Origin of the sequence: Neobacillus sp. NPDC058068 (assembly GCF_042885335.1) — a bacterium.
Lineage (GTDB): Bacteria > Bacillota > Bacilli > Bacillales > Cytobacillaceae > Neobacillus.
Window position 1 is genome coordinate 1 of the sequence record NZ_JBHVSI010000025.1, and the last position, 57,671, is coordinate 57,671.

Consider the following 57,671-nt stretch of genomic DNA (forward strand, 5'->3'; position numbering starts at 1 on the left):
ACGACTAAACGGCCTTAGCCCTATGGAATATAGAGCTAAAGCCGCTTAGATCATTTTTATTATTTCCACTGTCTACTTGACGGGGTGCAGTTCAAACCCGCTAGTTGTGCTTTTTCACACGCAAAATTTCCGATTGTCCGCTATAAGAACCTTCCCCCTATTTTTTGTGTGGAATTTTATAAACTTTCGTTCAAATAAGATATTTATCCGCTTATATGCCAGTGTTAGAATAGTTTGTAAACCCTGTGAATATTTGGTTCATTTTCTATTGCGTTATTGGAAAGTGGAAAACAGGGGAAGGGTTTTTAGGAGGTGATGCTATACATGAGGAGAGAACCAGTTCGTACTGTTGAAGGAATAACTCAAATTATACAATGGGAAAGGAATATTGAATAATGAAATCTAATAGCAATTCTAATAGCAATTCTAGAAGATGAAAGTCATTAAAACCTATGTCTATTAAACTTGACACTTTAATGCCCTATAAGGGGGGCGATCCAAAAAAATATTGAATGCTTTCTGGCTGGTTGAATTAGATTGTCATATTTAAAAATTAATGATGGCATAACGTTTTTGGGGTATAAATTTATAAGTTTAACCGGAAATATGGAAAGTAGTTGGATTGATCTGCAAAACGTAATTGAAAAATTTGTAAACGGGAGGATTTATGATGAAAATGTTCGCAAAAAAGCTGATGTCATTGACGCTCGCGTTGCTGTTGGTGTTCGAGGCGCTTCCCTTGGGGTTTAACGAATTGTCTTCGTCAGCTTTAGCTGCAGCAGCGGATGGTATCTCTAATACTAGCCTCTCTGCAAAAATCGGAGATTTAGGGCAGATTGAGGGATTGTATATCAATAATAACCCTCTAAACAGAAATAATAACCCTATCAATTTTGTTTTACCGAACAATACATCCCCACAAAACAACGTCCAGCATCAATGGATGGGCGAAATGATTTTTTCTTACCGTACTGGTGACAGCGCAGAATTCCCTGACGACAGAGTTGGCTTTGTAGAAGTCGATACAAACAAAACGCTGGCAGCTGGTGGATCAACAACCTATTCCAACATCAATCCTGCTAACCCTAATATTGAGAAAACGGCTTCAGTAGACGGTAAGAAAGTGGAAGTCAACTTTATCGGACAGAATTTGGACTCCACAGCCCAGCGAGTGATGAAAGGTTTTGACGTAAAATCGGTATTTAATATGGATACTGATGACGGTTCAATGCTATGGGAAATTACGATGAAAAACAAAAGCGGCAAGTATATGGAGTTCGGGGATATCGGCTTGCCGATGCCTTGGAATAACAAATACTTAAATGTATCAGATACGTATGATAACCGTGTTACTGTACATAACTTTGCCGGTGCCGACAGCGGGTATTCTTATGCGATCCGCACGAGCGGTGAAGGAAACTTTATGATGTTTACCCCAGTTCCGGAAAGTGGCGCGCGTATTGAGTATGTTGATTATTGGTTGGGAGATACGGGTGAACTTCGTAATGGAAGTTTGTACTCTAACTGGGTCGGTGATAGCGGCGGCTGGTTTCCAGGGCTGAATGTTCTATATATTCATTCCAAAGATATACAGAAAACGGGTCGCGGATATTTCAGTGATGCCTCCAGCCTAGTTTTAGCTCCGGATGAGGAAAAAACATATCAATTTAAATTTTCAGCTGTACGCGCTGGCGACAATACACCTCAAGAAAATGCACAAAGTCCAAATAACGCTTCAACTTCTATGGAAGACCGTGAGGCAAATCTTCGCTCCACCCTATATAAATCAGGGATGATTGATGCGGTAGCATTGCCTGGCTTCCAGACTGCGATCAATATGCCTGTTTTATTGGATCTACACTATGACGATAGCCTCATCGATTTGCAGTCAATAGAAATTCAATCTGTTCACGAGAATGACCCGTTTGACGAAGTGCATATCCCGGTTATTAGGCCAGGACAGACCAGAGCTAATATGGTCAACAATTCTCGTGCTGGCCGCGGACTTCCTGACGGGAACCCGGGATATACTGAATCTGTAGAGTTCGTAGAGACGAAAATCATAGATGGTGAACAGCATCATATTTACTCACTTCAATTTAACAATATCGGTAATAACAGCGTTCGAGTAAATTATAATCTGGTTGGTAATGAATCGGTGGATAAATTTACACAACTTGAATTCAATGTTCTGGCTGAGCTTGACGAAACAGTGCAAGCCCACTCTGAATTTATGGTTGAGAAAACGCAAGATAACAACCCGAATAGCCCTACCTTCGGCATCTACCGTGACTGGTATCTTACTACTGGGATGGATACGAACGATAACCATTGGGGAGATGACTGGAGCCACGATAATATCAATTTCATGACAATGAAAAACTATCTTGATCCAAATGCTGATGAAATTCGGTCAATTGAAAACTATTTGATCGACTTTATGTGGGAAACTTATATGAAAAATACGCAGAGTACTTTTACGGTTGCTAACTATCTTAGAGATTCGGGCGTATTTAAAGATGGAGACAAACCCTATACACGAACGTTTTCTGAAATAATGGAGGCTACTGGATTTTTCAATATGTATCGCATCCAAAAAGCATATCCTAATCTGATAGAGTACCGCGAATCACCAAAGTACTATTTGGAAAAAGCTTATGGCATATACTATAACCGTATTTCTAGCGGAACAACTGGATTCTATGGTGAACAGCAGATTCCGGATATGATTGAGGCGTTAAAAGAAGAAGGAATGCTGGATGAATACGAAAAACTGAAAGTAAAGTTTGCTAAAACGAAAGGAACGAACGTGACAAATGCTAAATACCCTTACGGGTCAGAATTTGAATATGATAATACAGGAGAGGAAGGTGCTTATTCTGCAGCTAAGGCATTGCGCACATACTACCCTGAAGACTCAAGGGCAGCCGCAGCCAAGAATAGTATGGGCATGGCTGACTTGAAGACTCGTGCCATGCGCGGCATCCAGCCTACTTGGTACTTTTATTCCGTGCCAGTATTCCGCGCTGGGGAAGGCTGGTGGAATTTCCAATATACTGCGTCTTTAGCAGGATATATTATGGATGACTGGCTCCGCTATCAAGATGACGGAAGATCTGCAGAACAGACAGCTATTGCACAGCAGCGTAACTTTGCTGCGAAGATTTCGAACTTCAATGCTATTAATATGGGGCAAATTTCAGCACAGTCTATAGGAGGAATCTCTTGGAGATATAACGCCCAGAAGGGTGGAACGGGGACTAAAAACGTTAATGATGGTGGTACCCGGGTGATGAACAACGGCTGGCAAGATTTCTCTGGTGAGTCGGAAGAAGGACTTTACGGCTCGCTACTTAGTATTAGTTCCGACATTATTACCGATCCAGTGTTTGGGCTTTTCGGATATGGAGCTTTGGTTACTGACAAAGGTGACAGCTACAATATTACGCCGAAGGACGGATTTGGTAAGCGGATTAACCTAATCGATGAAAAAATTAACTTGGTCTTGGAAAGCGATAAAGTTGAAAGTGCTCAGATTCAAAAAGATGGTAAGTTATTTAAATTAAAGATTTCTAATCCTGCTAAAAAAGAACATGCATCAAGGATTACTGTTGACGGAGCGGGAATAGAAAATGGCTATTATACAATCAAGCTAAATGATGAAGATACTGGTCAGTTCTACGTTCAGAACAATAAAGGTGTTGCTATGTTCCATATGAGTAGCGACCCAACGGCTGAATTGATCATTGAAAAATCAGATACTGGTGTAAATCAAGCTCCGCTAGTTATCGCAGAGATGGCGACACAAAATCCGCAAGCGCTAATTTCATTTATGTTAAATGGGATTGTGACTGATGACGGTGCACCGAATGGTAAGTTGACGTACCAATGGGAGGTTGTCAATACTCCAGAGGGCGGCAATCTTAGCTTTACTAATCCTAATTCAAGCATTACTAAAGCTCTCGCTTCAAAAGGAGGATCCTATACGGTTAGGCTCACTGCCAATGACGGGGAATTAAGTGGTACTTACGAACTGACGTTCGACTTAGCGGCCGGGCCAGAAAAACAATCTCCAACATTCGGCGAAGTAACTGCGATCCAGAATAATACAAATAACAGTATTATTGAATTAACGGGTGAGGCGATCCCAGATCCGCTGTACAGCGCAATATTTGAGCCCGAATTGTCGTATACATGGGCTGTCAAACAAAAGCCAGATGGTGAAGGGGATATTACTATTATCGATGGCGATAAAGCAACTGCATTTGCGAAAGTTAGCAAGGCAGGTACCTATGTGTTTACCTTTACAGCGGACGATGAAGGCAAGGTGGCAAGCAAAGATGTAACGCTTGTGATTGGGGAAGATACTGATGATACCTACCGAGCAATCAGTGTCGTGACACAGATGAAAACAGCTCCAGTACTTCCTGCACAAATGGATATTTTGTTTAAAGGGCAAAGTGTGATCGAATGGGATGAGATAAACCCAGACAGCTATGCAAACTCAGGTAGTTTCGAAGTTAAAGGTAAAGTTGTAGACAGCGATTTGAAAGTAAAAATTACTGTATATGTTGTGAAAGCACAACCTCAAAACAACGCGCTGATTGCAAGACCTTCTGCGAGTTACTCTGGTGGTGACGGATATCCCGAGGCGATGAATAACGGTGTCGATCCAAGAAGTTCATCGGATTTCTCCCCAACTAGAGGTGCTGCTAACAGTGCATGGCATAACTGGGGACGAGAAGGAGAACCAGCATGGGTCATGTACCAATGGGATGAGCCATTCCTTGCCTCTTCGATGGATGTATATGTTTTCCGGGACGGTGGAGGGAATTTCCAACCGAAGGATATGACGCTTTCGCTTCGTGATGAGAATGGAAAATGGTACACACCAAGAGAAGTAACAGGACTCGGAAATGCATTGAATAGATACAACACGACCACCTTTGAGCCTGCATATATTACAGGTGCTCGCATTGATATGAAACCTACTACTCTTGGCTCTGGTATTTTGGAATGGAAAGTATATGGATATACAGGGGCGGTAGACAAGTCGAAGTTGGCAGAGGTTATTAATTTTGCCAATTCATTAAAAGCTTCGAACTTCGTCGATCAAGGTCTTGCGCCGATTGAAGCTGCGAAGGCGAATGCTTCTGCTGTGATGAAAAATACGGCAGCTACAGAAGAGGAAGTTGCTCAGGCAATTGAAAAGCTGCTGGCAGATTTGCGGTTGCTGAGTCCGCGCGATAATAATATGGCGTTTGCAGCTAGTCTTTCAGCGAGCTACACTTCGTCTTGGGAAAGCCTTCCTGCAGTTAATGACGGGTTAAAAACGGCTACCAACAACCCACATTGGGGTTCGTGGGGCAATACAAGCTCTGAGGAATGGGTACAATATGATTGGCCGCAGGGTGCAACAATTGAAAGCTCCAATCTAATGCTGTGGACGGATAATGGCGGCATAGAAGCGCCTACGAAGTACACGTATTCATACATTCCGATGAATAGCGATACGAATGAATGGGTAACGGCAGGGACGATCACATCAGGCATCATAGCTCTTACTACTCCTATTGGTTCCTCAAATGTATATGAATTTGACTCGGCTCTGGAAGTTAAATCACTGCGTGTGACGATGACAAAGAAAGCCCGGAATGGTAATGGCGTTGGCTTATGGGAATGGGAAGTTTTCCAACCGAAGCCTAAACTGGATCAAGCGGCGCCAGATCCTAGCGAATGGACAATTACGAACGCTAATTCGAATACTAATGGAAAAGGGAAGATAGAAGGCGTAAACGATACGATGGAATATCGGAAGCTGGGTGATGAGAATTATACGCCTGTAATCGGCACAAGCATTGATAATCTTGAGCCTGGCAGCTATCAAATTCGGTACGTAGCGACAGATAAGTTAAATGCAAGCGAGCCGGTAACTGTGGAGATTGAGTTAATAAGTGTAGTGCATCCTTTATCACTCGTATTGGATAAGACGGAGCTATGGCCTGCCAATAATCAAATGGTTCCAATTCACGCAACGTTGAATTATGGTGGAAATCCGAATGATATTAGTGAAATATCGTTGACTTCGATTACAAGTAATGAACCGGCAGCTGATGATATTAGCGTTGTCGAGTTTGGCAAGGATGTGTATGATTTCAATCTGCGTGCCTCAAGATTAGGGAATGGAACCGGAAGAATATATACAATAGTATATACAGTTACATTTACTTCTGGTGAAGTTGCAACAGTAGAAGGAACTGTGACCGTTCCGCATAATCGGGGCAATAAACAAGTAATAAAGAATAAGGTGAACCAACTAATAAAGTAAACCAACTAGCAAAGAGCACAATCTCCTCCGTTTTAGCCGAGGTGGATTGTGCTCTTTTATTAACACTTCTGTTGCTTTATGTAAAGAGAAAAGGAACTATTTAATTTTATTCAGCGGAATTTATCATCTACTTCTGTAAATGGGGGATAAGTTGAATTTTAGGGCCTGCCCCATAACGTACTAATGTTTCACTGTACGGGGGGACAGGCCCTATGATGTTTGGTCATATTAAATTTAATTTGTGTGGAATTTTACAAATTTTCGTTCAAATTTGATATTTATGTGCTTTCATTATGATGCTAGAATAATCTTATAGTTACTGTAATTTCTGGTTGACTATAGATTTAATGGAAGAGGCAGGAAGTTATAAGAAATAGTTTGAGAAATTGAAGCCACTTCAGGAAAGACCAAGCTGATGGTGGGATATAGAAAAGGTTAAACTTTTATAACTTTTATTCAAAATAAACATCAAATGTTTAGAAAGGAGCAATACCTATGAAGCCTGAGATCGGCAAACCAACAAAAGGTATATATTATTCTACAAATTTATTTACCAAAGCAAAAAATGTGCTGAATTCCCAAAATGTCGTACCTTATATTTTCGTTCTTCCTTTTCTATTATCATTTGTATTTATCTACCTTTACCCCTTGATTAAGGGATTTATTATGTCCTTCCAAAGTATTTTACCGGGAGAGGTGGAATTTATAGGATTAAATAATTATAAGAAGATATTTAATGGCGATTTTTATAAGGCATTAACTAATTCTACCATTTATACAATTTTAACCGTATTGATTTTAGTAGTGTTGCCGATAATAATGGCCATTTTCTTAAACTCTTCACTAGTTAAATTTAAGACCTTTTTCCGTGCTGCGTTATTTGTACCTGCACTTACTTCTACAATTGTTGCTGGCGTTATTTTCCGACTTATGTTTGGGGAAACAGATACAGCAGTTGCAAACCAAATCCTTAACTGGATAGGTTTAGAATCAGTAGATTGGAAATTTAATGCATGGTCTGGTATGGCCTTAATGGTATTGCTCTGTTCGTGGCGTTGGATGGGTGTAAATACTATGTATTTTCTGGCGGGATTACAGAATATACCCAAGGAATTGTATGAAGCAGTGGAAATGGACGGAGCGAATTCATTTCAAAAACTATGGTATATCACGTTACCCTCCTTGAAACCGATATCAATATTTGTTATCACAATATCCATCATTAGTGGCTTTAGGATGTTTGAGGAAAGCTTCGTTTTCTGGGAGTCGGGATCCCCTGGAAACATTGGTCTGACAATAGTCGGTTACATTTACCAGGAGGGAATTAGACAAAATGATTTGGGCTTTGGTTCAGCAATAGGTATCGTTCTGCTGCTTATTATATTTTTAGTAAGCGTTTTCCAATTAGTAGTAACTGGTGCATTTAAAAAGGAGGGTGAATAGGGATGAATAGGAAAGTTATTTTCTTGATTACTAATATAGCATTTTTTATTGTCTCTTTAGTGGCGCTTTTTCCAATTATCATTCTGCTGATTTCATCCTTTAGACCTTCATCGGATTTAATGCGCAATGGTATTAGTTTAACTTTCGATTTGGACTTACTAACCGCGGCAAACTATACCTACATTTTTACCCAAGCACAGAATTATTGGGTATGGTATGGTAACAGTTTAATTATCACCCTGGTAACAATTGTTCTATCATTGATTTTTTCGTCAATGGTGGGGTATTCATTAGCGCTATATGATTTTAAGGGTAAAAACTTTTTTTTCATCTTAGTATTACTAATTTTAATGATTCCTTTTGAAATCTTAATGTTACCTCTTTATGACTTAATGATTACAACAAAATTGATAAATACATATACATCTATCGTTCTGCCTATGTTAGTTGCCGCGCCAGCTGTGTTTTTCTTTAGGCAATATGCTTTGGGGCTTCCGAAAGAGCTAATGGATGCAGCTAGAATTGATGGGTCAAGTGAATATGGAATTTTCTTTAAAATCATGTTGCCTTTAATGACACCCTCGTTAGCGGCGATGGCAATCCTGCAGGGGTTGAGCAGTTGGAATAACTTTTTGTGGCCATTGGTTACATTAAGAACCAGTGATATGTTTACACTACCGGTTGGTATTGCTACTTTACTCACACCTTATGGTAATAACTATGACATATTAATAGCAGGTTCCATGATGACAATTGTACCGGTTGTAACCCTTTTCATTATTTTTCAACGTTATTTTATTGAAGGTTTAACGGTTGGAGGAGTTAAAGGGTAATAGGCTTCTAGGAGTGAAATTTGTGTGGACGGTAAGCAGATAATTAGCATAATAGATTATTTATTTCAATGGATAACACGTTTTGCTGTTCTTAATGGGTTATGGGTTCTATTTTCCTTGATAGGCTTTCTTGTAGGTGGGATTTTTCCATCTACAGTTGCAACCCTTAGTGTCGCACGTAAATGGATTATGAATGATACTGATTTTAAGGTTTGGGATTTTTTTAAAGAATCCTACAAGAAAGAATTTGTTACTTCGAATATATTGGGTTGGATACTACTAGCTATTGGTCTTATTTTTTATATTAATTACCAGGCAATCTTAGGGTTGACACTTACCAGCAACACCCTATACCAAATAATGTTAATAACATTTTTACTTCTATTATTCTTTTATGTGATTGTTATAATTTGGGCATTTCCGCTGATTGCCCATTACGATACAAGCGTTATCAATATCATCAAAAGTGCATTAATAATTGGACTTTCAAAGATTCACTTTACAGTAGCTATTGGTTTGTACCTATTTACAGTTATGTACCTATCGTTCGCTTTTCCCGGAGCTATACTTTTTTTCACCTTTAGCGCAGCATCATATGGGTGTATGTGGTTATCCCTAAGGGTATTTTCAAAAGTAAAAAATATTCAACATTCTTAAGTAGGAAATTGGTAGTTTATAAAGGTAATAAGTATGTTATCCCATAATATCCAACAAGCAATTATTGGAGGTGATGCAAAAAAGGAACTAAAAAAATAGCCAAAATAGTAATTGGGGGTATATGGGCAGTGAAAACACATAGCTGGCACAACCAAGGAAATTGAACCTATGTGTTTCAAATTACTACATGTACAGTAGAGAAAAAATCAGTAAGGGATGGATTTAAAGCTGTTTTACACTCCTTTAAATCAATATGTAATTGCCTCAAGAAGTAAGCGCTCTATAAAAGATTGACATTTTAATTAGTTAAATTTAAAAAATAGGGAGTTGATTTTTGATGAAAAAAGTTTTTCTGCCATTTTTCTCAATAGTAACATTAATATTTCTTTTAGTTGCCTGTAATGGCGGGGAACCCACTACAGGAAAGTCAAGTAGTGATAAGGGAGCGGATAAAGGCAAGTCAACAGAAATCTCCTTTTGGACATTTGTTGAAGCCCATAAGAAATTTTATGACGACGCTTTAGAAAGATGGAATAAGGAGAATCCTGATCGTCAAATCACTTTAAAATCTGAGGTTTACCCTTATGACCAAATGCATAATAATTTGCTAATGGCACTTCAATCAGGTTCAGGTGCCCCAGACATGGTTGATATTGAGGTCAGTCGTTTTCCTAACTATCTAAAAGGTAAACCACAATTGGAACCAATGAATGAATATGTTGATCCAGTAATAGATAAGTTTGTTAAATCAAGATTTGAGATTTATTCAAAAGATGGTAAGTATTACGGAATGCCTACTCATGTCGGTGCCGTAGTCATGTATTATAACACTGAAATCATGAAGCAAGCGGGCGTAGATATTGATTCTATTAAAACTTGGGATGATTATATCGAGGCGGGTAAAAAAGTTGTAGAGAATACAGATGCTGTAATGACTACAGTTGATACGGGTCATGATATGCAATTCTGGTCCTTAACATCCCAACAGGGTGGAGATTTCATTAATGATGATGGCGAAGTTGTTATCGGAAATGAAGAATCAGTTAAAGCATTGACTCTATTAAGTGATATGGTACACAAGCACAAAATTGCTGTATTAACTCCTGGAGGTGCTCCAGACGCTTCTGAAGAATATTTTGGGTTCATGAATAATGGCGGGGCGGCATCACTTGTAATGCCAATGTGGTATATGAACAGATTCACAGACAACATGCCAGATTTAAAAGGCAAGATTGCTATCCGCCCACTACCAGCTTGGAAAGATGGTGGAGACCGTTCGGCAAATATGGGAGGAACAGGTACTGTTATAACAAATCAAGCTAAAGATAAGGAGCTTGCTAAAGAATTCTTAGCTTTTGCCAAACTTTCGAAAGAAGGAAATATCCAATTGTGGAAACAACTTGGTTTTGATCCCCCAAGATGGGATGTCTGGGATAGTGAAGAAATTAAAGAAGATAATGTGTACTATCAATATTTTGGAACTGACATCTTTGACAACTTGTTAGAAATTAAGGACGAGATTAATCCGGTTCATATAACTGAAACAAGTCCAAAAATTAATATTGAAATTACAACAAATACACTAAATAATGTCCTGCGCCAGCAGTCAAAAACTCCAAAAGAGGGATTAGAGGATGTAAAAAAAGCTGTAACTAGATAGTTAGATTTGGTTATGTAATGGGCGCAAGGATCCCTGAGGGTTCAGAAAGTGCAAAATGGTTCTGATACGCTATTAGGGGTCCTTCTTTTATACTCTTTTACCAAAAAGTACATACGCTATCTGGTTGTTTATATCGAAAATAATAATAGAGGGGTTGGCAAAGGTGGCAAAAAAAGTGGAACAGGCACAAATGGTAATCGACAAAAGTTATGTTATTTCAGAAATAGACCCTAGAATCTATGGCTCATTTATTGAGCATTTGGGCAGAGCTGTTTATGGTGGAATATATGAAGTGAATCATCCAACAGCAAATGAAAATGGTTTCCGTCAAGATGTTCTAGATTTAGTAAAAGAATTAAATGTACCAATCATTCGCTACCCTGGCGGAAATATGGTTTCCGCCTATAATTGGGAGGATGGGGTTGGTCCTAAGGAAGAGCGCCCTCGTAGATTAGAACTGGCTTGGCGTGTAACTGAAACAAACGAGTTAGGTACAAATGAATTTGTCGAATGGGCAAAAGCCGCGAATGCTGATGTTATGATGGCTGTCAATTTAGGAACTAGAGGGATTGATGCAGCACGAAATCTTGTGGAATATTGCAATCACCCAAGCGGTACATATTGGAGCGACTTGCGTCGTAAGCATGGTTATAAAGACCCCCATAAAATAAAAACATGGTGCTTGGGAAATGAAATGGATGGGCCTTGGCAAATTGGACAAAAAACAGCAAATGAATATGGTAGACTAGCAGCCGAAGCTGGAAAAGCAATGAAACTAGTGGATCCTGAAATTGAGTTAGTAAGCTGTGGAAGTTCTTATTCCGCTATGCCTACATTCCCCGAGTGGGAAGCAACAACAATTGACCACACATATGATGTAGCTGATTATATTTCACTTCACCAGTACTATGGTAACCATGAGAATGATACGGCTAATTATTTGGCTAAAACACTAGATATGGAAAAGTTTATTAAAACGGTTATTGCAACAGTTGATTATGTTAAAGCTAAAAGGCGTAGTAAGAAAACAATGTACTTGAGCTTTGACGAGTGGAACGTTTGGTTCCATTCCAATGAACAGGATAAAGCAATCCAGCCCTGGTCAATTTCACCAAATCTGTTAGAGGACATTTATACATTTGAAGATGCCCTTCTAGTGGGAAGCATGCTAAACACCCTTCTTAAACACTCTGATCGTGTTAAAATTGCTTGTATGGCACAACTTGTTAATGTTATTGCGCCAATTATGACAGAAACAGGCGGCGGTATTTGGAAACAAACAATCTTCTATCCATTCTACTATACATCTCGTTTCGGCAGAGGGTTAGCATTACACTCTATTGTACAATCGGAAAAATATGATAGTAAGGAGTTTACAGATGTGCCATATTTAGACAGCTCCGTTATTTATAATGAGGAAAGAGATGAGCTTGTTATATTCGCTGTCAATAGACATTTAGAGAATGGTATGGAGATTAAATCTGATATTCGTTCCTTTGAGGAATTCGAAGTTGTAGAGCATGTTGTTCTAGAACATGATGATCCGAAGGCCAGAAATTCAATATCAAGTGAACAGGTTAAACCCCATTCTAACGGTCTTTCTTCAGTTGATAATGGCTATCTAACGAGTACACTTCCAAAATTATCATGGAATATGATTCGTTTAGCGAAGATATCAAATAATTAATTTTTAAACCCCTCCGTTTTAGGGAGGGGGTTGATTTTATGGCTGAATGTTACCGTTTTTCCTGTATTGCTTTCGATAATTGGCCGGAGAAACGCCATATTTAGATTTAAAGCATTGCGAAAAATAACTTAGGCCAGAGAAGCCTATTTCTTCAGAAATTTGGTGTAGAGGCCAGTCGGTTTTCAGTATTAGGAGCCTACCTTGTTCTATCCGATAGTTGGCTAAATACTCTAGGGGTGTGCAATCAAATACCTGCTTCATGCATCTTGCCAAATAGTTTTCATGTACAAAAAAATGTGAGGCCAAGCTTTTATTAGTAATGGTTTCTTTATAGTTTTGTTTTAGATAAATTTCGACCTTTTCAGCTAGTTTCACTGTACTGCTTTGATAGTTTTGGGTGTATTCAAGACTCTGAAGTATCTGCATAAAAATTTGCTGGGTTTCCCAAAGCGCAAGCGATCTAGTTTTAACAGTTGACTCTAATAATAAATCTAATCGATTGAACAACTCGTTCGGATTAACCAAATGTTGATACTTTGGTAAGTGAAGCGTGTTGTTTTCTGAGTAATAGTGTAAAGTCGGAACGGGGTGATCGGGGTCTAAGGGTTTTATCCCCTCTTGAATACACCATTTTTCTTTTGTCTGAAAGTGAAACCAGTAGAATTCAGCATCTTCTGTACATGGTTCAATTGGAAAATGATGTTTATTTGGTTCTAGGATAAGGACATCCCCCCGTGTCAGCCTCCATTTCAGTCCTTCTTCGCCTAAAAAAAGACCTCCTTCCTTTATAGCAATGACATCAAAATAGCCCAAGTTATAGCGGTTTGGGTGCCACTGCCCTTTTTTGTATACTGTGAGATTCCCCTCTATGAAATAAGGGAATGGAGGTGCTAGAAAAGATAATCTGGTAGTTTCATTCATATCAACCTCAGTCCTTTTAGTGTGAAATTTTATAAATTCTCGTTAGAAATCGATATTTATCTGCTTTCACCAAGGTGCTAAAATAACATTATAATCGTTATAGAACATGGATTAAACCTAATGATATCGTTTTTTTTTGTAGATTAAAAGGGTTATTGAAAAAATAGGTATTATATTTTTTAGGGGAAAGGATGAAGTGAAATATGACAAATATGCCAACGATAAATGTCACAAATCAAGTTAAACAAGTGGTAGTTGAAGACCGGTTTTGGAAAAAATATAAAATGATCGTCGCTACCAAGGTTATCCCGTATCAGTGGAAAGCATTAAATAATGAACTGCCAGATACAGAACCAAGTAATGCCATCGAAAATTTCCGCATTGCTGCAAATGAGTCAAGTGGTAAGTACTATGGAACGGTTTTCCAGGACAGTGATGTAGCTAAATGGTTAGAAACTGTAGCCTATAGTTTACGAGATTTTCCTAACAGTAATTTGGAAGAAAAAGCTGATGAGGTAATCGCATTGTTAGGAAGGGCTCAAGCAGAAGATGGATATTTAAACACCTACTATTTGTTAAAAGAGCCAAATAATCGGTGGACTAATTTACGGGATAACCATGAATTATATTGTGCCGGTCATTTTATCGAGGCAGCTGTCGCTTATTTTGAAACAACAGGAAAAAGTGAATTTCTGAACATCGTTGAAAAGTATGTAGACTTAATTGATTCGGTATTTGGAACAGAGGAAGGCAAAATTAATGGTTATCCAGGCCACGAAGAAATTGAGTTGGCGTTAGTGAAGCTTTATGATGTAACAGCTAATCAGAAATATTTAAGGCTCGCACAGTTTTTTATTGAACAACGCGGGCAACTACCGAATTATTTCACGAAGGAGGCCGAAAAAAGGGCGTCAATTGATACAGCACCAACTTGGAATGATGAAGAAAATGTTAACTTTGGTTTGGGGCATGAGTACCAACAAGCTCATTTACCAGTAAGACAACAAAAAGAAGCTGTTGGTCATGCAGTCAGGGCTATGTATCTGTATGTTGCAATGGCGGATATTGCCGCTAAAAGCGGTGATATGTCATTAAAAGAAACTTGTGAATTTCTATGGGATGATGTCATCAATTCCAAAATGTATATTACAGCCGGGATTGGGTCTTCGGTTAATGGGGAGGCTTTCACAAGTAAATATGATCTACCTAATGATAGTATGTATTGTGAAACATGTGCTTCAGTTGGTTTGGCGTTTTGGGCAAACCGGATGCTTCGTCTGGACCCAAACCGAAAATATGCCGATGTGCTTGAACGTGCAATTTACAATGGGATATTGAGCGGCATGGATCTGGATGGTAATCGATTTTTCTATGTGAATCCTTTAGAGGTTAATTCATTCCAAAAAAGTAGAAAAGATCAAGAACATGTAAAGACAGAACGTCAAAAATGGTTTTTCTGTGCGTGCTGCCCACCGAATTTATCGCGAATGATTGCATCAGTTGAGGACAATGTTTATACACAAACAGACGATACACTGTTTACTCACCTATATATTGCTGGTAAGGTTAATACTGTATTGTCAGGCCAACAAGTTGAACTAATTCAATCCCATAACTTCCCATGGGAAGGGGATATTAATGTAACAGTGAATGTAGAAGGACCGGTACAGTTTAAATTAGCGCTAAGAATTCCGGGCTGGTGTCATAACGTTTCGGCAAAAGTGAATGGGGATACGGTGTCAGTCGAAGATTTGGAAAAAGGTTATTTAGTTTTAGACAGGGTATGGAATACTGGTGATACCGCAACACTTGAATTAGATATGCCAATTATGAGAGTAAGAAGTAATCCGCTTGTTTCGATGAACCAAGGTCAAGTGGCACTACAACGCGGTCCAATAGTATATTGTGTTGAAGAAGTGGATAATGGAATGAATTTGGCAGCAATTCGTCTCCCAAAGGAGAGTAAAATCATAAGCAGATTTGAACCAGATCTGTTAAATGGAGTTGTTACCTTAACTGCTGAAGGATATCAAATGGAAAGCGTGGATTGGCTTTACTGCACTGAGCATACGAAGTTAACCCCACACAACATAAAAGCAATTCCCTATTACGCTTGGTGTAATCGAGAAAAAGGGGAAATGCGAGTCTGGATTTATGAAATGTAAAGAACCCCACAGGGACGTTTCTTTTGGCGGCAGTTCAGTGACCATGCCTAACTAATGAATGGTTATGATTGAACCCATTGACCGCGCATGAGGCGGAAGTTGTTGAAAAACACCTCGTTCATATGACGAGGTGTTCTTTGGTGTGAAGTAGCATTGGTTACAGTTGTTCACTCGGTTTCGGCATGTTCCTTTATTATCGGTGAGGTTGAAAGTTCCTCCTTAACCGGTAAAGTTGAGTTCCGGATAATGAGTTTTGGTTCAAAAACGATTGATTTTGGCAAGTCATTCGCCGCGTTTTTATTTTCGACAGCAGCAATTATCCACTTGGCAGCCTCTATTCCCATCTTCATTTTGGGGTGGGAAACGGAGGTCAGCTGTACTTCGGTTGCTTCTGTCAAATTGGAATCATCATAACCGACAATCGAAATATCCTCAGGAATCTTTAATTGTAATTCGCGCAAAACGTTAGAATAATTATCGCAAGTTGGTCATTATAGCATACGATTCCAGTTGGCATAGCGTCCGACGATATCAGGAGTTTTCTGACCTTCTCTAATAGGCCTAATATCAGCGTAGCTGCTATGAACCGCAATAAGAAATCGGATTCATATTAAACTCTTGATTTCATTAGGTTATCTAATTCAATGTAACAAAATCAATCTATTTAGTTACAACTTACTCCTGTATAAATTGGCTACCAAATACCTAAAAGACTATGAGAAGGAGAATGGTTAAGCGGTAATTGAGCTAGTTAAGTGTTGATACAAATATCTTAACTAAGAAAGTTGGTTTTGCGCCTACTGTTTTGTAGAGTTGGTGATAGTACTAACTTTTTTTGATTTAGAACGGTGTGAGAAGTTTGACAATCCCAAGTAACAGATACTAGTATGAAACTGTATAGGACGAACGAAAGCTGTAGCGAAAATTAGCCTAAAACTGTGTTAGCCGTTAATTGAACGTTGATGTTACCCTGATTAGACTTATTTAATTAACGGAGAAAAGGACGCACAGTCTTAAAAAAACTGCCTGAGACCTGCGTGCCAGGGTCTGGTGGGTTCGATTCCCACGCAGTCCCGCCAATTTTGATGCTAATAATACATATTTAACCGCACGGTGAATTTTTTACCCGTGCGGTTTTTATCATTTAAATGAATAAATTTGCTCTTTGGCTTGTTGAACTTTTATGTGGAACAAGTTTTCCGGGAAGTGATAGACAACTGATAATTATTCAGATGACGCTATGATATTTCCTTTAGAGTTGCAAAAAACCAAAATGATGGTTAAATGTATCGCCGAAGATTTTTTTGATGATCATGTTCAACTTTGAGCGACTGAATTAACTTTTTTAGATCCTTGGTTAATCTTTCTCCACTTGGTTTTTCGTTTTTTGGGATTTGATTAAAGAATTATTTTCCATTTGCCGGATATAAAACTTTTCATCTTTAATATCAACGTTTTCCCAAGTCAAACCTATTAATTCACTTTTCCTCATACCAGTTTGGGCGGCTGCATAATTGGAAAATATACCGGCGTTTTTTCCTATACCCATCATATAGCTAATTTGACTTAGCCGAAGTTAACCGCTGTGTTTCAAAATATAGAACCTGAATAAACTTTTTAGTATTAATTCGGATTTGTGAAGTTGGTAGTGATTTCCCTTTCTTAATTTCACGCATCCTTTCTTGTACTATAGCGAAGTCAAAAAACTTAGGGGCATAATTTTCGAATAATGGATTTGTAAAATCGTTTAATCCAAGTGATGCCAAGCAGTTCAATGATTGATAAATAGCCCTTCTAGTACGTTGTTTTGAAGCCTTTATATCTCGGTTTAATTCTTCTGGTTGGGGCGATGACTTATGTTTTCCTTGCGCTACTTTTAAAAAAATATCCTTAAGGTGGGGAAAACCATCTTTAAATGTTTTTCCTCTTTCATACTGTTGAAGGTAATCTAAAACATCTAATAGATCCTGATATCCACTTTCACCGACAATTCCTAATTCCGATAAAAGATGTTGGGCAAATGAAGTAAAATATTGTGCTGGAAAATTATTTTTTTTAAGTGCAGTATTATCCGGAAGTACATTACGCGCTAATTGATGAATATTATGTAAGGATTCTTCTAAATAAATGCGGTCGATAACCTTTTTAATCACCGATAACACTTCTATTTTATTGATTGGTTTAGTTATGTAGTATTCAACACCGTATGAATAAGCCTCTGCAATCAATTCTTTTGACTCTATTTGGGAAATCATAACAGTTTTTCCCTCAAATATGGGTTTGATATCATTAATGGTTTCAATGCCATCCTTAATGGGCATTAAGAAATCAATCAGTAAAATACGTACCTTTTTTAGGGTGAAAAGGTGTTCATCTATCATGGAGCCATCCCTTGCCTCACCCACTACCACCCCAAGATCCTCGTCCTCTATAATTCCAGCCAACATAGCGCGTGTTGCATCATCATCATCAACTATATAAAATAACATGGTATCAACCTCTCAAAGTTAATTTACAGATTGGTAATCGTATTTTATGGTAGGATCCACTTAGTTTCCCCACCTCACTTTGCAAGATAATTTCACCCTCAAGCTTTTCAACCAATTCCCTTACATAAGTGAGTCCAATTCCTGTGGATGATCTGCCGCTGCTATCATATTTAGTGGTAAACCCGGGTTTAAAAACTAAGTGTATTAGATTTTGTGCAATACCGGGGCCATTATCCCTGATTTGAAATTCCACAATATCATGATCCCTGCGTACATTTATAGTTATTATTCCATCCTTCTTAATAGCCTCTATCGCATTTCCAACTATATTATTCATAATGGAAAGAACCTTATATATATGATAATTAGGATGTTTTCCTTGAATATCCAATAAAATTTCAATATCTTTTCCTAATAAATTTGCATACTTCCAATTAGATTTCACAGCTATATTTAATAATTCATTTACCTCCATATACTCTGAAAAATCTTTATCGGCTATAAGTCTTGAAAGTCCCGAAAGGATCCTTTGATTATCTTTTTTAATATCATGTGTTTGGCCGGCAATCTTAAGTGCTGTTTGGGATAAACCTTCTTTTGCATCCTTTTTGTTCTCAATATTCTTTAATGAGCGATATAAGTTATAGGCGTCTCTTGTGGTATTTTCACTATTTATTAAAGTTTTGCGTAAATTAATTGCCTCTTCGTATAAATTTGTGATGACCGTAATTTGGTGTTCATTTTGTTTTTGCATTTCTTCTATCCTTAGCCGTGTTTCATAAAGTATATATAAATTAAAAATACCTATAGTAAAAAAGCTGCGGAAAATAGCAATAACACTAATCTTGCGTATATCATCACGGGTTACAACGGAATCAAACGCAACATATTGAGATGTTAACTCTGCTGAACTTGCCAAAATATCAAATATAATCCCTAGAAAACCTATTAAAATTGATTGGTAAATATAACGATTGGCCTTTGCAAAGTAAAAAAGACCACCAAAGGTGAAATAGTAGAAAAATGTCGGGTAACGATGTTGAAAAGAGTATGTGAAATCATGATGAAGCAGGTCTAACAAAATACGAAATGCTACAACGGATATTCCTACTACAGTACCCGATAGAATAGCGGGGTATTTTCGTAATAATATTAGAAAAAAGAAAAATGTTGGCATACCAAAGCTTATACGAAAGGAGTCGTTAAAAGGGTAAAAGTTTAATTCACCTGCCAATGGGACTGCAATTAACATATATATATAAATGTGTAAATTTTTTTTAGCAGGGGGACTCAATGTTGTTTAATACCTCCCTCTATAAATGTTGATTTATCAACGATTTAAGCCGTTGGTGGGGTGTGAAAAAATATTTCTAAATATTTTGTGTTTCTTTTTGTTTGTTATTGTAGTTTTAACTTTATGATATAACAGAAATCATAGAATTGTAAGTATATTTAAAATATTACAACTTTTGGAGGTGTTTTATTAAAATGAATTAGGAGTAATTTCCTAGTTTGTAAAGGAGGTGGAATCTATTATCAAAAAACAAACCGTTGCACACGCTTCATAAATTAAGTAATTGAGCGTTTTAAAAGTCGATTTTATCTTATAGCTGTTGCTTTTGCTATATCACCCGGTAAAGGATTGGATATTTCAACAGCCGATGTCGGAAGCAAAGCAGCCGATCCAGAGACTCAAGATTTAGGAATCGCTATTACTTTAGTTGGAGAAAAAGCACAACCTGTATATCGGTTTTTTGATGGATTTGCTGAAATAATGTATAAAATCACTGGCATAGTGATGAAAACCGCCCCAATCGGTTATCCTTCGGTTAGTTGTTCCGATTGTTGGAGAATACGGGTTGTCCGTACTTATGCCATTAATGAAGATTATTTTGGCTGTTTACATTGCCTGTATTATCCATGCTTTGATTGTATATTCATTAGCTGTAAAATCATTTGCAAAAATGAATCCGCTTACATTTTTTAAAGGGATTTCTCCTGCCGCAGTTATTGCTTTTAGTACTGCAAGCAGTGCAGGGACATTACCCTTGACAATAAAAAACACACGAGAAAATTTAGGAGTATCCGAGAGAATCAGTAGTTTTGTGCTCCCGCTTGGGGCCACAATTAATATGGATGAAACTGCTATTTATCAAGGGGTATCCGTTATCTTTATCGCACAATTTTATGGTTTGGATCTTTCATTTGTCGCATTGCTCACTGTTGTATTAACAACCATATTAGCATCCATTGGCACAGCCGGTGTTCCTGGTGCCGGATTGATTATGTTGACCCAGGTTCTTTCTTCCGTCGGTTTACCACTTGAAGGAATTGCCTTGATAGCTGAGATTGATAGAATCCTAGATATGATGCAAACTACTGTCAATATAGTTGGAGATGCTTCCGCAGCTGTTTTTGTAGCAGGTTCAGAAAATGAACTTAAAATGCAATCTACTAATATGAATTCAGAAAGTGGCCTTGAAAATTATGAAATTGTTTGAAACCTATTGTGTTTGAATAGGGCATCCCCTATTTCAAATTGATAGAATATTATTCAATAAAATTAGGAGGTGTCCATCAAAATGCATTATAAGGACTCATCGTAGAGCAGGACAAGCACGTGAATACATTTCTAACAAGAATCATGCAAATATAAATTATTATTCAGGGAGGGCATTATGAAAACGAATATTTGGGGAAAAATTGTATCTTTTGTTGCAATTTTAATGATATTGTTGATGCCGGTAAGCGGAACATCTGCTGAAGCCAATATGGCACCTGATTGGATGAGCAATGAGGAACTTGCTCAAAGGTTAAGCGCAATTGAACAGGCTAGTAACGGAAAAGTAGAGGTTACGGTCATGGGGCATTCATCTCAAGGAAATGATATCTACGCTGCTCGTGTTGGAACGGGTAAGCAAGTGCTCATAATCAACGGTAACATTCATGGTAATGAGAAGAGTGGTCCTGAAGCAGTTGTAAGCTTGTTAGAAACCCTTGCTGGCGATAGCTCCTTTGCTAAAGGTGTTCGTGATAAGCTCACAATAGTTGCTATCCCACGTTTTAACCCTGATGGTGCTGCATTAACTCAACGTCAAAATGTTTTTCCTTGGCAAGAAGTTGTTGCTGCTTACCCGCAACTAGAAGGTGCTGCTCCTGCTTGGTACTATAATTCAAGAGCCCGCGGTTTTGATGTCAACCGTGATTTTAGTGCAGATTTAAACTACGTACCAAGAGCAGAGGATTTTCCTGGAAATGATCTTGAACCCGGGTTTTTCATAACTTCAGAGGCTCAGGCTCTTAGAGATCTTTATCTGGAATTGAAAGCTGAGTTTGGTCATGTAGAAGCTTTCGTTGACCTTCATCACATGGGAACTCCAGTAACTAATAAAACGGGTGAGCCTGCTACGATTGCAATAGACTGGCCACCACTAGGACCAGCTGACAGCGGTAAATACGATGATTGGACATTATTGGATCAAGAAAAATCCAAACGTTATGCATTGGCTGCTGCCCTCGGTGTAAAAGAATTGTCTGATAAAGAAGAGAATGGTGTTGTTCAGTATATTCACTTTCAAGAGCGAGACTACCCTGGACAAGCTAGATGTGCATTTGCCCTTAACGGAACGGCGACCGTCCTATTCGAAATGCCTGGACAACAACCTCAAGTTGGCTACGATCAGGAATTGATAGATCGTGTTGAAAACGGGCTATGGGGTATTATCAATCGTATGGTAGATGGTTCTATCGATAATTTGAATGGAGATCATTTCCTTAAACTACCTAAATATTGGACAGATAACACAACTGACATGAAAGATATGGTTGAACTCTATACGAAACAGGGTGCAATCAATAATGCTAGTGCTTCTCGTATATTAGCAAACCAGTTGGCTGGATTGGAACAGTTTGAAAAAGGTGGAAATGCTGAGAAAATGGTCAAGCATTTACAATCATTTAAAACAGTACTTTCTCAATACAGGCAACAAGGCGTGGTGTCCTCGGCTGTATATAGCAGACTCAATGGAGATGCCAACCTTTTGCTTGACAGGTGGAGCTTAAGGTAAAAAAATAACCATTTGTGGCGGTTTATCAATGGTAGAAATCCGTTCAAAAATAAAAGGGGAAAAAGCTTAAGGAGGAGTAAACATGGGATTTAAAAAGAAATTTGCTATGGGAGCTATGTCGGCACTAATGGGGTTATCCTTAATTGGGGGAGGAACTTACGCGTATTTTAGTTCCAGTGCAGCTACTGACAATACGTTTGCGGCGGGCACGCTCGACTTGTCGGCTCAACCGACAACAATCATCAATATCGACAACATTGCGCCTGGAGACTCGATGACTCGTGTCTTTGAATTGCATAATAACGGGACGCTGGATATCAAGAACGTGACGTTGGATACCGCGTATTCCGTGGTTGATGCCCAAGGGGATAACACGGAGGATTTCGCCAAGTATATTGAAGTGGAATTTCTGTACAATATGGACCAATTTAATGAAGTTATTTACACAACAACATTAGACCAGCTAAAGGGTATGAGTCCTAAAGCGGTGTCAGAAAAGATATTTAATGAAGCTCTTGATGGTGGCGTCCTTGCTGCGGGCGATGAACATGATTTGGTAGTGAAGTTCAATTTCCTGGATAATGGGAGAAATCAAAATCAATTCCAGGGGGATAAGCTCAAACTAACTTGGACTTTTAATGCCACACAGGGCGATGGCAGAGACCTATAAGATTAAAAAAGGTGCGTTAGTGCAGCTTACTTAATTGGATTTAGACATTTCCTTATCAAACATGAATTGGGGTATGGTTTGGTTGGTTCATATCTATTTCCTTGATTTTAGCGAGTTTATGGGACTCATAGGAAATAAAAACAGCAGAATGGCTGGGACAGTTGGTGAACTGTCCCGCCTCATTACAATCAAATTGATCCACTTCTCCGCACATAATTTATATGAATATATCGATTTCTAATACTTTAAACCAATAATTATTGATAAATAAAAAGTGCATAAGAAAATCATCACAGAAGGCAAAAATGCTGAAGATTTTTCTCGCTAAAAACATAGGGACAGCAGTGTAATTCTACTAGCTTAAAAATCTAAATCACGGATCGAGGCTTAAGTCATAAGAATCATTTTAGGAAAAATATCAAGGGCGTCTAAATATTTTTTGGGAGTGAAATGAATGAAAAGAACACTGGTAACCTTATTATCAATGATTCTGCTATTTTCTATCGTGACTCACGCTTTGGCTGGTAACAATAACGATGAACCTAAACCCGCTGCGGTCCCTGCACTGGAAGTTGGGGAATTAGTCAGAATTTTAGTGCCTGGCAGCGATGTCCTGGATACCCTGCAGAACAAGGGCTTTGACCTTGCCGGTGGTGTAAAGCGTGTCCCCGACGGCATTGAGGTGGATGCTTTACTGACAAAAGAACAGCTTAAGGCGCTGCCTGGATATGGCGTCATGATAGCCGATAATCCAAAGCGGGAATCTCCCCAAAAAGCACAGCGTTTATTGGCGGCGAAACCCGCCAAAGATAAAGTTACGATTGGAAGGGTTGACTGGTTTACCACTAAAGGACAGGGATTCTTGTCAGTTGAAGCAAAAACGACAGCCGAGGACGGAGCCGTTCTGACGCTGCATTGGGGTGACAAGTCCCAAAAGATGGAACTTTATAGAGACTCCGGTGTTTATATGTACCATCGGGTGCTTGCCAAAGTGGACGGACCTAGGCCGGACACAATAAAGGTTACGAGCTCGCTCGGCACCGAAAGCAGCGCAGGAGTGAAAGACTGGCTCTACCCCAGTGAAGCTGATATTGACCGCCCCGGATACAAGAGCGGCTTTGCTGATGGATACCAAAATCCGACACAGCTGTATAAACGGATTGAACAGTTAGCGGCGGAACATCCGGAAGTTACTGAAATTATTGAACTGCCAAACCAAACAAATGGCTACCGCCGTCACTCGCAGGCACAATTTGGCAATGGAACAAGCGGGGCGAGCGGAGATCTCAATAGTACATTCTATGTATCTTCGAAAAAATACGGTCATGAAGGCGGCAATGACATTACCGTAGCGCTGAAGCGCCAATCAAATGCTGATAAAACTTCTGTGTCGGTCAACGGGAACGAAATCACTGTACATCTGGCTTCCGACAAAAACGACCCAAGCAAACTTGCAGCGACGGCAAAAGAAGTTGTAGCTGCGATTAATGATAACCCGGTAGCCATCTCATTAGTAACCGCAAATTTGTACCGGAACGGTAATGGCAGTGGTATTGTGAAAGAGTTTGCGGCAACTAAGCTGTCCGACTTCTTGAAAGCCCCGGGGGAAATTTCCCGTGAGCCTTATACAATTAAAGCCCTTCGCATAGGCAAGCAAAGAGATGGATCAAAGCCAGCTGTTTTGATTCAGGCTCAAGATCATGCGCGGGAATGGGTAACCCCTCTGGTAGCACTAGAATCAGCCGAAAGGTTGCTGGCAAACTATAAAACTGATGAAAAGACAAAAGAGATCGTCGACAACGTAGACATTTTCATCATTCCATCCAATAACCCGGACGGTGCCCACTATACCTTCTTTGACTCGAACATGCAGCGACGGAATATGACGAACCACTGCGGACCTGAGAATGCCGACCCAGGGCGCCGGAATAACTGGGGAGTCGACCTCAACCGTAATTATTCAGTCGGTTCTGTTTACGATGGGTATGACGGCGGTTCAACTGTATGTACATCCGATACGTACGCTGGACCTGGTAAATTATCTGAGCCGGAAGCCAAGAATGTTGTCTGGCTGGCTGAAAATTATTCAAACATTAAATTTTTTATGACTGTTCACAGCTACGGAGGCCAATTGTTCTGGCAGCCTGGCTCTTACAAAGCGAATGGCCGTATTACAACGCCGCGCCCTCCACTTCGTGATGAACAGTACTACTGGCAAATGGCTGAGAAAATCCTGTCCAATGTTAAAAGCTTGCGTGACTCTGTTGTTCAGCCGGCTAACATTGGAGGCTCTTCGGATGTCCTCTATTCCTCCGCAGGCAATGTTCGCGAAGAATTGTACAACAATTATGGCATCTATGCGTTCGGATGGGAGGTAGGCGGCGAACAATGGGATCCAAATGCTCAAAGATGGCTGGCTCCAGGCGGATTCCAGCCGACATGGGCGGAAGGAAATCTTCAATACCAGGAGTATGCCAGCGGTGTCATCACAATGTTTGAACTTGCGATGGAGTACGGTCGTGATAACGAGCCGGCCACTACAGGAATCATACAGAACAAACAGCCTGATGGTTCAGTAAATATTACATTCTCGCAAAGCAAACCGGCCAGCATTCACTATACGACAGACGGAAGCACTCCAACAGTCGATTCACCGACCTATGAGGCTCCAAATATCCGTGAACCTGGTGAAACGATCAAGGTTTATGAAAACACGACGTTTCGCTGGATTTCCGTCGATGTTAAAGGCAAAGCCGAGAAGGAACAAAATGTCGAAGTAAAGGTTGAAATAAGTGCGGCAAACATGAAGAAGCTTGTAGAAAACTTCCAGAATGATGGGGACATTACAAATTACGACGCTGCCAAATCCTTGTCAATGCATCTGTCCGCCTTAAGCCTTTACGAAGAAAAAGGATTAAGGGAAAAAGCCCATAAACATATGAATGGTTTCAAGGTACTGCTGGACAACCATTATTCAAACAACTTTATTTCCGAAAAAGCCTTTAATGTATTACAAGCACATGCTGATTATTTAATCAATCAGTGGAAATAGAGTCCGAAAATAAGAAATTCTCTCCATTATGGAATTGAAGTGCTCCCCACTAAGTAGACAGGTAAAAAATTAAAGCCTTGACACTTAAAGTAGCGGGTTCAGTTACGGGGGAGAATAAAACAAATAGCGATAGAAATAACACACAAATTTAGCATACAACTCACCAACGAATTAACGGTGTAAATATCAAGGAATAAAGTAGGGAAGCCTCGAGAAGGGTTTCCCTACTTTATTTTCGGAAGCCCGAAATATAAAAAACAAACGCACCCTCCGGTACGGAGAACAAAGAGCCGTAAATTCTGATTTTTTTAATCGAATTTCGGCTCTTTGACTGTTCTCCTTGGAAATAAGCATGCTTATCGGGAAGGCAGGAAATTAAAAACGGCATTCCGGCCCAAATTAACCGCTCTAAAGCATCTTTTAAACTAAACGCTTTCACGTCCATTTCACTAATAAACGAGGCAAAATTGCCCCTATAAAAACGTGAGTAATCCTCATCTAAAGTGAATTATCTGGTAAAAGAAGTATTATTTAGAGGAAAAAGTCACGTCCAATTTTTAGGTGCAGGTGCCATGCTTGGTGCCGAATTTTTAAAATTACAAATCACATGAAAACACTAGGAATAAAAAAAGCTTGATTTATCAGTACTTGAGGGTACATCAAGATACTAGAAAAACAGGTAGTAAACTTCAAAACTGCTTGAGACCTGCGTGCCAGGTCTGGTGGGTTCGATTCCCACGCAGTCCCGCCAAATCAAATCTTATTTTATTCCATATATATAATTGCCTACACCAAATAATCCCGAAAGCGGCTATAGTTCTTTTCAAACGCCAGCTTGATAACCCCCACTGGACCGTTCCGATGCTTGGCAATATTCAGGTTAATCAGCTCGCACTTATCCGGGCTTACCTGTTCAAACTCATCCCGGCTTAATAGCATGATTACATCGGCATCCTGCTCAATGCTTCCAGAATCCCGCAAATCCGACATCACCGGACGTTTGTCCGCCTGCTGCTCCACACCTCTGGACAATTGGGACAACAAGACAATCGGCACCTCATAATGTCTCGCAATCTGCTTTAACTCTCTTGTTATACTGCCAACCGCCAAATCTTGGCGTTCAAACTGCTTCGTTTGGGTAATGAGTTGTAAATAATCGATTACCACCAGGTGACCGCCATTTGCGTGCTCCCGCTTCGTCTTCTGGATTGCTGCGCGAATGTCGGCAACTGTTTGCCGCGGCTCATCGTGGATATGTAAATCCCAATTATCCAAATTTCCGACCGCATTTACTGCTCGTTCATAGTCATTCTCGCTGAAATAACGGTAAGAATTTTTCCATTTGGAGCCTTCCACATAGGAAATATCACTAAGCATCCGTTTGATTAACTGTTTTGCGGGCATTTCTAACGAAAAGAAATCAACGGCTCCGCCTTCCTTGCAGCAGTTTTCCGCCAGGTTTAGAGCCAGGGCCGTTTTTCCAACTGATGGTCGTGCGGCGATAATAATCAAATCTCCATTCTGCAGTCCATTTAGCATGCTATTGAGTAGGGAAAAACCAGTATCCGTCCCTGAAATTTCCCCTTGATCCTCGACCATCTCTTCAAACACATCGTATAAGATATCCCGTTTTGATTTAGGGTTCACTTTCCCAAAATCTTGTAAATCCGTATAGGTTTTATAAAAATGCTCGGCCCGTTCTAATGTTGGCTCGTTTAGAAACTGGAACCCAGACCTCGTGAGCATTCTTAGTTTATATTCGTTCAGTATAATGGTTTGATAGTGTTCATAGTTGTCTGCTTTGGGACAGCGGCTGATAATGTTATTCATATAACTGATACCGATATTTTCGCTGTTGCCTGCTAATTTTTCAGCCATTAAAATAATATCAATGGGCTTATTTTCATTTTGCAGTTCCTTCATCGCTTGAAACAGGAGCTGATTTCGTTTCTGTGAAAAATGGCATGACTCTAAGGTGATTTCATGAATCAGTTCAGGAGCGAGAAAGACCGCGCCTAATAGGATGCCTTCCGCTTCAAAAAGATTTTCTTGCTGAATATTCGGCAAGCCATTCAGGTAATGAATTTCGTTGCTCAGGTTTGCGTTCGCGTTCAATTCTCTCCCGTCCTTTCTTCATCCATTCCTGCAGCATTTCTGGAAAATCATTTTCTTCAAAAGGAAATACAGCAATATCAGCAATCGCAGGTGGAAAAGGACTTTTTCGAATGTGGTTTTTTACCTTCGCCATTACCTTTTCATAATCCATTTCAGAACAGAATTGGAACCATTGCTGGACCGTCTCGTCCTTAAATATGCAGTTGGGATAAACCGATTCAATAAGTATTAAAAGTTTAACTACTTCTTCCTTGGTCATTGCGATTCCTCCTGTAAGATAATTTTCCCTTTCTGAATCAGCCGCTCAACCCGATCAGTCATGGATTCTTTCTTTGTTTTTTTGGGCTGTTTACTGTTTTTCTCCGCATCTAGTATTGTCTTAATGACCTTTTCGCAATACAATGCACTGTTTATTTTCCCATTCGGATTCCTCCTGCGATGCTCACAGAAAACTTCCTCTAACAAAGATTCCAGCTGCTCGATTTTCAAATGAAGCTCACAGATTCTTTCAATTGCTAATTCATCTTTTCGATTCAAAAAGACTCCATTATTTCGTAAGGTGATAAATCGATTGGCAACCCGTTCGATCCGTTTTTCCCTTTCCTCGGCATTGTTATCTGACGAGACCGGGCATTTTTGATTTTCGGTTTTTTCTTGCCGTTCATGCGAGCGGTTCTTCCCGTTTTCTGGATGAGGATGTTGATCATTATTTATTACATTCTTAAATTCTTGATTTCTTTTATTTTGTTCCAGCTCAGTTTTGTTATCGTTCTCCGGGTGTTCCACATCCGTTTCGCGAAACGGAGGGCAAAAAAAATCACCAGTTCCGTCCAAACACTTAAAGTCATCAGAATTTACCACCGTAAAGAGGGTTCCCAAAGATGTTTCTTCAGCCATTAGCAGCCCTTTTTTCACAAGTTTGTCGACAGCACGCTTTACTGTACTCTTATCGAGTGCTTTTTTGGCTCGTCCTTCTATGTACATCAAATCCTCGCCTAACTGGGAATAAGCTCTTACATACTGACCTTTTTTTAACTTCATTCCATTCAAAACAATTCCATCTGCGTATGCTGCCTTCAGTAAGATCCACACATAAAGCCGGAAAGCTGTAACGTTAAACCATAATTCATCATTCGTAAATTGCTTCGTCAATTTTACCCAGCCAGACATCTAACCATCCCCTAAAAGTTTTGTCAACTGATATTTATTGAAAAATAGGATAAAAGGACAGGGTCAAAAAAAATTTTTTTGCAGATTGGCTAAATATTTTTTTTGATGATGAGAAATTGACGGAGTCAATTGTCAATAACCTGACGGAAATATTGACCGAAAGAAAAGGGAAGCCCGCAACCTGCTTTAGCTTCCCTTTTTACAAAATATTAACTTGATAGGTTTCGTTTTGTTTTAAATTAAATTTTATGTCTTTCCTACCATCGATAATTTATCATTCCAGTTCGTTTACAAGATTAACTCCAAAGTGCATAAATCCCTTGATATCCAAAATATATACCAAACACGATTAATGAAACACCAGAAACAATAGAAATAGCGATTAAACTCTTAAGGTTTAAAAGGTTTCGAAACCCCGAAATAAGTGTTGCAACAAATAAATCCCAAAAGATAAGACCAAGAAAGATCATACTACTATACAACAAGAGCATTTCAGTACCGTTCGTTTGGATTGTTTTAGCTAAGATCGAGCCATAGATCCCTAACCAAAATAAAATCGTTAAAGGGTTTGTAATAGATACGATAAACCCTGTGAGAAAGCACTTAAATAAAGACTCCTTTTTTCTGCTGTAATTCAAGGTAATGTTATTTGAATTTTTAATACTCTCTATTCCTGAATAAATGAGAACAAATCCCCCAAATAGCCAGAGAAAGATTTGGATCATAGGAATATCTAGAAATTGAACCATACCTAAATAAACTAACAACATAAAAATTCCATCTGCAAACAGGGCTCCTGTCCCAACAATCCACGAGTGCCAGAAGCCATTTTTAATCCCTTTATCCAAACGGGCAGAATTAACGGGTCCAATTGGAGCGGCTAATGTAAATCCTAAAATTAAGTAACTAATCAATATGCTTATGCTCAAAAAAGATCACTCCACGCCAATTGATTAACGAACTTGTACATTTTATGAGAAAAATATAGACTCATGTCCAAAAAAATAAATTTTCCTTATAAAACGGGATTTATTCTCTAGCACTTTTTAAGATATAGAAACGGGAAATTGCTCATTGAGCATTAGCGTTTTTCTGCCCTTTGGTTTTTTTTTCAAGGAATCCTATTACTATGAAAGTTAATAATAACTTAAGTGAATAATTATTTATCTGGGAAAACACAGAAACCTTTTGCAGTATTGCAAAAAAACTTAAGAATCAGTCCTTCTTTGGAACCCTAAAGTGAAAGCATATGAGCAAGTTGAAAAGTTTGTTTTTTACAGGATTACTACATAAGGGGAGTTATTACATGGATTTTTTTATCCCAAGAGCTGGCGGTAAGAGTAAGGGGGAGGAGGGAGCAAATTTAAGTTGGTGGCAGTTGTCATTAATCGGGATTGGCTGTACGATTGGAACAGGTTTTTTTCTTGGGTCGACGATTGGTATAAAGGTAACCGGTCCCTCTATTGTCTTTTCATTTATTTTAGCTGCCTTAGGGACGTACGTTGTTTATAATTTATTAGCAAAAATGACTGCAGAGGATCCTCAAGATGGTTCGTTCTGCTACTATGCAAACAAAGCATACGGACGGTGGGCCGGATTTAGCTGCGGCTGGAATTATTGGTGCTCAAATATCCTGATTATGGGCAGCCAGCTGACTGCGCTTTCGATCCTATCAAGATTTTGGTTTCCGAATGTTCCACTCTGGCTCTTTGCGATGGGGTATGCGATTCTATCCATTATTGTTGTTATAACAGGCAATAAAGGGTTTGATAAAGTGGAAAATGTATTAGCGATCATTAAAACAGCGGCTATCGTCATGTTTATTATTATCGCTGGTGCTGCCGTATTTGGCTGGATCCATGGTGATGTGAAACACCCTGGTTTTCCCCGTTCAACAAAAGAACTATTTCCAGAAGGCTACAGAGGGTTTTGGTCATCTTTAATCTATGCATTTTATGCGTATGGAGGAATTGAAGTCATTGGCCTCATGGCTATGAGGCTAAAAAAGAAAAAGGATGCGCCTAAAGCTGGAATTATCATGTTGATTGTATTAGTCATCATTTATGTGCTTTCAATAGGGCTTGCAGTCTATATGGCTGCACATGGGGCATTTACTGAAAAGGAAAGCCCTTTTGTCACAGCATTAGATAAATATCATTTTGCTTTTTTTCCGCATGTATTTAATGCGGCTATTATTTTGGCCGGATTTTCAACCATGACCGCTTCCTTGTTTGGGGTAACTACACTGCTTGTGACTCTAGCAGAAGGTGGTGATGCGCCATCCTTGTTTTCTAAAAAGCTAAAAAAGTTTAAAGAACTCCCACTCCCATCTTTAGGACTGGCGACAATTGGATTAATTGCCTCCATTGTCACTGCTTTGCTGCTGCCGGGTAAGATTTATGAATACATTACGACTGCAGCAGGGATTTTAATTCTCTTCAACTGGTCCTTTATTATCATTTCTGCGCTCCGTATTTTAGAAATTAAACTAGGGGGAAAAATGCTAGCTTTTTTAGGATTAGTTCTTATTATTGCTGCGGTAAGCGGAACATTGATGGAAAAGAGTATTCGCATGGGTCTATTTGTAAGTTTATTAGTAGCCGCGATTATTGGATTAATTGCCTTTATCATGCAAAAAATAGTCTGGAAGAAGGCAAGCCAAAAAGGATAAATACAACGAAAGATATTAATGATGTATATTTAAGTAAAGCAATTAAAGTGACAAAAAGAATGTGAGAAATTGAGATGTATATTCTTGACTGTCAGCTGATAAAAAATTGAAGAGGGTGTTCCTTGATGACAAATAGCAAATTGAATCCTAAGGTGGATGAATTTTTAAGTAAGTCTAAAAAGTGGAAGGAAGAATATGAGAAGTTGAGAAATATCGTTCTTGACTGTGAGCTGACCGAAGAATTTAAGTGGATGCATCCTTGTTACATGTTTGAGAAAAAAAACATTGTGTTAATCCACGGATTTAAAGAATATTGTGCACTTCTGTTTAACAAAGGTGCCTTATTAAAGGATACCCATGGCATTCTAATCCAACAAACGGAGAATGTACAGGCAGCGCGCCAGATTCGGTTCACCAGTCTTCAAGAAATAGTTGAAATGGAAACCATCTTGAAAGACTATATTTATGAAGCCATTGAAGTTGAAAAAGCCGGTTTGGAAGTGAATTTTAAGAAGACGACAGAATACGTAATTCCTGAAGAATTACAAAATAAATTCGATGATATCCCTGCCTTGAAAACTGCATTTGAAGCATTGACACCGGGACGGCAAAGAGCATATATTCTTTATTTTTCTAGTCCCAAACAATCCAAAACGCGAGAGTCAAGGGTTGAAAAATATATGCAGCAAATTCTCAATGGAAAGGGATTAAATGATTAGCATATTCGAATTACTGTACACAAAAAGTGTAGCTTTTTGCTAAAAGGTATGCTTTTCTTGAATGGATGTTTTAACAAAATATAGGTTATTTTTGAGAGCTTGAAAAATACAAGCTTATATACACTCCTTGTATATTCTGGCTCTTTTTTTAAATATAGACATTTATATTCGGACCGCCCTTCCCCACATTTTTTTCGTAAATTTTCCATACTTTTGTCACTAAACTTTCAAATGAAGGTACAAAAACTTCTGTCCACTACCATTAAAATAAATATGAGATAAATTTTTCAGTATTATTTGTGAAATTTTTCACAAATAAATATAAAAAGGAGGTTATTAAATGGAATACCCAAACTTATTCAAAGAAGGAAAAATAGGCAATCTAACTTTGAAAAACAGAGTTGTCATGCCCCCAATGGGAACGAATCTAGCTGGTCCTGAAGGGGAAGTCACGAATCATCTAATTGCGTATTATGAAGAAAGGGCAAAGGGTGGGACTGGGTTAATTATTGTTGAATTTACTTGTATCGATTATGAATACGGGAAAGGATTTATTAGGCAATTAAGGCTTGACGATGATCGCTTCATCCCAGGCATACATCGTGTAGCCAATGTGGTACATAATTATGGGGCGAAGGTTTTTGTCCAAATCCATCATGCAGGCAGACAGTCAAACTCTTCGTTAATTAATGGCAAACAAATCGTTGCACCTAGTAACGTTGCCTGTGCTGCAGTAGGTGAAGAACCACGGGAATTAACAACAGCAGAAGTAAAAGAGCTAGTAAATAAATTTGTTCAGACCGCCATCAGATGTAAGCAGGCTGGCATTGATGGCGTTGAAGTTCACGGTGCCCATGGTTATTTAATTAACCAGTTCTTAAGCCCTGAGGCAAATTTACGTACTGATGAATACGGGGGAAGCTTTGAAAATCGAATGAGATTTCTCGAGGAAATCATTATTGGTATTAAAGAAAATTGCGGTAAGGATTACCCTGTTACCGTTCGTCTCAGTGTGGATGAATTTATCGAAGGAGGAATAGATTTAGAGTTAGGGAAGGATATTTCTCGATACTTAGAAAAACTAGGAGTAGATGGACTGCATATTAGTTGTGGAACCTATGACTCTATGGACAAAATAATTGAATCCCCGTTATTTGAACAAGGTTGGAGAGTCTATCTAGCAGAGGAGATAAAAAAAGAAGTAAATATTCCAGTTATCACGGTTGGATCAATTCGTGAACCGCAATTTGTAGAAAATATTTTATCTGAGGGAAGAGCAGACTTTGTGGCCATTGGAAGGGGATTAATCGCTGATCCTGAGTGGGTGAACAAAACCATGGAAGGACGCGATGCTGAAATTAGAAAATGTATTAACTGTCTCCATTGTATACATTCAGCTATGGGTAACTCCCACGTTCTATGTTCTATCAATGCTAGAGCAGGGCGAGAACTAGAGTTTAAGGAACTGCAGCACCTTCCTCCTGATGAAAACCGCCATGTTGTGATCGTTGGCGGTGGTCCAGGTGGAATGGAAGCGGCACGAATTCTCTCATTAAAAGGATATGACGTAACTCTATTTGAAAAGAATAATAAGCTTGGCGGTCAATTGCACCTTGTAACTGACCCAATTTATCGAAAGAAAATGACATGGCATATTGATTACCTCAGCAATGAAATGAAACGTTTAAATATTGATGTCCGTATGAATACAGAGGCTACTGTTGAAGAGATAACATCATTCAATCCATATGCTGTTTTATTGGCAACAGGCGGAAGACCAATGCTCCCACAGGTGGAGGGCAATGATTTAGGTCATGTATATACTTATGAAGACGTAAAATTACAGGAAAAAGTATTTACTAATAGTAAAGTTACAGTTGTAGGAAGTGGTATGATCTGTCATGGAACTACTCGTCGCCTTGCAGAAGCTGGTAATGATGTCACATTTGTAGAAATTCCAACAGAAGCAAGCAAAAGAATTGGAGCTGATACGAGGTTAAGACTTCTAGAGAAGCTTAAACAAGTAAATGTGGGCATTGTGACGGACCACAAATTGGAAAGAGTCCTTCCGAACAGTATTATCGTGGAGGACTTAGTTTCTGGGAAACACTCAGAATTAGAAGCAGAATATATCGTTGTTGCTATGGGTATAGGGGCGTATAACCCATTAGAGGAACCATTAAGGGAACAGATGGAAAATGTGTTTGTATTAGGAGATGCAGTAGGTTATAGCTCCCTTGGTGAGGCTACCCGAGACGGCTTTGAAAAGGCATATTTCCTTGAATCCCTTGTTACACACAACAGGGAAGAAGAGGTGTCGCAAACAGTTTGATTTAGAAAAAAGTAGCAAACGATCATTTTAAACACTTATGTTTGATCTGGAAAAAATTATCATATACTGCTTGCCCATTGCATTTCCTATTATAGGAGGTGTATTGGATGAAAGAACGTTTAGAACACAATCAATCGTACGTAAATAGCCAAAAGGCAGCGGCTGTTCAATATACGAATACAAGGAAATTAGTATTAGGCTCTGTTTTAGCGGCAATTGCTGCTGTTCTTCAGTCAGCCGGAGTTTTTGTTGGATTTGGCTATGCGTTTAGTATCTTGGCTACACTTCCGATTGTCCTTTCAGCAATGATTTCGTTAAGAATTGGCATAATGTCCTATGTCATTACGATTTTATTGTTGGCGATTTTACAGCCGAGTGAGCTATTTGTTTTTCCGTTTACGACCGGATTATTGGGAATTACACTGGGAGCAGCTTTTAAATGGAGGAACCATTGGGTGATGATTTCATTTGTTGGAGGGATTGGATTAACGGTGGGGATTATGATTTTATTATACGGTCTTCAATTTCCAGTTCTGGGACCTTCAGTCTCCCATACCTTTGATTTTAAAATTGCAGCTGTCATCCTTTTATTTTCATGCATTTACAGTTCGATTTGGACGGGTTTGAGTAAAAAGGTTTATAAACTATTATTTCGATAAAAGATTATACCAGTGCTGGGCACGAGTTTCATGAATAATAGTAGTTAAAACACTCATATAAAAACGAAAAAAACTCTGACTATAAAAAATCAGAGTTTTTTTTGACTTTATCAATAAACTAGGGTACCAAGGGGTGCTTCTTGTTCCCCTAAATGCTAGAAGGTATTTCTTGTTAGCCCATTGAAGGTAAAGTAATCGATTGGTTTACTTTTGTTTGAATGGACTGGAAGGTTTCCTTTCCAAAGAACGCATTCGCTTTTTTTGCTATTTCATTTAACATGGCGTCATTTTCTATTAACGCATCGCGGATACGATTTATTATTTGTAGTGCTTTCGGTCCGGTGATGTGCTTGGCGACACGTTCAAGAAGGATTTTCGCATCAACGGAATATTTATGGGCGAAATTGTGACACATGACGATATTCTTCCTGAGCGGCTCAGAATATTCACTGGTAAACGAGCGACGGATACATCCCCTCATCCCAGCATAACCATAAGAAATCTCGGAAGCTGCCCGGTAAAAAAGCACCATTCCATCTGCATGACTGGACTCCGGATGCACCCGCAGTTCAGTTATTAATGAGACTAAACGCTGGATCACTATTTTTGCTTCCTCTGTTTTGTTCCACCATTCCATCAAACGGTCTTGCTCATCTGCACTCATTATCATAGATTGCGAACTAGGCATATTGATTTCCTCCCTTAGTTAGCCCATTCTAAAGCCGGGGGATTGCTTGGATATTCTGGATTCTTGTACGGATGATTTCCCATTCAGGTCCAAGCATGGCCTGACCAAGCCGTATGGCTTCGTTAATCATTTCAGCGATTTGCCCGTTTAACTCTTTGCTTAGTTCAATTAAATAAGAAGTATCAGGCTGTGCCCAGTTTTCAACTAATTCAAAATTAGGGCGTATTTGTTTTTCGCTAATCCGCAGTGTATCAAGGTCAAACACAAGCATTTCCTTCGCAAGAGAAATAGATTCCCCCTGTCGAAGCCGCTTGATTGTTCCTCTCACGGCATCGAAGCCGTAGCCAATGTCCGCTACGGTAGCGTGGTAGGGGTTAAGTCCTGGGGCTGTTCGGATAGATGGAATCGATCGAAAACCCGTGGTAATCGAACAGACAACTTCTTTAGCAGCCATTCCTTTCTTCAATGCAGCATCAATGGCAGTAAGATAAGAATCTCGCTCTTCAGCGTTCAATTCGAAAATAGTAGAATTCATTTAGTTTTCCCCACCTCTTGAACTATTTAATTTGATTCCCGGAAAGGTTGTTATTCCTCTTAATTACTTTAATCATAAATATTCAAAGATATATTGTCCTCATGCCCAGTAATTGAACAAATAGAGGGAATTGAAGAAGCCTAGTGAATTTTCGGAATAATAAAACAATATATAGTCCTACTTCCTGGTTCTGCTAAATATATATGTAAGGGGGCTTGTTTAAAAGAAGGCTGTGTTAAAGCACATTGTTGATACTGAACACAATGTTGATTGGAGTGGAAGGCGCGAGACTCCTGCGGGAGCAGCGGGACAGGTGAGACCCCGCAGGCGCTTTAGCGCCGAGGAGGCTCACCGCCCGCCCCGCGGAAAGCGAAGCGCCTGGAACGGAAATCAACATTCACCTTTAACAGAGCCTAAAAGAAAAATAGGGAGGGTCAACATGAAATTGAAAAAATCTTTAGCATTATTGTTAACAGGAAGCTTGGCGGCAGGGATGATTTTGGCTGGCTGTGGTAGTTCCGGTGGCGATACAAAAGCTTCAAATGTTATTAAAATTGCTACTCAAACACCGCTTTCAGGTGGGAGTGCAACAATTGGGGAAGCGATCAAGTTAGGAGCGCAGCTTAAATTAGAAGAGGAAAAGGAAAAGTTTAAAGACTTAGGCTTTACCTTACAGCTTGTCCCTTATGATGATCAAGGCGATCCGAAAAAAGGCGTAGCCAATGCTCAATTAATAGGCGCAGATAAATCAATCATGGCAGTGGTCGGTCACTTTAACTCTGGTGTCGCAATTCCTTCTTCAGAAGTGTATGAAAAATATGCGATACCGATGGTTTCACCGGCAAACTCAGCGGTAGAAGTCACCTCAAGGGGATTAAAGACCGTCAATCGGATAGTGGCTCGTGATGATTTTCAAGGTCCTGCAGGAGCTGAATTTGCCGTTAATACATTAAAGGCAAAGAAGATTTTTATCGTTCAAGATAAAACAGCCTACGGTACCGGTCTTGCAGAAGCATTCAAGAAAGCTGCTGAAGAAAAAGGAGCCGAAATTCTTGGGTTTGAAGGAATTACCGTCGGAGAAAAAGATTTTAATGGTGTTCTTAACCAAGTGGTGTCGAAGAAACCTGATTTAGTCTTCTTCGGTGGAATCTATGCTGAGGGCGGATTATTAATCAAACAAGCACGTGAAAAAGGCATTAATGTCCCGTTTTTAGGCGGGGATGGAATGGATGCTTCTACACTAGTTGAAATTGCCGGAGATACGATTAAAAATACGTATATTACTTCTCTTGCAGGTGATTCAACAAAAATAGAAGAAGGGAAAAAATTTATCGAAACGTATAAGGCAAAATATAAGAAAGATACAGAGTCTTATTCGGTTTATGGCTACGATACGATGGGTGTGGTTTTAAAGGGGATTGAAGATGCGATTAAAGCCAATAACAATAAAAAGCCAACCCGTGAGCAGGTACGAGATGCCGTCCGCGGAGTGAAAGACTACCAAGGTGTGTTGACAAAAGTCAGCTTTGACGATATCGGCGACAATGATTACGCTAAGGTATTTATTTATAGTTTTAAAGAAGCAAAATATCCAGCAGAATACGTGGACGAGGTTAGTAAATAAGAATGCTGGGGTTGGAAGGGGTATGGCTCATTTAATGGTTGAGTATACCCTTTTTTTCTAAACATTGTGGACAAGGAGGTAATTTATGCTGAACGAAATACTCCAAACAATCCCGCAGGTGGTGATAGACGGGCTTACTTTAGGTGCCGTGTATGCAGTTATTGCGTTAGGGTACACAATGGTTTATGGGATATTGGAATTAATTAACTTTGCTCATGGTGAAATCTTCATGTCAGGTGCTTTTATCGGCACCGCTATCTTGATCATATTAACGGGAATGGGATGGGTTTCAGCGGTGCCGGCTATTGTTATGCTGATCACTGTCCTCTTGATAACCGCTATCCTGACAGGCCTTTTAGGGATGGGGATTGAGAGAATAGCTTACCGGCCATTACGAAATGCCCCACGGCTAATCCCACTCATCACAGCTATTGGTATTTCATTTTTATTACAAGATATTGTGAGATTCATTGCCGAATTACAAAAGGGGAACTATATCGTAACAGGGCCAAATCTTTTTAAAGATCAACTTTCGATTAAAGCTTCATCGATAAGCGCCATTTTTAACGATGCATCGATTAAAACATCTTTTGTGATTGTGCTAGTTACGGCGGTTATTATGATGATTGGTCTAGATTTATTTGTCAATCGAACAAAATGGGGCATGGCGATGCGAGCCGTTGCGCAAGATCGCGAGACCGCTTCCTTAATGACAGTAAATGTAAACAAAGTTATCTCCATCACCTTTTTTATCGGTTCGGCACTTGGCGGAGCAACGGGGGTCCTCTTTGCTGTCCAATATGGAACAATCGATCCTTATATTGGCTTTATCCTTGGATTAAAAGCCTTTACGGCGGCTGTATTAGGCGGGATTGGAAATATTCGCGGAGCCATGCTCGGCGGTTTACTGCTGGGGTTATTGGAAATGTTTGCTTCTGCTAATTTAACCCTGTTATCAGGCGGCGTATTTGGCGCCGAATACAAAGATGTCTTTGCCTTTGCTATCTTGATTATTGTATTACTTTTTAAACCGGAGGGCTTATTAGGCAAACCGGTCACTGAGAAAGTGTAGGTGAGAAGAGTGAAATCTCTATGGAAAAAATATAAACAAAATAAACTTGCGCAGGGTATCCTTCTCCTCATATACATTGGCATCACATCACTAAGTCTATTTATGGCACAAAAATCAGTCACGGCGTTCCTTCTGCTATTATCGTCGCTGCTACTATTATATTTTACAAATTTCAAGAATCTCACAAAGTGGTTCATTGCGGGAATCGTGCTAGTGTTTTTACTTCCCTTTACCGCAAGTAATGGAGACGCCTATCAATCCTATATGGAAGTGGCGACACTTGTTGGAATCTATATTTCTATGGCTCTGGGGTTAAATATTGTAGTGGGAATGGCAGGTCTTTTGGACTTAGGATTTATCGCCTTCTTCGCCGTTGGTGCGTACACTTATGGTATTTTTTCTACAGTCCAAGCATCCAATTTTATGCCTTTTGGAACGTTTCCGCTTTCAGGTGAAAGCTTTTGGCTGTTTATTTTAATCGGCTGCTTTGTCGCTGCTTTATTTGGAATACTCCTTGGCATCCCTGTCCTCCGGGTGAAAGGCGATTATTTAGCGATCGTTACCTTAGGTTTTGGCGAGATCATAAGAATTATTTTTAATAATCTGGACCGGCCGGTTAATATTACGAATGGTGCCATGGGGATTCCCTCGGTTACTCCACCCCGATTGTTTGGCATTGATTTTCTATATCCAAGCCAATTTTATTACATTGTCCTTGTGATCTTATTATTTACTATTTTTACGGTACGCCGTTTTGAGCATTCAAAAATCGGCCGTTCGTGGAAAGCGGTCAGGGAAAATGAAATAGCAGCTCAAGCAATGGGAGTACCATTAGTCCGGACAAAACTAATGGCATTTGCGATTGGCGCTTCCTTTTCAGGGATGATGGGTGTCGTTTTTGCTGCAAAACAAGCCTTTGTCGATCCGACCAGCTTTACGCTCTTAGAGTCGATTACGATTTTGGTCATGGTCATCTTGGGCGGCATGGGCAGTGTACCAGGCGTCATTCTCGGTGCTGCGGTGATGACCATCCTCAATCTTCAGGTGTTAACAGAAGTGACCAATTGGTTGAATCAACTAAATTCGACGGGGGCTTTTTCCATTCCAGACGCGCTATCGCCTTCTAAAATGCAGCGGCTTATTTTCGGCCTGCTCCTAATCCTGTTTGCTTTATATCGACCCAAAGGACTCTTGCCCGCAAAAAACCATGTCTATAATGAAAAGGAATTACAAGAAGGAAGCGCGAAGGAAAATGAGGGGAATCTGGAAGTTATGCCTGAACATTCGCAAATCGAGAAAGCTCAGGAGGTTTAGTTGCATGTCTATTTTAGAAGTTCAAAATCTAACGAAGAAATTTGGCGGGATTACAGCCAATCAAGATGTATCGATGACAGTGGAAAAAAACTCAATAACAGCCGTTATCGGACCGAATGGGGCTGGAAAAACAACATTTTTTAATATGATTACAGGGGTGTATCAGCCAACCTCAGGGACGATTTTGCTTAATAATGAAAAATTGAACGGTTTAAAACCCCATGAAGTTTCCAAAAAAGGAATCGCAAGAACCTTTCAAAATATCCGCTTGTTTAGTGAAATGTCCGTACTTGAAAATGTGCTTGTTGGCATGCATACCCATATAAAAGCAGGTCTTATCGGTATTTTATTTAATCTTCCAGCCATTCGGAGGGAAGAGAAAGCTTCCGAAGTGAAAGCGTACCAATTATTAGAATATGTGGGACTGGCCCCGCTTTTAAATGAAAAAGCATGTAATTTAAGCTACGGGGCGCAGCGAAGGCTGGAAATTGCAAGAGCTCTTGCCGCAAAACCAAAGGTCTTATTATTAGACGAGCCGGCGGCAGGTATGAATCCAAAAGAAACAAACGAGCTTACGCTGTTGATTAAGAAAATGAGGCAGGAGTACAATCTTACTATTATTTTAATTGAACATGATATGAAGCTTGTGATGGAAATCTCTGAACATATTGTTGTATTGGATCACGGAGAAAAAATTGCCGAAGGAAAGCCCGAAGACATTCGCAATAATCCAAATGTGATTGAAGCATACCTAGGATCGGGTGCTGTTCAGGCAGGATAGGAGGGGCGGATTGATGCTCCAATTAAACAATGTTGAAACCTTTTATGGTGGAATTCAGGCGTTAAAATCTATCGACGTGGCAGTGGATAAGGGGGAAATTGTCACGCTAATTGGCAGTAATGGGGCTGGCAAATCGACCACTTTAAAATCAATAAGCGGTCTTGTGAAAGTAAAAACGGGGAATATTGTTTATAATGGACAAGAAATTTCAAACAAACCGGCACATGAGGTGACGCTTTTGGGCATTGCACATGTTCCTGAAGGCAGAAGGATTTTCCCAAAGCTTACCGTCAAGGAAAACCTGCTCATTGGCGCATTTTCTGTGAAAAATAAACAGGTCATTCATGAGAGAATGGAAAAGGTTTTTCACAATTTTCCTAAACTAAAAAGCAGGCTTGAACAAAAGGGCGGTACGATGAGTGGCGGCGAGCAGCAAATGCTTGCCATCGGAAGAGCACTCATGATGAAGCCTGATTTATTAATGCTTGATGAGCCTTCGATGGGACTCGCGCCTATTATTGTTGAACAAATTTTTGAAATCATAAAGGAACTGAACCAAGAAGGGATAACCATCTTACTTGTGGAGCAGAATGCGTATCAAGCATTGCAAATTGCCGATAGGGGCTATGTGATTCAAACGGGAGAAATTCGTCTGCATGGAAAGGGCCATGATTTGATTAAAAATGAAGAAGTCCGCGATGCTTACTTAGCATAATGCCATTTTGCCATTTTTTCTACCCAAAAATATATCCACACCCACACAAAGAAGATTCTTTTACATAAGATATTCAGAATCAACTAGGAGGTGGATTAAATGGATGGTGCAGCAGGCTTTGGTGGTGGCTTTGCCTTAGTTGTAGTTTTATTCATTTTGCTAATAATCATCGGTGCAAGCTTTATCGGTGGTGGCTGTTTTTATTAAATGACCAACTCGTTTATTTAAATTTAAGCCGAATAGGGATTGCATCTGGCAATCCCTGTTTTCTTTCTGCCTAAGAAAATGACTTATTTTCTGTAATCTCCTTTTATGGTATGCAAAAGTTGTCCAATGGTTATAGGTAAATTGATTATGATTTCAAAATATCTATAAAGTGGTATGAGCATTCTTGCTTTAGTCATCTGTTTGTATAATCCGGATCTTCCCAGTTGAATGATACTTAAAATAGTTGAAAACCTCCAGCTGATATCCCGTATCGCTAGGAATAGAAAAAGTGTGAACAAACTCACCTTCAGCATGGTCGCCATAGAAAATGACGCTGTCAAAGTATTGAATGGACGTTCCGAGGTTACTCATTTTTACAATGGAATACTTAATCGGCCATAAGTGATTGTGTGTAATTTGCGACCCCGTTATGGTAATCGATTTATTTTCTATTGCAAACTTTGAACTAAAGAAAAAAGGAGTATCAATCCCAAGTCCCCAGTTTATATACCCCTGGTCTTTCCTCACCAGCTTTTTTAACCTCCAAAGCTGGAGCCTTTCGTTCATTTTTCGGAAATATTGGTCCAAGGAACCAAAAAACCCTTTTATCCCATTATTCTCGCACCCTCTTTAGATAATTGCCTTACTGTATTATTTGCAACATGACATGGAATGGCAACGGCATTACCCTAGCTTGTCAGCTTTTTTTGGACAAATTCTCTTTACAAGTTCTTTTAAAAAAAAGAATAAGTTTTTCACTCCTGCGCAAGCTAATAAAAAAATAAAGGAGTGTGAGGATTTGAAAAAATTAATCATGTTACTAACTTTACTAATCCCAATCAGCTTTACTGCTCTTGGGCATGTCAACGCCAGTCAGTTATTAGAAGCAAAGGCGAATCGAATTACCGAAAAGGAAGCAGGAGAAATCGCTTTAAAAAAGGTAAAAGGTGAAATTATCTCAGTAAAATTAGAAGTAGACGATGGAAAAGAGCAATATGAAGTAAAGATTAAACATGCAGGGGCTTTTTATGAAGTAGAAATTGACGCAAAGACTGGTCAGGTTTTAGAAGTTGAGAAAGAAGGTTCACATCGTGGTGATGATGACCGCCATGGGGACGATGACGGACATGATGATGATGACCGCCATGGCGAAGATGACGGCCATCATGGGGATGACGACCATTTAGATGATTAACAGTAATTCTCTTAAAGTTGCATGTCAAATTTGATGTGCAACTTTCTAAATTGTGTTAAAGGAGAAATTGGATGGTAAAAAAATGTGGGTTTATCCTATTTTTTTTCATTAGCTATTTAACAGCCGTCGTACCTTCCTTTGCAGAGTTTGATAATAAAGAAAAGCAAGACTCAACAAAGAACCTGCAAGATTGGGAGGTAATAGATAATGAGGGGTTCTTAGAACCGTTTAAAATGCATCAAGGGAATATTGACTCAGATTTGGATTGCACCAAAAATATTCGCTATACGGTAGCGCAAAAAAAACGTCTTGATCAAATTTATCATCGGATTTACATGGATTATATTGACCTGATCGAAACCTACGCCTGGGCCGGGGCAATGACACAGGATCAAAAACTGATCCGCTATAAAATGTTAAGAAACTACATTCTTACTTTCGCGAAAAGAAATTACAAATGGTGCAGTGAATATGAAGAGGATGAGTGGGAAGAAGAGTGGTTTAATAGTGATAATGATTAAAAGTCATCCATTACAATATTTTATACCATCTAAGCATTTCTTTGTTTTAAAAGAATATATTAGGTTAAAAAGAAGTGATGAAAATGGTATATGTTGCTGTTGGCATTGGAGGAGTGGTTGGTGCCATTACACGATTTCTTTTAGATTCTTTGGTTTCTCGTACGGTCCTTCCTCCTTCTTCAGGAATCCTGATTGTTAATCTTTTAGGATGTTTTATCATTGGTTTTTTCTTAGCATTAAAACACACTCGTTTCTCTGCCATAATCCGGATTGGATTTGTAACAGGATTTGTCGGTTCCTTCACTACCTTTTCCTCTTTTAGCTTGAAAGCGTTAGAGTTATTTATGAAATGGGGAATCCGGACAAGCCTTCTTTACATTACGCTTACAATTATTGGCGGATTTTGTTTTGTTCATATAGGACAATCAGTTGCCACGAAAGTAGAGGAAGGGTAACCAATATGGTTAAAACACTTCTGGTTATCGGGGCAGGAGGATTTCTTGGGGCCATCTTTCGCTATTATCTTAGTAATATTTTTTCCAAATGGACGATTTTTTCAATACCAACAGGTACATACATCATCAATGTTTCCGGGTCTTTGGCGATTGGATTCATTTACGGTGCTAATTATTTTTCAGATAGTCAAATTAATTTCTTATCTATCGGTTTTCTCGGAGCATTTACAACGTTCTCTACCTTTAATTATGAATTACTTCAATTAATTGAAGGGAAAAAGAATCTCCAATTTTTTGTATACGGTGCTATGATGTACGTCTCCAATTTACTGGCATGTTTTTGGGGATATTGGTGGGGAAAATAACTGAAAGAAAAGCAGGTTTCCTAGAAAGTCTAGGAAACCTATTTAATTTATAAAAAAGTGACTGTGTTTTAATTTTTTTGCAGGAAACGCTTTCATATTTGTCGAAATATAGGACCATAGAATGGGAGGTTTTGATAATGAGTTTGCAGATGGTTCATTCGATAACTATGATTGTTACTGATAAAAAATCTTGTCTCCTTTGCAGTAAAGAATTTGAGTATGCTGCAATCGTTAGTGGAGAGGAAATAGAAGATCTCCGGTCAATACATGACGGAAAAGTGGTTACCGATCAAGTGGTTATTCTTAAAAAGAGTTTTGCCAATTATAATAAGCTACAAATTGTTGATGTAGAGATTACCGCTAGATGTCCTTATTGTCATTCTAACAATCGATTTAATCGGTTTGTAACTTTAGATAATTCCAATAATGAATCGTAAACTGTGAAAGTAGTGCTTAAAAAAAGATTGCAAATTGATGATTGCAATCTTATTTGTTTGAAAGGGCGGCTCGGCTCAAAAACGAATCAGCTTTGAAAATTTTTATTAATGTATGTCTATAATTAATTTCTCATAATTTTTTCCATTTATTCAATGAGGAACCTGCAGGGGGCTAAATGATGAAAGGGAAGTATAAATGGTTACGGATGTGGAGGATATTATCTTTTGCATTTTCTGTTTTTATTCGAGTGTATTGGTATCGAATCTTTAAAAAATCACAATCGGAACGGGAAAAGCTTTGGGGGAATATTGGACAGGAATTTCGTCAAACTTTATTTGAGTTAGAGGGATTATTAATCAAGGTTGGGCAATTTTTAAGTATTCGGGCCGATTTGCTTCCAGCTAGTTTTATTAATCAAATTCAGGATTTAGTTGACCAAGTACCGGCCTCTCCTTGGGAAGAAATTAGCCTCGTATTGGAAAGGGAATGGGGAGGGCCAATTGATGACATTTTGGCTTCAATTGACACAAAAGTAGTGGCTTCCGCATCCATTGGAGAAGTTTACCGCGGCAAATTAAAGGACGGAACCACAGTGGCGGTAAAGGTGCAGCGTCCAGAGATCCGGTCAATTATCCGAACTGATTTTCGTTCATTGGCCATTATTATTTGGTTTGCGGATCACTTTGCCCCTGTTCCTAAAGGGTTTATCAATTTTAAAATGTTGTTCCAAGAGTTAAAAACGGTGATTGAAAGAGAAGTAGATTTTATGAAAGAAATGGAAACCGTTATTCATTTCCGGCAGCGGTTCCAGGCCTTTCCCAAGCTTCATATCCCAAAGGTGTATCCTGAACTTTGTACATCAAAGGTGATGGTGTTGGAATGGGTTGAAGCGGTTAGAATTACCGAGGTAGATTTTTTAGATCGCTTTTCGATTGATAGGGTGGAATTATCACAGCGGTTATTTCGATTATTCATTCCCCAATGGTTAGAGGCAGGGGTTTTTCATGCGGACCCACATGCAGGAAATGTCATGATAAAGTCGGATGGTACCCTTGTCCTGCTTGATTTTGGGATGGTGGGTGAAATTTCTAAAAAGGATGCTATGAATTTTCAAGATTTAATCCAAGCAATATTTGCAAAAAATTATTCCTTGGCAGTAAAAGTATTGATGGATTTGGGCTTTTTTCTTCCAGATGCAAACTCAAAAACGATAGAACCACTACTGAAAGAAGCCCTTTCCATTGATTTTAACCAGCTGAAAGAAATGGATCTTTTTCAAGTGAAAAGGGATCTTAACGAGATGATTAAATCGCTGCCAATCCAAGTGCCAACACGGTTTGTTTTCTTGGGACGTTCATTTGTAACCGTTGAGGGGATGCTCTATACCATTAACCCGAATCAAGAATTTTTGGAGATTGCAAAACCTGCGTTTATCGATTGGTTAAAACAAGGTAATCAAAATAATTGGAAGCTGCTAGTGAAATGGGTCCAAGCACAGCCCGTTTTTCAAATCTTTCATTCTATTACTGATTTACTAGAAACGCCAAAACGGCTCCTTGAGCAAAAAGAAAGGCAGCAGCAAAGGGAGTTTTATTTTTCAATTTTTGAAAATCAAAAAAAGCAGTCGTTTTTCTTGGGTGTACTAGGAATAGCAGGCGGCTTTTCCGGACTCTATATGAATGCTCCGCTAATTTTGCAAATCTCTGCAGGCATCGTGGGCATTTCAGTCATTTTCTATGTGGTATGCAGTGTGAGGCAAAAAAAATGGCTGAAGAATTATGAAAAGAAGAATTAAGAAAAATAAAGATGTTATTGGTGCCCGAAACGGTGGGGAAAGATGGAAAGCGGTCACTAATGAGGCTGTTGGTGACCGGAAAATTTAATAATATTCTTTATTGTGCCCGTGAAGACAGTTTTTCTCCTTGGATGGTCACAATTAATTTTTTTATGCTTTTAAAACCACTTTTTTCCTCTCCTGCCAACCATAAAAGAGTGGACCCTCACGGACGCAGATGAGGAATCAGCATGGTTTGATAAATAAGCGGAGAAATTTCTCTTAATTAGGAAATAGCACTGAAAATAGCTTAAATAGACGGAAAGATTCCGACTATTGACTCAAAAAACGTGGAAATGGGTAATTTTGCTTTGCTTAATCGGAAAACCTCCGCTTATTTACCCCAAATCAAGCTCTATTCTGCGGACTAACCGGAAAATCTCCGCTTATTTTAAATATCACTGGTTACTCAATTAAGGATAAGACTTCATCTTAACTTATATATACAATTGTGTAGCATTTTTTGTAAGACAAATTGAGGGTAAAATTGTAGAGGTACAACAGCCATTGTACCCCTACAATTTGGGGTGCATTTTCCACAAATTTTTATGTAATTTCGTCACAAATGGCTTTACCCCAATAAAAAATGAGTGTCAATTTCATTTGCAAATTGGCACTCATTTTAACTTACATTTTTAATGTTTGTGATAGGAAACGGAACCCGTGACTCAATCAGTCACCTTTTGCAAAGTTACTACCTAGGTTCAACCATAGCGGCGAATTGATTGATGGTTGTGGAGTTGGATATTCGCACTCGGCGCATACGCAGGAATTCATCGGATTCGCCTTTTTCGATAAATTGTCCTGGCTTAGTTGTAGTTGCAAATTTGTAATACTTTTTCGTTTCCTCAACGACCTGATCATTGAAATGGCCAAATGGGTAGGCAATCGCAATGACAGGCTTACCAGTAATTTGCTCGATTTTTTCCTTTGATGCATCCAATTCTTGCTCATAATTCGTTATTTCAGGCAGATCTGCATGTGACATTGTGTGGGATTGGATTGAGAAAATCCCTGAATTCATCATTTCTTTTATATCCTCAGTTGACAGTCGGTAGGGACCGCTGTCAATCGAGCCTGCGATGACATATTCAGTAGCTGCAGGCTGAAACTGGTCATCTTTCAATTCTTGAAGAATTCGAAAGGCATTTAGGTTATTTTTCATGCCGTCATCGAAAGTGACGAGTATCGGTTTATTTACTTTATTGACTTCATCCCAGCGTTCAAATGTGAGAAGAGTGTAGCCCTTATCTTTTAAATAGCTCATTTGTGCTTCAAAATTAGCGGGGGTAACGAATAAATCCTTTAATCCCACACCTTTATATTCATCAATCGCATGATACATCAGAATGGGCACATGCTGTTGAAACGTCAAAGTTGATTTTGCAAGCAGTACTTGAGATCCATCTTCATTTACCTCGTATGCCTCAACCTGATACTCACCCCGAGATCCAGAAAATTCTTTTATATCAAATAAGAACGAAAAGTCGTTTTCTTTTTGAGTGGATGGGAACATCTTTATACTTTCTTTACCATCTGCAGTTCGCCATATTTGGTAATTGATTTCGGAAACATCGCTCTTTCTTTCTATTGTTGAAAGGACTGCATGAGTAGAATCAAAAGCAATCGGGCTAATGGCAATAGTGGCTTGGGGCTCAAAAACGGGAATTTTTTTAATCTGTGGCGATACCTTGCTCATTTTCATCGTTATTTTTGAATTTGCTGCAGGCAGATTTTCTTGAAGACTGCTCGCATTTGCTTCCTTTAAACTGCAGCCGGATAATAGTAATGTGAAAATAAGAGCAAAATATAGTAGTTTCTGCATTTTATCCATCCTTGAATTATAGTAATCTCGGACAATATCATACCATTTGCCGATGGGGAAGAAAAGATAATTTACGGTGCCTGACACCATATGTTTAATAATAATAGTTTGCATTTATTTCTTAACAGTAATGTGCTGTAATTTTTGTATCCTTTTGTAATAATTGCCAAAGGGAAAAATGACTTTCAGCTTAAGTTGACTGGTTTTTTGTATTAATATTGAAATAATAATGTAAATAGGAGACAGGAATTGAATAAGCTGTTATTATTTCTGTGGAAGTAAAATCTTTTTCTATATTAGGAGTGTTTTCAGATGTTTACGGACGCAACAAGAACTGAACAAGATTTTTTAGGAAAAAAAGAGATACCAATCGATGCCTATTATGGTATACAGACCTTGAGGGCAGTTGAAAATTTTCCGATTACAGGCTATTCTCTTAACGAAGAGTTAATCATGGCGTTGGCAATGGTTAAAAAAGCGGCCGCGATAGCAAATATGAATACGAAGCAGTTGTATAGCGGTCTTGGAAATGTTATGTGTCAAGCAGCCGATGAAATAATCGAAGGAAAGTGGCATAATCAATTCATTGTTGACCCCATCCAAGGCGGAGCAGGGACATCGATGAACATGAATGCAAATGAAGTGATAGCGAACCGTGCCCTTGAATTGCTCGGACACGAAAAAGGCGCTTATTTGCATTTGAGTCCAAATAGTCATGTTAATATGTCGCAATCGACAAATGATGTGTTTCCTACAGCCATACATATTGCCACATTAAAGCTCCTTGAAAAATTGCTTAAGACGATGAATGATATGCATCAGGTTTTCAAAGCTAAGGCAAAGGAGTTTGAAAACGTTATCAAAATGGGGCGCACCCATCTACAAGATGCGGTTCCAATTCGACTTGGACAGGAATTTGAGGCTTACAGCCGTGTGCTGGAACGGGATATGAAACGGATTCAACACTCACAAGGCCATTTGTTCGAAGTCAATATGGGAGCCACTGCCGTCGGGACTGGATTAAATGCAGACCCAAAATATATTAAAGATGTAGTTGAACAGCTTGCGCAAATTAGTGGATTACCATTGGTCAATGCCGAGCATCTCGTTGATGCTACGCAAAACACGGATGCCTATACCGAAGTTTCTGCGGCATTGAAAGTTTGTATGATGAACATGTCGAAAATAGCTAATGACCTCAGGCTGATGGCTTCGGGTCCACGTGCAGGGCTAGCTGAGATTACTCTGCCGGCTCGTCAGCCCGGATCATCGATTATGCCTGGTAAAGTGAACCCAGTCATGCCGGAACTTATTAATCAAATTGCATTCCAGGTGATTGGAAACGATCATACCATTTGCCTCGCTTCTGAAGCAGGCCAGTTGGAATTAAACGTTATGGAGCCTGTATTAGTCTTTAACTTGCTGCAATCGATTAGTATTATGAATAACGGTTTCCGCTCATTTACCGCTCATTGTCTCACTGGGATTGAAGCAAATGAAGCCCGGCTAAAAGAATATGTAGAAAAAAGTGTTGGTATCATCACGGCCGTAAATCCGCATTTAGGTTACGAAGTGGCGGCACGGATTGCAAAAGAGGCAACTGTCACGGGAAAATCTGTTCGAGAACTTTGCTTGAAGTATGATGTATTATCTGAAGATGAGCTAGATCTTATTTTAAATATCTATGAAATGACCAAACCAGGAATTGCTGGTGCTTCACTTTTGGAAAGAGATTAATAATTCCGTCTTAAAAACCAGATGTCCTGTGCTTACATTGGCACAGGACATAAATTTAATAATTTTTATTATTAATGCCAAGATTTTTATTTAATAGTCTAAATATTTTTAAGGCTAATTGTATTTGCAGTAATTCTTCGGAGTTTTTTAAATCAGTATTTAGGATTTCCTTTATTTTCTCAATTCTGTAAATAAGTGTATTTCTGTGTAAAAACATCGCTTTTGCGGTTTCGCTTATATTAAGATTATTTAGAAAGTAGTTTTCTAACGTTAAGATATAACTTGTTCCGTGTAATTGGTCATGGCCAAAGATTTTTCCAAGGCGTTTCATGAAAAAATCCTCTAATTCCATATCTTTAATATTGCTATCCAAGAAGTGATAGAGTGAATGATCCTCAAAATGAGATACACCCCCGTGATCGTCAAACCTTTGCATAAGCCTAATGGATTCATTTGCTTCGGAAAAACTTTTGTGAAGCGAATGAATGGTTTCATACTGTCTGCCAATTCCAATTAAGAAGGTTGTATTTTTTAATTGTTTGGTCAATTCACCATAAAGCCCATGTCCGTATTGCTTTGCTTCATTTAATGTAATGGGAGATCTATTTCCGCTCTGTCCAAATAAAACGATAATGTGATTGTTTCGATAAAAGCACGTAACTTCCCCATTTGCTAGGTTTGAATGTTCATAAACTAGGTCCACACATTTTCTAGACGTATTCTCTAATTGAAGCTTTCTTGCCACCAAATCCTCGTACCGTTCAAGGTCTTCCGAATCAAAATTTATTACCAAACAAAAATACTTATATTGTGAATTTAAACCATGCAATTCGCTAAGGGATTGGATGGATTCACTGGAAGTTATTTTTCCTGTCAGCAAATCATCGAAGAAATCCTGCCTGATTTTTAACTTTACTTCCTCAATCTCTTTTGCTTTTATCATTTCAAGCGCCATAATGGTGGAAGCTTGTTCAAGGATAATATAGTCAAACTCCGTTAGTTCCCGTACTGTTTGCCAAACAATTATATATCCATAAAGATAATTGGCAACGGCGACAGGTAAGATCCGGCACTTAATTTCCATGGCTTCCATATGATAAATTCGCTTAATGGACTTCTTCATTTCACTAATATTATCAGGTATGGAGTCTAGGAACACTTGGTTGAAAATCGGTCTATTTTTTAGTAAATCAAAGCAGTAGGCAAGCGGCACTTTGTTAGCCTTGTGCTCCGTGAAATGGAGCAATTTCCAATCCTTGTCTACAAAAATGATAGGGTTATTGATCGTTTCGGATAACAAGGAAGAAATCCTTTCGATCCCGCCGCCTTCAAGCGTAATCCTAAAAAATAAATTATGCATGTCTAACGTTTTTCGGTTCAATAAATCATATCTTCCAGATGCTTTTTCATTAATAATCGAGATAACTCGGGACAGGGTATATTCAAAAGGCAGCTCTATTAACGGCAAGCCATACTTATTTGCCTCGTCAATCATATTCTGCGGAATTTTATCAAAGTACCGCTTCATTTTTACCACAAGACCCGCACAATTTATTTCAGATAGCTCCTTAATAATCCTTTTTTGTAGATCTTCGTTATCTTTAAAAATAAAGCCAGTCGTCAAAAGCAGTTCATTAGGAGAAAGCCAATCAAATGCTCCTGGGTTTTCAATAATATTTACAAGCGAAATTTCATTATTGATCCCTTTTTCCCCAGCAATAATTTTAATTCCATCGATTGCTTTTATTTCAAATAGTTCTTTAACTGTAAGCAAGATTTTTCACTCCTTTGTCAAAATTCTAACACAATCCATTGTATATGTTGCACAAATGAACTCAAATCTTTTTGGATTTGTTAAACGATGACGATTTTATGCAATATACCTAAAATAATCATGTAAGGTCTTAAGTTAGTCAAATAAAGGAGGCCGATTCCAGTCAAATTAGATTAGACGGAAAAACAGTCTAGGACTATGAGGTGTCTTGCGTGAGAGAAACAATATCTGGGGATGTTGATTTTATTCAGAGGATTACTCATTCAAGTTTCAGTGGGTTTGTCCATAGTACTTTTAATCGGACATTTAATATTCAATGTTTAGAAAATGGTGAGTTATACACCATAGCTAGCAGCGAAATAGACAATGGGCCAAATACTTTAATCATTGATGTAGATTCTATCAGTTCAATGGGTCTAGAAGTAAATGATAAGGTAACGGTTAAAAATCAAACCTTGACCATTGGAAATAAACTCGCCATATCTATTGATCAAGCGGAGAAGTGGGAGAGTGTGATTCCGACATACCCACATAATGTAGATATTCTGACCCGTAATGTTAAATGGATGCAGGACTATATCAACATTAATGGTAAAGGCGGCGGAATGAAAAGACGAATTGTTGCCCAAAGTCCTTTCGAAGCTGAAATGTCCAAGATGCTTGATCTTCGAAAGAATCTACTTTTGGACCAATTAGTAAAAAATCATCTGTCATTAGCTATACCGCATGCGGTTTCGCTTATTGGTTTAGGACCGGGGTTGACTCCGTCTGGTGATGATTTTTTAACAGGGATATTCACCGTTATTAATATGAAAAACAGCCCATTTTATCCCCAACGATCTTTTTGTGAAGATGTACTAAAGAATGCAAAGACCTTAACGAATGACATTAGCTATATGGCTTTGAAAAAAGCATCAATCGGGAAAGTGAGAGAGTCTATCATTTGTTTAATCGCTTCCATAATCGCGGGGAATGAAGAAGACTTAATTCTCTCTTTAAATAAAGTATTATCCATCGGCTCTTCATCCGGAACAGATATTTCCATAGGACTTGTCTGCGGAATGGAGGCAAATATTAGAGCAGGAGGTAAATTATGACTGTACAAGCATTGATCAAGCCAAATACGTATTTTGATTCAGTTTCTTTAATGTCCCTTTCAACGAAAGCCAATCAAATTGATGGTGTTGAACAGGCCATTATTGCAATGGGTACTGAGATGAATAAAGAGGTAATGAAGAATGTTGGATTAATGACACCGGAAGTGGAAGAGGCTAAAACAAGCGATCTCATTATTGTCGTAAAAGCGGCAACAGATGAACTGTTCGAAAGCGCTTTCAAAGGCATTGATGAATTATTTACTAAAAAGAACACTACCAAAGGAAAAAGTGAAGTTAAATATTCGACAATCTCGTCGGCAGCTCAAGGCAATCCCGATGCAAATTTAGCAATTATCGCAGTAAATGGGGTTTATGCCGCAAGAGAGGCAAGGAAAGCACTTGAAAATAACTTAAATGTCATGATGTTCAGCGATAACGTCAGCATTGAAGATGAAATTGAATTAAAGCAAATTGCACACGAAAAAGGCTTATTGATGATGGGACCTGATTGTGGTACAGCGATTATTGGCAATGTGGCCCTCTGTTTTGCAAATGCAGTGAGAAAAGGAAACATTGGAATTGTCGCTGCATCCGGAACAGGCAGCCAAGAGGTTAGCGTCCGTATCCATGAATTTGGCGGAGGGATTACACAACTGGTTGGAACAGGTGGAAGAGATCTAAAAGAAGAAGTAGGCGGCGTCATGATGCTAGATGGTATCCAAGCTCTTGAAGACGATGAAGCTACTAAAGTAATTGTCCTTGTTTCAAAGCCACCTGCACCAAGTGTCGAAGAGAAAGTGTTAGCCAAAATTAAAACTTGTAAAAAGCCTGTAGTTGTTTGGTTTATTGGAGGCCATGAAGAAAAAATCACCGAGGCTGGCGGCCATTTTGCGAAAATGTCTAAAGAAGCAGCACTTAAAGCAGTCTTGCTAGCTGGTGCTGATGAAAGCAAACTCAACAAACGTGCGTTAAACATTCCGCTTATCGAAGAAGTTCGTACAAAATTAACACCGGAACAGAAATATATTCGCGGATTATTCAGCGGCGGAACTCTTTGCGATGAGGCCATGCATGCAGCAATGGAAAAGTTTGATAATGTCTACAGCAATATTGCAAGAAATCCAGAGTATCGCTTGAAAGATAGATATACAAGCCAAGAGCATACATTCATCGACTTCGGTGATGATGAATATACACAAGGCAAGCCACATCCAATGATTGATCCATCTACTCGTCTAGAAAGATTTATCCAAGAAGCAAAAGATCCATCCGTTGGTGTAATTGTTATGGACTTTGTGTTGGGATATGGTGCGCACGAAGATCCAGTTGGAGCATTTCTTCCAGCATTCATCGAAGCGAAGCAGCAAGCTGAACAAGAAGGTAGACATTTAGAAATTATCGGATATGTTCTTGGAACAGAACTAGATCCTCAAAATCTTGATGAGCAAATTAATAAGTTATTAGCCGCTGGCGTCACACATGCAAGCAGCAGCCAAAACGCTGGACTATTAGCTAGAGAATTTGTTGTGAAGGGAGAATAGCCATGAGTCGAATTAACGATCTTTTTAAAAGTAAACCACATGTAATTAACGTCGGAATTGAGTCATTTAAAGATGATTTATTACAACAAGGTTCTGAGGTCATTCATTTAGAATGGACACCGCCAGGAAGAGGTAACCCAGAATTAATTGCTGCGCTTGATAAACTTGAAAATCCTGCGATGATGGAAAAAATCGAAGAAGCGAATAAGTTAGCAGTTGAAAGAATTATTAATTCGCAGCCAGTGTTAATTGGATACGACCAAGCAATTAATTGTGTGCCAGGAATGACGAAAACAACAATTCTTCATGCGGGACCTCCTATTACTTGGGATAAAATGAATGGCCCAATGAAGGGCGCTGTTACTGGTGCTATTGTCTTTGAAGGGCTAGCGAAGGATATCGAAGAAGCCGCTGAACTTGCAGCATCCGGAGAAATTACTTTTTCACCTTGTCATGAACATAACTGTGTTGGTTCAATGGCTGGTGTCACATCTGCATCAATGTTTATGCACATTGTTGAAAACAAAACATACGGAAATATTGCGTATACCAACTTAAGTGAACAATTATCAAAAATCCTTCGTATGGGTGCGAACGATCAAAGTGTTATTGATCGATTAGTGTGGATGCGCGATGTATTTGGTCCGATCTTAAGAGATGCCATGAAACTAAATCCAAACGGCATTGACTTACGTTTAATGCTTGCACAAGCGCTTCACATGGGTGATGAGTGCCACAATCGAAATGTTGCAGGGACAACCCTGTTAATCCAAGCATTAACTCCGTACATTTTACAAACGGATTATACTATCGAACAGAAGAAAGAAGTTTTTGAGTTTGTTGCCAGCAGTGACTATTTCTCTGGTCCTACTTGGATGGCGATGGCTAAATGTGCCCTTGATGCTGCTCATGGCATTGAAAACAGTACAATTGTTACCACAATGGCCCGTAATGGTGTGGAATTTGGAATCCGTGTTAGTGGAATGGCTGGAAACGCATGGTTTACTGGTCCAGCGCAAAAAGTTGTCGGGCCAATGTTTGCAGGTTACAAGCCGGAGGATTCCGGACTTGATATCGGTGACAGTGCAATTACTGAAACTTATGGCATCGGCGGCTTTGCGATGGCAACAGCTCCTGCAATTGTAGCGTTAGTTGGCGGAACCGTAGAGGAAGCTATCGGTTATTCAACACAAATGAAGGAAATCACAACAACTGAAAATCCTAATGTGACGATTCCAATGCTTGATTTCATGGGTGTTCCGACGGGAATCGATGTACGAAAGGTCGTTCAAACAGGAATCATGCCTATTATTAATACTGCCATTGCCCATAAAGAGGCTGGAATTGGAATGATTGGTGCAGGTATCACGCATCCTCCGGTTGAAGCATTTGAAAAAGCGCTGTTAACCATAAGCGAAAACATTCAGTAAAAATGGCGCGTTTAGGGGAGAATGGCAAGTCTGAAACAGTCCAATGGATTGCTATTCTTCCCTAAATAGGTATTTTCTAATGCGAAAGATGCACAGGTGAATAGGAGAGAATTTAGATGGAGAATAAATCCATTAACATGGATCTTATCTATGCAAGTGAACTTGGAGATGTAGAGGGCGTCAAAAGGCTTTTACAACAAGGCGCAAGCATTGATTTTAAAGATGAAAATGGCCGCACAGCCTTAATGGCAGCGACACAAAAAAACAACAAAGCAGCGGTTCAATTGTTACTAGAAGCAGGCAGTGACGTGAACACAAGAGATATTACCCAACTGACGCCGTTTATTTGTTCAGGAGCAAATGGTTTCCATGAAATCCTAAGTTTGATGTTGAATTTTGGTGCGGATCTACAAAGTGTGAACCGATTTGGCGGCACTGCCTTATTACCTTCTAGTGAGAAGGGATACCTAAAAACAGTACAGGTTTGTTTAGAAGCGGGTGTTCCAGTAAATCATGCAAACAATTTAGGGTGGTCCGCTCTGCTCGAATCAGTCATATTGGGCAACGGAGGCCGTTTATACTCCAATATTATCGATATGCTTGTCGAAGCTGGTGCAGACGTGAATCTGCAGGATCGTGACGGGAAATCATCACTGCAGCATGCTATTGAACTTAAACAGGATAGGGTTGTGAAAATTCTTTACAAGGATTTCTCAGATGAAGACGAAGTCATTCAGTCAGTTAAAAAACTTTATCGGGAAAATAAGTATGAGGATGCAATTACGGTAATTAATCAAGTTTTTGAAAAAGATCCTAATAATTTTGATCTCTACTTTTATAAGGGATATTGCTTACAAGAATTAAAGAAATTTGAGGAAGCACTTG

At 39.1% G+C, this 57,671-nt stretch carries 46 protein-coding genes and 1 pseudogene (1 of these 47 running past the window's edge); 33 read left to right on the forward strand and 14 right to left on the reverse strand.

The genetic code is table 11. The features are described from left to right. Nucleotides 1–537 precede the first annotated feature (537 nt). The 7 genes from ACFVSW_RS23530 (at nucleotide 538) to arfA (ending at nucleotide 12,608) form a co-directional block, all read left to right on the forward strand. Nucleotides 538–750: a hypothetical protein gene (locus ACFVSW_RS23530; RefSeq protein WP_387319048.1), complete on the forward strand. Its 213-nt coding sequence runs from the start codon at nucleotides 538–540 to the stop codon at nucleotides 748–750. A 4-nt stretch (nucleotides 751–754) separates the two neighbouring features. Beyond that, nucleotides 755–6,328 carry a DUF5695 domain-containing protein gene (locus ACFVSW_RS23535; protein WP_387319049.1) on the forward strand — a complete coding sequence of 1,858 codons (5,574 nt, stop codon included), beginning with the start codon at nucleotides 755–757 and terminating at the stop codon, nucleotides 6,326–6,328. Between the two features lie 495 nt (nucleotides 6,329–6,823). After that, complete coding sequence (locus ACFVSW_RS23540; RefSeq protein ID WP_387319050.1) at nucleotides 6,824–7,771, forward strand: carbohydrate ABC transporter permease; 948 nt, start codon at nucleotides 6,824–6,826, stop codon at nucleotides 7,769–7,771. 2 nt (nucleotides 7,772–7,773) lie between these two features. Further along, nucleotides 7,774–8,604 carry a carbohydrate ABC transporter permease gene (locus ACFVSW_RS23545; protein ID WP_387319051.1) on the forward strand — a complete coding sequence of 277 codons (831 nt, stop codon included), beginning with the start codon at nucleotides 7,774–7,776 and terminating at the stop codon, nucleotides 8,602–8,604. Nucleotides 8,605–8,628: 24 nt separating this feature from the next. After that, on the forward strand, nucleotides 8,629–9,261 hold the full coding sequence (locus ACFVSW_RS23550) for a YesL family protein (protein ID WP_387319052.1): 633 nt from the start codon (nucleotides 8,629–8,631) through the stop codon (nucleotides 9,259–9,261). A gap of 337 nt (nucleotides 9,262–9,598) precedes the next feature. Continuing rightward, entirely contained in the window at nucleotides 9,599–10,921 is a 1,323-nt protein-coding gene (locus ACFVSW_RS23555; RefSeq protein ID WP_387319053.1) for an ABC transporter substrate-binding protein, read from the forward strand. Between the two features lie 190 nt (nucleotides 10,922–11,111). Continuing rightward, a complete protein-coding gene (gene arfA / locus ACFVSW_RS23560; RefSeq protein ID WP_387319118.1) occupies nucleotides 11,112–12,608 on the forward strand; it encodes an arabinosylfuranosidase ArfA in 1,497 nt (498 codons plus the stop codon). Between the two features lie 36 nt (nucleotides 12,609–12,644). Here the strand turns inward: arfA and ACFVSW_RS23565 are convergent, their stop codons facing one another. Beyond that, nucleotides 12,645–13,529, reverse strand: a complete 885-nt coding sequence (locus ACFVSW_RS23565) for a helix-turn-helix transcriptional regulator (RefSeq protein ID WP_387319054.1) — start codon at nucleotides 13,527–13,529, stop codon at nucleotides 12,645–12,647. 203 nt (nucleotides 13,530–13,732) lie between these two features. Here ACFVSW_RS23565 and ACFVSW_RS23570 point away from each other — a divergent pair, with 203 nt between their 5' ends. Next, complete coding sequence (locus ACFVSW_RS23570) at nucleotides 13,733–15,694, forward strand: glycoside hydrolase family 127 protein (protein ID WP_387319055.1); 1,962 nt, start codon at nucleotides 13,733–13,735, stop codon at nucleotides 15,692–15,694. 167 nt (nucleotides 15,695–15,861) lie between these two features. Here ACFVSW_RS23570 and ACFVSW_RS23575 read toward each other — a convergent pair whose 3' ends face one another. From ACFVSW_RS23575 to ACFVSW_RS23590, 4 genes are all read right to left on the reverse strand, one after another. Continuing rightward, a complete protein-coding gene (locus ACFVSW_RS23575) occupies nucleotides 15,862–16,155 on the reverse strand; it encodes a substrate-binding domain-containing protein (RefSeq protein ID WP_387319056.1) in 294 nt (97 codons plus the stop codon). An 896-nt stretch (nucleotides 16,156–17,051) separates the two neighbouring features. Beyond that, nucleotides 17,052–17,246, reverse strand: coding sequence for a tyrosine-type recombinase/integrase (locus ACFVSW_RS23580; RefSeq protein WP_387319057.1), 195 nt, complete (start codon nucleotides 17,244–17,246; stop codon nucleotides 17,052–17,054). A gap of 4 nt (nucleotides 17,247–17,250) precedes the next feature. After that, nucleotides 17,251–18,183, reverse strand: coding sequence for a response regulator (locus ACFVSW_RS23585; RefSeq protein ID WP_387319058.1), 933 nt, complete (start codon nucleotides 18,181–18,183; stop codon nucleotides 17,251–17,253). A 4-nt stretch (nucleotides 18,184–18,187) separates the two neighbouring features. After that, nucleotides 18,188–19,477, reverse strand: coding sequence for an ATP-binding protein (locus ACFVSW_RS23590; RefSeq protein ID WP_387319059.1), 1,290 nt, complete (start codon nucleotides 19,475–19,477; stop codon nucleotides 18,188–18,190). Nucleotides 19,478–19,882: 405 nt separating this feature from the next. On the opposite strand from ACFVSW_RS23590, the pseudogene ACFVSW_RS23595 reads away from it, so the two are divergent. The 4 genes and pseudogenes from ACFVSW_RS23595 to ACFVSW_RS23610 all read left to right on the forward strand — a co-directional run. Further along, nucleotides 19,883–20,684, forward strand: a pseudogene (locus tag ACFVSW_RS23595) (dicarboxylate/amino acid:cation symporter); the annotation flags it as partial. A 177-nt stretch (nucleotides 20,685–20,861) separates the two neighbouring features. Continuing rightward, the gene (locus tag ACFVSW_RS23600; protein ID WP_387319060.1) at nucleotides 20,862–22,250 is read left to right on the forward strand and encodes a M14 family zinc carboxypeptidase; all 1,389 of its coding nucleotides are present in this window, start codon (nucleotides 20,862–20,864) and stop codon (nucleotides 22,248–22,250) included. An 82-nt stretch (nucleotides 22,251–22,332) separates the two neighbouring features. Further along, on the forward strand, nucleotides 22,333–22,920 hold the full coding sequence (locus tag ACFVSW_RS23605; protein ID WP_387319061.1) for a TasA family protein: 588 nt from the start codon (nucleotides 22,333–22,335) through the stop codon (nucleotides 22,918–22,920). A gap of 454 nt (nucleotides 22,921–23,374) precedes the next feature. Continuing rightward, nucleotides 23,375–25,972 (forward strand): M14 family metallopeptidase, encoded by a 2,598-nt coding sequence (locus ACFVSW_RS23610; protein WP_387319062.1) that lies wholly within the window; start codon nucleotides 23,375–23,377, stop codon nucleotides 25,970–25,972. Nucleotides 25,973–26,758: 786 nt separating this feature from the next. On the opposite strand, the gene ACFVSW_RS23615 is transcribed toward ACFVSW_RS23610, so the two are convergent. The 4 genes from ACFVSW_RS23615 to ACFVSW_RS23630 form a co-directional block, all read right to left on the reverse strand. Further along, nucleotides 26,759–28,087 (reverse strand): replicative DNA helicase, encoded by a 1,329-nt coding sequence (locus tag ACFVSW_RS23615; RefSeq protein ID WP_387319063.1) that lies wholly within the window; start codon nucleotides 28,085–28,087, stop codon nucleotides 26,759–26,761. Next, nucleotides 28,008–28,346, reverse strand: coding sequence for a replicative helicase loader/inhibitor (locus ACFVSW_RS23620; RefSeq protein WP_387319064.1), 339 nt, complete (start codon nucleotides 28,344–28,346; stop codon nucleotides 28,008–28,010). The genes ACFVSW_RS23615 and ACFVSW_RS23620 overlap by 80 nt, the downstream gene beginning before the upstream one ends. Next, nucleotides 28,343–29,257, reverse strand: a complete 915-nt coding sequence (locus ACFVSW_RS23625; RefSeq protein ID WP_387319065.1) for a hypothetical protein — start codon at nucleotides 29,255–29,257, stop codon at nucleotides 28,343–28,345. The genes ACFVSW_RS23620 and ACFVSW_RS23625 overlap by 4 nt, the downstream gene beginning before the upstream one ends. A gap of 296 nt (nucleotides 29,258–29,553) precedes the next feature. Then, a complete protein-coding gene (locus ACFVSW_RS23630; protein WP_387319066.1) occupies nucleotides 29,554–30,186 on the reverse strand; it encodes a LysE family transporter in 633 nt (210 codons plus the stop codon). A 377-nt stretch (nucleotides 30,187–30,563) separates the two neighbouring features. Between ACFVSW_RS23630 and ACFVSW_RS23635 the strand changes: the two genes are divergently transcribed. The 4 genes from ACFVSW_RS23635 to ACFVSW_RS23650 all read left to right on the forward strand — a co-directional run bounded on the left by ACFVSW_RS23635 (nucleotide 30,564) and on the right by ACFVSW_RS23650 (nucleotide 35,638). Further along, on the forward strand, nucleotides 30,564–31,928 hold the full coding sequence (locus ACFVSW_RS23635; protein ID WP_387319067.1) for an amino acid permease: 1,365 nt from the start codon (nucleotides 30,564–30,566) through the stop codon (nucleotides 31,926–31,928). Nucleotides 31,929–32,053: 125 nt separating this feature from the next. After that, nucleotides 32,054–32,647, forward strand: a complete 594-nt coding sequence (locus tag ACFVSW_RS23640; protein ID WP_387319068.1) for a YdeI/OmpD-associated family protein — start codon at nucleotides 32,054–32,056, stop codon at nucleotides 32,645–32,647. Nucleotides 32,648–32,987: 340 nt separating this feature from the next. Next, on the forward strand, nucleotides 32,988–34,979 hold the full coding sequence (locus ACFVSW_RS23645) for an oxidoreductase (RefSeq protein WP_387319069.1): 1,992 nt from the start codon (nucleotides 32,988–32,990) through the stop codon (nucleotides 34,977–34,979). A gap of 107 nt (nucleotides 34,980–35,086) precedes the next feature. Next, nucleotides 35,087–35,638 carry a YybS family protein gene (locus ACFVSW_RS23650; RefSeq protein WP_387319070.1) on the forward strand — a complete coding sequence of 184 codons (552 nt, stop codon included), beginning with the start codon at nucleotides 35,087–35,089 and terminating at the stop codon, nucleotides 35,636–35,638. Between the two features lie 172 nt (nucleotides 35,639–35,810). On the opposite strand, the gene ACFVSW_RS23655 is transcribed toward ACFVSW_RS23650, so the two are convergent. After that, entirely contained in the window at nucleotides 35,811–36,326 is a 516-nt protein-coding gene (locus tag ACFVSW_RS23655; protein WP_387319071.1) for a hypothetical protein, read from the reverse strand. A 28-nt stretch (nucleotides 36,327–36,354) separates the two neighbouring features. Next, nucleotides 36,355–36,861 carry a hypothetical protein gene (locus ACFVSW_RS23660; protein ID WP_387319072.1) on the reverse strand — a complete coding sequence of 169 codons (507 nt, stop codon included), beginning with the start codon at nucleotides 36,859–36,861 and terminating at the stop codon, nucleotides 36,355–36,357. Nucleotides 36,862–37,300: 439 nt separating this feature from the next. Here ACFVSW_RS23660 and ACFVSW_RS23665 point away from each other — a divergent pair, with 439 nt between their 5' ends. The 6 genes from ACFVSW_RS23665 (at nucleotide 37,301) to ACFVSW_RS23690 (ending at nucleotide 42,574) form a co-directional block, all read left to right on the forward strand. Beyond that, a complete protein-coding gene (locus ACFVSW_RS23665; RefSeq protein ID WP_387319073.1) occupies nucleotides 37,301–38,485 on the forward strand; it encodes a branched-chain amino acid ABC transporter substrate-binding protein in 1,185 nt (394 codons plus the stop codon). 85 nt (nucleotides 38,486–38,570) lie between these two features. Continuing rightward, nucleotides 38,571–39,557 carry a branched-chain amino acid ABC transporter permease gene (locus ACFVSW_RS23670; RefSeq protein WP_387319074.1) on the forward strand — a complete coding sequence of 329 codons (987 nt, stop codon included), beginning with the start codon at nucleotides 38,571–38,573 and terminating at the stop codon, nucleotides 39,555–39,557. A gap of 9 nt (nucleotides 39,558–39,566) precedes the next feature. Beyond that, nucleotides 39,567–40,871 carry a branched-chain amino acid ABC transporter permease gene (locus tag ACFVSW_RS23675; protein WP_387319075.1) on the forward strand — a complete coding sequence of 435 codons (1,305 nt, stop codon included), beginning with the start codon at nucleotides 39,567–39,569 and terminating at the stop codon, nucleotides 40,869–40,871. A 4-nt stretch (nucleotides 40,872–40,875) separates the two neighbouring features. Next, on the forward strand, nucleotides 40,876–41,652 hold the full coding sequence (locus tag ACFVSW_RS23680; protein WP_387319076.1) for an ABC transporter ATP-binding protein: 777 nt from the start codon (nucleotides 40,876–40,878) through the stop codon (nucleotides 41,650–41,652). Between the two features lie 13 nt (nucleotides 41,653–41,665). Continuing rightward, nucleotides 41,666–42,367, forward strand: a complete 702-nt coding sequence (locus tag ACFVSW_RS23685; RefSeq protein WP_387319077.1) for an ABC transporter ATP-binding protein — start codon at nucleotides 41,666–41,668, stop codon at nucleotides 42,365–42,367. Between the two features lie 99 nt (nucleotides 42,368–42,466). Next, the gene (locus ACFVSW_RS23690) at nucleotides 42,467–42,574 is read left to right on the forward strand and encodes a YjcZ family sporulation protein (RefSeq protein WP_082804931.1); all 108 of its coding nucleotides are present in this window, start codon (nucleotides 42,467–42,469) and stop codon (nucleotides 42,572–42,574) included. Between the two features lie 189 nt (nucleotides 42,575–42,763). Here the strand turns inward: ACFVSW_RS23690 and ACFVSW_RS23695 are convergent, their stop codons facing one another. Further along, a complete protein-coding gene (locus ACFVSW_RS23695) occupies nucleotides 42,764–43,102 on the reverse strand; it encodes a hypothetical protein (RefSeq protein ID WP_387319078.1) in 339 nt (112 codons plus the stop codon). Nucleotides 43,103–43,373: 271 nt separating this feature from the next. Here ACFVSW_RS23695 and ACFVSW_RS23700 point away from each other — a divergent pair, with 271 nt between their 5' ends. The 6 genes from ACFVSW_RS23700 to ACFVSW_RS23725 all read left to right on the forward strand — a co-directional run bounded on the left by ACFVSW_RS23700 (nucleotide 43,374) and on the right by ACFVSW_RS23725 (nucleotide 47,343). Then, nucleotides 43,374–43,769: a PepSY domain-containing protein gene (locus ACFVSW_RS23700; protein WP_387319079.1), complete on the forward strand. Its 396-nt coding sequence runs from the start codon at nucleotides 43,374–43,376 to the stop codon at nucleotides 43,767–43,769. 71 nt (nucleotides 43,770–43,840) lie between these two features. Further along, on the forward strand, nucleotides 43,841–44,290 hold the full coding sequence (locus tag ACFVSW_RS23705) for a DUF2680 domain-containing protein (protein ID WP_387319080.1): 450 nt from the start codon (nucleotides 43,841–43,843) through the stop codon (nucleotides 44,288–44,290). 77 nt (nucleotides 44,291–44,367) lie between these two features. Continuing rightward, nucleotides 44,368–44,745: a fluoride efflux transporter FluC gene (locus ACFVSW_RS23710; RefSeq protein WP_387319119.1), complete on the forward strand. Its 378-nt coding sequence runs from the start codon at nucleotides 44,368–44,370 to the stop codon at nucleotides 44,743–44,745. A gap of 5 nt (nucleotides 44,746–44,750) precedes the next feature. After that, on the forward strand, nucleotides 44,751–45,110 hold the full coding sequence (locus ACFVSW_RS23715) for a fluoride efflux transporter FluC (protein ID WP_387319081.1): 360 nt from the start codon (nucleotides 44,751–44,753) through the stop codon (nucleotides 45,108–45,110). A gap of 137 nt (nucleotides 45,111–45,247) precedes the next feature. Beyond that, nucleotides 45,248–45,547, forward strand: a complete 300-nt coding sequence (locus ACFVSW_RS23720; RefSeq protein ID WP_387319082.1) for a hypothetical protein — start codon at nucleotides 45,248–45,250, stop codon at nucleotides 45,545–45,547. A 179-nt stretch (nucleotides 45,548–45,726) separates the two neighbouring features. After that, nucleotides 45,727–47,343 (forward strand): ABC1 kinase family protein, encoded by a 1,617-nt coding sequence (locus ACFVSW_RS23725; protein ID WP_387319083.1) that lies wholly within the window; start codon nucleotides 45,727–45,729, stop codon nucleotides 47,341–47,343. Nucleotides 47,344–48,076: 733 nt separating this feature from the next. On the opposite strand, the gene ACFVSW_RS23730 is transcribed toward ACFVSW_RS23725, so the two are convergent. Next, entirely contained in the window at nucleotides 48,077–49,207 is a 1,131-nt protein-coding gene (locus ACFVSW_RS23730; RefSeq protein ID WP_387319084.1) for a polysaccharide deacetylase family protein, read from the reverse strand. A gap of 312 nt (nucleotides 49,208–49,519) precedes the next feature. Between ACFVSW_RS23730 and aspA the strand changes: the two genes are divergently transcribed. Beyond that, nucleotides 49,520–50,944, forward strand: coding sequence for an aspartate ammonia-lyase (aspA, locus tag ACFVSW_RS23735; RefSeq protein ID WP_387319085.1), 1,425 nt, complete (start codon nucleotides 49,520–49,522; stop codon nucleotides 50,942–50,944). Between the two features lie 55 nt (nucleotides 50,945–50,999). Here the strand turns inward: aspA and ACFVSW_RS23740 are convergent, their stop codons facing one another. Beyond that, nucleotides 51,000–52,718, reverse strand: coding sequence for a PucR family transcriptional regulator (locus ACFVSW_RS23740; protein WP_387319086.1), 1,719 nt, complete (start codon nucleotides 52,716–52,718; stop codon nucleotides 51,000–51,002). Nucleotides 52,719–52,930: 212 nt separating this feature from the next. Between ACFVSW_RS23740 and ACFVSW_RS23745 the strand changes: the two genes are divergently transcribed. The 4 genes from ACFVSW_RS23745 to ACFVSW_RS23760 form a co-directional block, all read left to right on the forward strand. Beyond that, entirely contained in the window at nucleotides 52,931–53,815 is an 885-nt protein-coding gene (locus tag ACFVSW_RS23745; RefSeq protein WP_387319087.1) for an oxamate carbamoyltransferase subunit AllH family protein, read from the forward strand. Then, nucleotides 53,812–55,356, forward strand: a complete 1,545-nt coding sequence (gene fdrA, locus ACFVSW_RS23750; protein WP_387319088.1) for an acyl-CoA synthetase FdrA — start codon at nucleotides 53,812–53,814, stop codon at nucleotides 55,354–55,356. The genes ACFVSW_RS23745 and fdrA overlap by 4 nt, the downstream gene beginning before the upstream one ends. Nucleotides 55,357–55,358: 2 nt before the next feature. Continuing rightward, nucleotides 55,359–56,786 carry a YlbE family protein gene (locus ACFVSW_RS23755; protein ID WP_387319089.1) on the forward strand — a complete coding sequence of 476 codons (1,428 nt, stop codon included), beginning with the start codon at nucleotides 55,359–55,361 and terminating at the stop codon, nucleotides 56,784–56,786. A 116-nt stretch (nucleotides 56,787–56,902) separates the two neighbouring features. After that, nucleotides 56,903–57,671, forward strand: partial view of an ankyrin repeat domain-containing protein gene (locus ACFVSW_RS23760; protein ID WP_387319090.1) — the 5' portion only. 422 nt of this gene lie beyond the right edge of the window; 769 of the gene's 1,191 nt are visible here — the first part of the coding sequence; its start codon is at nucleotides 56,903–56,905; the stop codon falls past the right edge of the window.

What these genes read in the sequence shown, in the direction of transcription:
- ACFVSW_RS23705 (WP_387319080.1), top strand. Translation starts at nt 43,841, where the DNA reads ATGGTAAAAAAATGTGGGTTTATCCTATTTTTTTTCATTAGCTATTTA.
- arfA (WP_387319118.1), top strand. Translation starts at nt 11,112, where the DNA reads ATGGTAATCGACAAAAGTTATGTTATTTCAGAAATAGACCCTAGAATC.
- ACFVSW_RS23610 (WP_387319062.1), top strand. Translation starts at nt 23,375, where the DNA reads ATGAAAAGAACACTGGTAACCTTATTATCAATGATTCTGCTATTTTCT.
- ACFVSW_RS23680 (WP_387319076.1), top strand. Translation starts at nt 40,876, where the DNA reads ATGTCTATTTTAGAAGTTCAAAATCTAACGAAGAAATTTGGCGGGATT.
- ACFVSW_RS23670 (WP_387319074.1), top strand. Translation starts at nt 38,571, where the DNA reads ATGCTGAACGAAATACTCCAAACAATCCCGCAGGTGGTGATAGACGGG.
- ACFVSW_RS23715 (WP_387319081.1), top strand. Translation starts at nt 44,751, where the DNA reads ATGGTTAAAACACTTCTGGTTATCGGGGCAGGAGGATTTCTTGGGGCC.
- ACFVSW_RS23730 (WP_387319084.1), bottom strand. Translation starts at nt 49,207, where the DNA reads ATGCAGAAACTACTATATTTTGCTCTTATTTTCACATTACTATTATCC.
- aspA (WP_387319085.1), top strand. Translation starts at nt 49,520, where the DNA reads ATGTTTACGGACGCAACAAGAACTGAACAAGATTTTTTAGGAAAAAAA.
- ACFVSW_RS23650 (WP_387319070.1), top strand. Translation starts at nt 35,087, where the DNA reads ATGAAAGAACGTTTAGAACACAATCAATCGTACGTAAATAGCCAAAAG.
- ACFVSW_RS23605 (WP_387319061.1), top strand. Translation starts at nt 22,333, where the DNA reads ATGGGATTTAAAAAGAAATTTGCTATGGGAGCTATGTCGGCACTAATG.
- ACFVSW_RS23585 (WP_387319058.1), bottom strand. Translation starts at nt 18,183, where the DNA reads ATGTTATTTTATATAGTTGATGATGATGATGCAACACGCGCTATGTTG.
- fdrA (WP_387319088.1), top strand. Translation starts at nt 53,812, where the DNA reads ATGACTGTACAAGCATTGATCAAGCCAAATACGTATTTTGATTCAGTT.
- ACFVSW_RS23685 (WP_387319077.1), top strand. Translation starts at nt 41,666, where the DNA reads ATGCTCCAATTAAACAATGTTGAAACCTTTTATGGTGGAATTCAGGCG.
- ACFVSW_RS23720 (WP_387319082.1), top strand. Translation starts at nt 45,248, where the DNA reads ATGAGTTTGCAGATGGTTCATTCGATAACTATGATTGTTACTGATAAA.
- ACFVSW_RS23565 (WP_387319054.1), bottom strand. Translation starts at nt 13,529, where the DNA reads ATGAATGAAACTACCAGATTATCTTTTCTAGCACCTCCATTCCCTTAT.
- ACFVSW_RS23635 (WP_387319067.1), top strand. Translation starts at nt 30,564, where the DNA reads ATGGATTTTTTTATCCCAAGAGCTGGCGGTAAGAGTAAGGGGGAGGAG.
- ACFVSW_RS23665 (WP_387319073.1), top strand. Translation starts at nt 37,301, where the DNA reads ATGAAATTGAAAAAATCTTTAGCATTATTGTTAACAGGAAGCTTGGCG.
- ACFVSW_RS23710 (WP_387319119.1), top strand. Translation starts at nt 44,368, where the DNA reads ATGAAAATGGTATATGTTGCTGTTGGCATTGGAGGAGTGGTTGGTGCC.
- ACFVSW_RS23655 (WP_387319071.1), bottom strand. Translation starts at nt 36,326, where the DNA reads ATGCCTAGTTCGCAATCTATGATAATGAGTGCAGATGAGCAAGACCGT.
- ACFVSW_RS23625 (WP_387319065.1), bottom strand. Translation starts at nt 29,257, where the DNA reads ATGTCTGGCTGGGTAAAATTGACGAAGCAATTTACGAATGATGAATTA.
- ACFVSW_RS23540 (WP_387319050.1), top strand. Translation starts at nt 6,824, where the DNA reads ATGAAGCCTGAGATCGGCAAACCAACAAAAGGTATATATTATTCTACA.
- ACFVSW_RS23640 (WP_387319068.1), top strand. Translation starts at nt 32,054, where the DNA reads ATGACAAATAGCAAATTGAATCCTAAGGTGGATGAATTTTTAAGTAAG.
- ACFVSW_RS23755 (WP_387319089.1), top strand. Translation starts at nt 55,359, where the DNA reads ATGAGTCGAATTAACGATCTTTTTAAAAGTAAACCACATGTAATTAAC.
- ACFVSW_RS23600 (WP_387319060.1), top strand. Translation starts at nt 20,862, where the DNA reads ATGAAAACGAATATTTGGGGAAAAATTGTATCTTTTGTTGCAATTTTA.
- ACFVSW_RS23620 (WP_387319064.1), bottom strand. Translation starts at nt 28,346, where the DNA reads ATGACCAAGGAAGAAGTAGTTAAACTTTTAATACTTATTGAATCGGTT.
- ACFVSW_RS23645 (WP_387319069.1), top strand. Translation starts at nt 32,988, where the DNA reads ATGGAATACCCAAACTTATTCAAAGAAGGAAAAATAGGCAATCTAACT.
- ACFVSW_RS23555 (WP_387319053.1), top strand. Translation starts at nt 9,599, where the DNA reads ATGAAAAAAGTTTTTCTGCCATTTTTCTCAATAGTAACATTAATATTT.
- ACFVSW_RS23545 (WP_387319051.1), top strand. Translation starts at nt 7,774, where the DNA reads ATGAATAGGAAAGTTATTTTCTTGATTACTAATATAGCATTTTTTATT.
- ACFVSW_RS23725 (WP_387319083.1), top strand. Translation starts at nt 45,727, where the DNA reads ATGAAAGGGAAGTATAAATGGTTACGGATGTGGAGGATATTATCTTTT.
- ACFVSW_RS23660 (WP_387319072.1), bottom strand. Translation starts at nt 36,861, where the DNA reads ATGAATTCTACTATTTTCGAATTGAACGCTGAAGAGCGAGATTCTTAT.
- ACFVSW_RS23690 (WP_082804931.1), top strand. Translation starts at nt 42,467, where the DNA reads ATGGATGGTGCAGCAGGCTTTGGTGGTGGCTTTGCCTTAGTTGTAGTT.
- ACFVSW_RS23580 (WP_387319057.1), bottom strand. Translation starts at nt 17,246, where the DNA reads ATGATGGGTATAGGAAAAAACGCCGGTATATTTTCCAATTATGCAGCC.
- ACFVSW_RS23570 (WP_387319055.1), top strand. Translation starts at nt 13,733, where the DNA reads ATGACAAATATGCCAACGATAAATGTCACAAATCAAGTTAAACAAGTG.